The organism is Pseudarthrobacter sp. rb (genome assembly GCF_056389225.1).
In genome coordinates this window covers 52,261-95,840 of the sequence record NZ_JBWJAR010000018.1, presented here as the reverse complement: position 1 = coordinate 95,840, position 43,580 = coordinate 52,261, and the positions used below count along the sequence as shown (strand labels likewise).

Annotated in this window: 42 protein-coding genes; 18 read left to right on the top strand and 24 right to left on the bottom strand. The window is 66.7% G+C overall.

Annotation, left to right across the window (positions count from 1 at the left end; genetic code table 11):
• Both ACWRN3_RS19220 and nboR read left to right on the top strand, forming a co-directional pair.
• A partial coding sequence (locus tag ACWRN3_RS19220) for a hypothetical protein (RefSeq protein WP_476741640.1) occupies positions 1 to 254 on the top strand: 254 nt, incomplete at its 5' end.
• A gap of 24 nt (positions 255 to 278) precedes the next feature.
• Positions 279 to 920, top strand: coding sequence for a nicotine blue oxidoreductase (gene nboR, locus ACWRN3_RS19215; protein ID WP_476741639.1), 642 nt, complete (start codon positions 279 to 281; stop codon positions 918 to 920).
• A 12-nt stretch (positions 921 to 932) separates the two neighbouring features.
• Here nboR and ACWRN3_RS19210 read toward each other — a convergent pair whose 3' ends face one another.
• The 9 genes from ACWRN3_RS19210 to ACWRN3_RS19170 all read right to left on the bottom strand — a co-directional run bounded on the left by ACWRN3_RS19210 (position 933) and on the right by ACWRN3_RS19170 (position 12,188).
• Complete coding sequence (locus ACWRN3_RS19210) at positions 933 to 2,477, bottom strand: HNH endonuclease signature motif containing protein (RefSeq protein WP_476741638.1); 1,545 nt, start codon at positions 2,475 to 2,477, stop codon at positions 933 to 935.
• 54 nt (positions 2,478 to 2,531) lie between these two features.
• Entirely contained in the window at positions 2,532 to 3,182 is a 651-nt protein-coding gene (locus ACWRN3_RS19205) for a uracil-DNA glycosylase (RefSeq protein ID WP_476741637.1), read from the bottom strand.
• Positions 3,179 to 3,919: a HEAT repeat domain-containing protein gene (locus tag ACWRN3_RS19200; protein WP_476741636.1), complete on the bottom strand. Its 741-nt coding sequence runs from the start codon at positions 3,917 to 3,919 to the stop codon at positions 3,179 to 3,181. Before ACWRN3_RS19200 ends, ACWRN3_RS19205 begins: the two co-directional genes overlap by 4 nt.
• Positions 3,920 to 3,964: 45 nt before the next feature.
• Positions 3,965 to 4,945 (bottom strand): aldo/keto reductase, encoded by a 981-nt coding sequence (locus ACWRN3_RS19195; protein WP_476741635.1) that lies wholly within the window; start codon positions 4,943 to 4,945, stop codon positions 3,965 to 3,967.
• Between the two features lie 89 nt (positions 4,946 to 5,034).
• Complete coding sequence (locus ACWRN3_RS19190) at positions 5,035 to 7,866, bottom strand: molybdopterin-dependent oxidoreductase (protein ID WP_476741634.1); 2,832 nt, start codon at positions 7,864 to 7,866, stop codon at positions 5,035 to 5,037.
• A 2-nt stretch (positions 7,867 to 7,868) separates the two neighbouring features.
• The gene (locus tag ACWRN3_RS19185; protein WP_476741633.1) at positions 7,869 to 8,801 is read right to left on the bottom strand and encodes an FAD binding domain-containing protein; all 933 of its coding nucleotides are present in this window, start codon (positions 8,799 to 8,801) and stop codon (positions 7,869 to 7,871) included.
• Complete coding sequence (locus ACWRN3_RS19180) at positions 8,792 to 10,015, bottom strand: XdhC family protein (RefSeq protein WP_476741632.1); 1,224 nt, start codon at positions 10,013 to 10,015, stop codon at positions 8,792 to 8,794. The genes ACWRN3_RS19185 and ACWRN3_RS19180 overlap by 10 nt, the downstream gene beginning before the upstream one ends.
• Before the next feature lie 97 nt (positions 10,016 to 10,112).
• On the bottom strand, positions 10,113 to 11,687 hold the full coding sequence (locus tag ACWRN3_RS19175) for an NCS2 family permease (RefSeq protein ID WP_476741631.1): 1,575 nt from the start codon (positions 11,685 to 11,687) through the stop codon (positions 10,113 to 10,115).
• A 6-nt stretch (positions 11,688 to 11,693) separates the two neighbouring features.
• Positions 11,694 to 12,188 (bottom strand): nucleoside deaminase, encoded by a 495-nt coding sequence (locus ACWRN3_RS19170; protein ID WP_275182243.1) that lies wholly within the window; start codon positions 12,186 to 12,188, stop codon positions 11,694 to 11,696.
• Between the two features lie 402 nt (positions 12,189 to 12,590).
• Here ACWRN3_RS19170 and ACWRN3_RS19165 point away from each other — a divergent pair, with 402 nt between their 5' ends.
• Both ACWRN3_RS19165 and ligD read left to right on the top strand, forming a co-directional pair.
• On the top strand, positions 12,591 to 13,967 hold the full coding sequence (locus ACWRN3_RS19165; RefSeq protein WP_476741630.1) for an 8-oxoguanine deaminase: 1,377 nt from the start codon (positions 12,591 to 12,593) through the stop codon (positions 13,965 to 13,967).
• 39 nt (positions 13,968 to 14,006) lie between these two features.
• Positions 14,007 to 15,251, top strand: a complete 1,245-nt coding sequence (ligD, locus tag ACWRN3_RS19160) for a non-homologous end-joining DNA ligase (protein WP_324643141.1) — start codon at positions 14,007 to 14,009, stop codon at positions 15,249 to 15,251.
• 109 nt (positions 15,252 to 15,360) lie between these two features.
• On the opposite strand, the gene ACWRN3_RS19155 is transcribed toward ligD, so the two are convergent.
• Positions 15,361 to 15,543, bottom strand: a complete 183-nt coding sequence (locus tag ACWRN3_RS19155; protein ID WP_476741629.1) for a hypothetical protein — start codon at positions 15,541 to 15,543, stop codon at positions 15,361 to 15,363.
• 348 nt (positions 15,544 to 15,891) lie between these two features.
• Between ACWRN3_RS19155 and pucL the strand changes: the two genes are divergently transcribed.
• Positions 15,892 to 16,800 carry a factor-independent urate hydroxylase gene (pucL, locus tag ACWRN3_RS19150; protein WP_255173291.1) on the top strand — a complete coding sequence of 303 codons (909 nt, stop codon included), beginning with the start codon at positions 15,892 to 15,894 and terminating at the stop codon, positions 16,798 to 16,800.
• Positions 16,801 to 16,934: 134 nt separating this feature from the next.
• The gene (locus ACWRN3_RS19145; protein WP_324643144.1) at positions 16,935 to 18,446 is read left to right on the top strand and encodes a nucleobase:cation symporter-2 family protein; all 1,512 of its coding nucleotides are present in this window, start codon (positions 16,935 to 16,937) and stop codon (positions 18,444 to 18,446) included.
• An 81-nt stretch (positions 18,447 to 18,527) separates the two neighbouring features.
• Here the strand turns inward: ACWRN3_RS19145 and ACWRN3_RS19140 are convergent, their stop codons facing one another.
• Entirely contained in the window at positions 18,528 to 19,283 is a 756-nt protein-coding gene (locus tag ACWRN3_RS19140) for an IclR family transcriptional regulator (protein ID WP_255173293.1), read from the bottom strand.
• A gap of 221 nt (positions 19,284 to 19,504) precedes the next feature.
• Between ACWRN3_RS19140 and ACWRN3_RS19135 the strand changes: the two genes are divergently transcribed.
• Genes ACWRN3_RS19135 through ACWRN3_RS19120 form a run of 4 tightly spaced genes read left to right on the top strand, consistent with a single transcriptional unit; the run spans position 19,505 to position 24,688 of the window.
• Positions 19,505 to 20,950, top strand: coding sequence for an NAD-dependent malic enzyme (locus ACWRN3_RS19135; RefSeq protein ID WP_476741628.1), 1,446 nt, complete (start codon positions 19,505 to 19,507; stop codon positions 20,948 to 20,950).
• 34 nt (positions 20,951 to 20,984) lie between these two features.
• Complete coding sequence (gene aceB / locus ACWRN3_RS19130) at positions 20,985 to 22,583, top strand: malate synthase A (protein ID WP_476741627.1); 1,599 nt, start codon at positions 20,985 to 20,987, stop codon at positions 22,581 to 22,583.
• Between the two features lies 1 nt (position 22,584).
• Positions 22,585 to 23,859 (top strand): DUF6986 family protein, encoded by a 1,275-nt coding sequence (locus tag ACWRN3_RS19125; RefSeq protein ID WP_476741626.1) that lies wholly within the window; start codon positions 22,585 to 22,587, stop codon positions 23,857 to 23,859.
• A 16-nt stretch (positions 23,860 to 23,875) separates the two neighbouring features.
• Positions 23,876 to 24,688 (top strand): bifunctional allantoicase/(S)-ureidoglycine aminohydrolase, encoded by an 813-nt coding sequence (locus tag ACWRN3_RS19120; RefSeq protein ID WP_159630628.1) that lies wholly within the window; start codon positions 23,876 to 23,878, stop codon positions 24,686 to 24,688.
• A gap of 72 nt (positions 24,689 to 24,760) precedes the next feature.
• Here the strand turns inward: ACWRN3_RS19120 and ACWRN3_RS19115 are convergent, their stop codons facing one another.
• Positions 24,761 to 25,942, bottom strand: coding sequence for a zinc-dependent alcohol dehydrogenase (locus ACWRN3_RS19115; protein WP_255173297.1), 1,182 nt, complete (start codon positions 25,940 to 25,942; stop codon positions 24,761 to 24,763).
• Between the two features lie 190 nt (positions 25,943 to 26,132).
• Here ACWRN3_RS19115 and ACWRN3_RS19110 point away from each other — a divergent pair, with 190 nt between their 5' ends.
• Positions 26,133 to 26,381 carry a hypothetical protein gene (locus ACWRN3_RS19110; RefSeq protein WP_476741625.1) on the top strand — a complete coding sequence of 83 codons (249 nt, stop codon included), beginning with the start codon at positions 26,133 to 26,135 and terminating at the stop codon, positions 26,379 to 26,381.
• A 13-nt stretch (positions 26,382 to 26,394) separates the two neighbouring features.
• Here the strand turns inward: ACWRN3_RS19110 and ACWRN3_RS19105 are convergent, their stop codons facing one another.
• The 3 genes from ACWRN3_RS19105 to ACWRN3_RS19095 all read right to left on the bottom strand — a co-directional run bounded on the left by ACWRN3_RS19105 (position 26,395) and on the right by ACWRN3_RS19095 (position 29,320).
• Positions 26,395 to 27,108 carry an HAD family hydrolase gene (locus ACWRN3_RS19105; RefSeq protein ID WP_476741624.1) on the bottom strand — a complete coding sequence of 238 codons (714 nt, stop codon included), beginning with the start codon at positions 27,106 to 27,108 and terminating at the stop codon, positions 26,395 to 26,397.
• The gene (locus ACWRN3_RS19100; protein ID WP_324643150.1) at positions 27,108 to 27,398 is read right to left on the bottom strand and encodes a hypothetical protein; all 291 of its coding nucleotides are present in this window, start codon (positions 27,396 to 27,398) and stop codon (positions 27,108 to 27,110) included. The genes ACWRN3_RS19105 and ACWRN3_RS19100 overlap by 1 nt, the downstream gene beginning before the upstream one ends.
• 113 nt (positions 27,399 to 27,511) lie before the next feature.
• On the bottom strand, positions 27,512 to 29,320 hold the full coding sequence (locus ACWRN3_RS19095) for a glycoside hydrolase family 15 protein (RefSeq protein ID WP_476741623.1): 1,809 nt from the start codon (positions 29,318 to 29,320) through the stop codon (positions 27,512 to 27,514).
• 63 nt (positions 29,321 to 29,383) lie between these two features.
• Between ACWRN3_RS19095 and ACWRN3_RS19090 the strand changes: the two genes are divergently transcribed.
• On the top strand, positions 29,384 to 30,115 hold the full coding sequence (locus ACWRN3_RS19090) for a DUF72 domain-containing protein (protein WP_476741622.1): 732 nt from the start codon (positions 29,384 to 29,386) through the stop codon (positions 30,113 to 30,115).
• Positions 30,116 to 30,147: 32 nt separating this feature from the next.
• A complete protein-coding gene (locus ACWRN3_RS19085) occupies positions 30,148 to 31,260 on the top strand; it encodes an App1 family protein (protein WP_476741621.1) in 1,113 nt (370 codons plus the stop codon).
• 27 nt (positions 31,261 to 31,287) lie between these two features.
• Here ACWRN3_RS19085 and ACWRN3_RS19080 read toward each other — a convergent pair whose 3' ends face one another.
• From ACWRN3_RS19080 to ACWRN3_RS19065, 4 genes are all read right to left on the bottom strand, one after another.
• Complete coding sequence (locus tag ACWRN3_RS19080; RefSeq protein ID WP_476741620.1) at positions 31,288 to 32,922, bottom strand: glycoside hydrolase family 1 protein; 1,635 nt, start codon at positions 32,920 to 32,922, stop codon at positions 31,288 to 31,290.
• Between the two features lie 97 nt (positions 32,923 to 33,019).
• Complete coding sequence (locus tag ACWRN3_RS19075) at positions 33,020 to 33,397, bottom strand: hypothetical protein (RefSeq protein ID WP_224027071.1); 378 nt, start codon at positions 33,395 to 33,397, stop codon at positions 33,020 to 33,022.
• Between the two features lie 108 nt (positions 33,398 to 33,505).
• A complete protein-coding gene (locus ACWRN3_RS19070) occupies positions 33,506 to 33,883 on the bottom strand; it encodes a J domain-containing protein (RefSeq protein ID WP_255173305.1) in 378 nt (125 codons plus the stop codon).
• A gap of 60 nt (positions 33,884 to 33,943) precedes the next feature.
• Positions 33,944 to 34,369, bottom strand: coding sequence for an Hsp20/alpha crystallin family protein (locus ACWRN3_RS19065; RefSeq protein ID WP_255175662.1), 426 nt, complete (start codon positions 34,367 to 34,369; stop codon positions 33,944 to 33,946).
• A gap of 142 nt (positions 34,370 to 34,511) precedes the next feature.
• Here ACWRN3_RS19065 and ACWRN3_RS19060 point away from each other — a divergent pair, with 142 nt between their 5' ends.
• Entirely contained in the window at positions 34,512 to 34,829 is a 318-nt protein-coding gene (locus tag ACWRN3_RS19060) for a MerR family transcriptional regulator (protein ID WP_476741619.1), read from the top strand.
• Positions 34,830 to 34,919: 90 nt separating this feature from the next.
• Here the strand turns inward: ACWRN3_RS19060 and ACWRN3_RS19055 are convergent, their stop codons facing one another.
• From ACWRN3_RS19055 to ACWRN3_RS19040, 4 genes are all read right to left on the bottom strand, one after another.
• Positions 34,920 to 35,717 carry a phosphatase PAP2 family protein gene (locus ACWRN3_RS19055; RefSeq protein WP_255173307.1) on the bottom strand — a complete coding sequence of 266 codons (798 nt, stop codon included), beginning with the start codon at positions 35,715 to 35,717 and terminating at the stop codon, positions 34,920 to 34,922.
• Between the two features lie 186 nt (positions 35,718 to 35,903).
• Complete coding sequence (locus tag ACWRN3_RS19050; protein ID WP_476741618.1) at positions 35,904 to 37,715, bottom strand: S8 family serine peptidase; 1,812 nt, start codon at positions 37,713 to 37,715, stop codon at positions 35,904 to 35,906.
• Positions 37,716 to 37,911: 196 nt separating this feature from the next.
• A complete protein-coding gene (locus ACWRN3_RS19045) occupies positions 37,912 to 38,790 on the bottom strand; it encodes an NAD-dependent epimerase/dehydratase family protein (RefSeq protein ID WP_476741617.1) in 879 nt (292 codons plus the stop codon).
• Between the two features lie 44 nt (positions 38,791 to 38,834).
• Complete coding sequence (locus tag ACWRN3_RS19040; RefSeq protein ID WP_255173310.1) at positions 38,835 to 39,428, bottom strand: adenylate kinase; 594 nt, start codon at positions 39,426 to 39,428, stop codon at positions 38,835 to 38,837.
• 286 nt (positions 39,429 to 39,714) lie between these two features.
• Between ACWRN3_RS19040 and ACWRN3_RS19035 the strand changes: the two genes are divergently transcribed.
• On the top strand, positions 39,715 to 40,458 hold the full coding sequence (locus ACWRN3_RS19035) for a GAF and ANTAR domain-containing protein (RefSeq protein ID WP_324645316.1): 744 nt from the start codon (positions 39,715 to 39,717) through the stop codon (positions 40,456 to 40,458).
• A gap of 68 nt (positions 40,459 to 40,526) precedes the next feature.
• On the top strand, positions 40,527 to 40,937 hold the full coding sequence (locus ACWRN3_RS19030) for a response regulator transcription factor (RefSeq protein ID WP_255173311.1): 411 nt from the start codon (positions 40,527 to 40,529) through the stop codon (positions 40,935 to 40,937).
• An 86-nt stretch (positions 40,938 to 41,023) separates the two neighbouring features.
• On the opposite strand, the gene ACWRN3_RS19025 is transcribed toward ACWRN3_RS19030, so the two are convergent.
• Positions 41,024 to 41,860 (bottom strand): alpha/beta fold hydrolase, encoded by an 837-nt coding sequence (locus tag ACWRN3_RS19025; protein WP_324643162.1) that lies wholly within the window; start codon positions 41,858 to 41,860, stop codon positions 41,024 to 41,026.
• 156 nt (positions 41,861 to 42,016) lie between these two features.
• Here ACWRN3_RS19025 and ACWRN3_RS19020 point away from each other — a divergent pair, with 156 nt between their 5' ends.
• Positions 42,017 to 42,394, top strand: a complete 378-nt coding sequence (locus ACWRN3_RS19020; RefSeq protein WP_476741616.1) for an ArsR/SmtB family transcription factor — start codon at positions 42,017 to 42,019, stop codon at positions 42,392 to 42,394.
• Complete coding sequence (locus ACWRN3_RS19015; protein ID WP_476741615.1) at positions 42,391 to 43,494, top strand: cation diffusion facilitator family transporter; 1,104 nt, start codon at positions 42,391 to 42,393, stop codon at positions 43,492 to 43,494. Before ACWRN3_RS19020 ends, ACWRN3_RS19015 begins: the two co-directional genes overlap by 4 nt.
• Positions 43,495 to 43,580: the final 86 nt, after the last annotated feature.

Genomic DNA, 43,580 nt, shown 5'->3' with positions numbered 1-43,580 from the left:
TCCCGGACCAGATCCGGCAATTCGTCCCCAACGAATACGCCACCCTCGGCGCCGACGGCTTCGGCTTCTCCGACACCCGCGCAGCAGCCCGCCGCTTCTTCAAGAACGACACCCACTCCATCGTGGTGAAAGTCCTGCAGATGCTCGCGGCGAGGGGCGACGTGGAGGAGGGCGCGCCGTCGTACGCAATGGACCGCTACAAGCTGCTGGATGTCAATGCCGGCACCACCGGTGGGGCGGGAGGCGACGCCTGAGCATTGCTCCCATAGGGTGCAGCTATGGGTGACAGTGACGGGACCGGTTCAGCGGGGATGAGGACCACCGGGGTGGTGCTCGCTGCAGGGGCGGGCACCCGCCTGGGGCTGGGCCCAAAGGCCTTGCTTCCGCACCGGGGACGGCCGTTGGTGGAGGCTATCGCCGGAACACTCCTCGACGGCGGCTGCCGCGAGGTGGTGGTGGTCCTCGGTGCAGGGGCGGCCCAGGTTGAGGCTGCCGCCAGGCTGGACGGCTGCCGCGTGCTGACCAACCCCGAGTGGGCGTCAGGAATGGGCAGTTCCTTCCTGCTCGGCAACCAGGCCGCGGACCCGGCAGACCACCTCCTGATCGCGTTGGTGGACCAGCCGGGCCTGACGCCGGAATCCGTGCACCGCCTGTTGTCCTCCCACCGCCCCGGGCGGGTCACCGCGGCCGCGTACCGCCGTCGTGATTCCAACGACGGCGGTCAGGCGGCACTCCGCCGCGGGCACCCCCTGCTCATCGACACCTCCCTCCGCGAAGCTGTTTGCGCAACGGTGACGGGTGACGCCGGGGCCCGCGGCTTCCTGCGCAGCCACCCGGACCTTGTGGACGAGGTGGATTGCAGCGATCAGTCCACCGGAGAGGACGTGGATACGCCGGACCAGCTCGGCCTTCTCCAGTAGCACCGAAGCTGGTCAGGCGTGAGTGCGCAGGAACCGGTCGAGGGCATCCTCCCAAGGAGAGGTGCCATGCCGAACGAGGTCAATGCTGCCCGGCCACTTTCCGGCCAGCCACTTTCGGTCCGGCCAGCGTGGTGGTTCCCAGTCCTGGTGTTCGCTTTGGTAGTGGCGGCCGGTGGGTGAGGTCCAGCCGGGTGGTTCGTTCTTGGTGGCGGGGGTGGGTTTCCATGCGGTGGTGTGGCGGAGTTTGTGGTGTTTCGGGCAGGGCTGTCCCAGGTTGCTGATTCCGGTGGTGCCACCCTTGTGCCAGGCGAGGATGTGGTCGGCGTCGTTGTCCAGGGAATTGTTGCTGCACCCCGGGAACGGGCACTTCCCGTCCCGCATCCGCAGCCACGCCCGCATGGCCCCGGTGACCCGGTAGCTTGTCCGGCCGATTTCCAGCGGTGCCCCGTCCCGCGGGTCCACCAGCACCCGGTAGAACGACCCCGCACCGGAGGCGACGAGTGCCCGGGCCATTGACGGGGGGATGGGGCCGTACCCGTCCAGCATCGCCGCCTCGTCGCTCAGGCCCATCAGGGAGAACACCGGGACGGTGACCAGCACCTGCGCCCGGATCGGCGCCTGCACCCGGTCCCGGGCGGCACCCGCACCGTCGCTGGAGCTGCCGCTCGCACCCGTACCCTCGGTGAAGCTGCCGCTGGTGCTGTCACTGCCGCGGGTGTCGCTGTGGTTCGGTGTGCCGTTGGTGAGGATCGCGTTGGCGAAGGTGTCGGCCCGGAGCTGGGTCATGGTGCGGCATTCATCCGGTCCCTGCAGGGCCCGTGCGGCCGCCGTGAGCCGGTTCCACCCGGCCTGGGCCTGGTCCGCGGGCAGGTACGCGGACAGCCAGGCCATCCCATCCTGGTCCGGCCGGAACTCCACCCGCCGGTCCGCCACCCCTTTGGCGTGGCGTTGTTCGATGGACCCGGCCTGGTGGCGTTCCCGCCAAGTGCGGGCCTTGGCTTTGAACCGGTGCGCCGGAAGCTGCCCCACCGGGCACCCCCGCGCCGGGTCCGGTGCGTCCGGGTCCAGGAAATGGGCTTCCAACGCCGCAGCCCCAACAGCGTCCAGACACGCTGTCTCATCCGCCATCACCACCGCGTGCTGCCAGGAGATCGCCCCGGCCTGCAAAGCCCCCAACGTCCGCGGCAACGTCGCCGTGACAGCGTGCGAGGTGGCCAGGAACGAACCCGCCGCCCGCGGACCCAGGGCCAGCACACACCCGATTTCCGCCGCGGCCGCCATCTCCTGCGCCTGCACCGGAACATCCGGGCCCGCAACAGCCGCGGCGCTCTCCGCATACCTAACGGCGGCCTTCGCCTTCAAACCTGCGATCCGGGCCTCCACCTCACGGGACCCGGCCAAAATCTCCAGGCAACCCTCCGCCAAACCAGCAAGAGGGTCAGCCGCAGAAAAAGGCACCGCACCGGCCCCATCCACCACGGCATCAACCTCAGCATTCAACACAGCAAGGGCAGCACGGATATCCCCGAAAGCCTTCACCACCGCCGATTTCCCCATAAACCCATCATGACAAGGGGGTACGACAATCAGGATCCATAAGGGGAATTCAGCTCAGGCCGGCATCCCGTGCTCCAGCAACTGCTCCAGCCCCTGTTTGAAGCCGGACCTGCCGCCGTGGGCGGGGTGCCGGATCTTCGGTACGTCCAGGCCGCTGCGTTGCAGGCTGTGCTGGGCCACATTGCCCACCGCCACGATGGTATTGATGCCGAACAGTTCCGAAAGCTCCTGCCAAAAAGGCGTGCCGAGCTTGGTCTCGGAGGGCCTGGGCGTGCGGTTGGACAAGGGCTTGCCTGGCTGATGCGTGTGCCAGGGAAAGGCACTCCACAGCAGCGGAAGGAAATCCACTTCTTCCAGGACTTGCCAGAGCACGGTAGCGGTGGGCTCCGCGGCAACCCCCGCGGCTTCGGGCGGCAGCACGTAACCCTTGCCGGGACCGAAAAGCCCGAAGCTGTTGGCGGGGCCTCCGAGGATGACCCTGTTGGTGAAGGGCACTCCGGTGATACGCATGCCCCTGAAGCCCGGCGCCTCGCCCACCAGCAGTACTTTGGGCCGGCGGTCCAGCATCTCCTGCAGGTAGATCTCCAGGTTACGGCGGCGGAGCGCATTCTCCGGAACGGCGTGGTTGAAGAAATTGTTGGCCGCAGCCCCCGTATCAACGCGCGCAAGCCGCTCAACGAATGCCGTGATGGCAGGAGCACTCATGCGCCCGGTTCTTCCAGGCGTGCGGCCAGGCGTTCGCACGCAGCCTGGTCAGCTCTCGCAAGGCGCGCCTTCTTAAGGTTCTCGCGCAGGATCCAGCGAACGTCCTTGTCTTGGCTCACGGCCCATTTCTCCAGGTACCCGAATCCCTTGTCCGGAGCGGCCGCGACGGCCACGCTCCAGCAGTATCCGAGCCCCTGGCGCAGCACGCGGAATTCCTCAGTTCGCCGCAAGGCGGGATCGGTTCCTGCAATGGCGGCGGTGATCTTGTCCAGGACGTCCACTGCCCTTCCTGCATCCTCGGGGGTGCGCAGCAGGCGGGGTTCACAGATTCCGGCAGCCACGGCCCGCTGCACCAGGGGACCATCGCCGAGCCACTCCACAGCCAGGGTCCACAATGCCGGCATGTCCGCATCACCGAGCCTCTGCAGTGCCATGGCAACACCTTCGCGGACCCGCCAGCGATTGTCCGCAGCAAGGCCCCGTAATGTCTCCGCCGGCCCCTGCCGGCCCTCAACAAGCAATCGGCCAAGGCCCACGGCACCGCACATGGCCCGGTATTCGTCCGGACTCTCCACACAGACCTCTATCAAACCGGGGTCCGCCACATCGGCAAAAGCCTCTGCCAGCTCAATGTTGCCGCGGGGACCGGGCAGTCCTGACTCAGCATCGAGATAGGCCAGCCATTGCCCGGCGGGGAGGGATGCCAGCACCGCCCTGTAATCAGACCGTTTGGTCACCGCCACACCTCCATGCCGCAGACTCGTGTTGCCCTTTGGGCTCTCCTACCAGCGCGGGTGGATGGCCTCGCGGAAGTAGTGGTCGTAGATCCAGCGGACGCCGTCGTCGAATTCTTTGCCGATGCTGACGGCAGCCGCGGCGGCGTTGGCACGGGCCTGTTCCACGTTGCGGGCGCCCGGAATCACAGTGCTGACACCGTCCTGCGCCGCGATCCAGGCGAGGGCGGCCTGGGCGGTGGTGGCGCCCTCCGGCACCAGCTGCTCGAACTCCTTCACCGCTTTCAGGCCCAGCTCGTAGTCCACGCCGGAGAAGGTTTCCCCGACGTCGAAGGCGTCGCCCTTGCGGTTGTAGTTCCGGTGGTCGTTCTCCGCGAACGTGGTGTCCTTGGAGTACTTGCCGGACAGCAGGCCCGATGCCAATGGAACGCGGGCAATGATGCCTACGCCTGCGGCTTTGGCGGCCGGCAGGACTTCGTCCAGGGGCTTGAGCCGGAAGGCGTTCAGGATGATCTGGACGGAAGCGGTTCCCTCGTGGCGGATCGCTTCCAGGGCTTCGTCCGTCCGTTCCACGGACACGCCGTAGTTGCGGATGGCGCCCTCGGACACCAGGGTGTCCAGCGCGTCATAAACCTCGTTGTTGCTGTAAACGGGCGTGGGCGGGCAGTGCAGCTGAACCAGGTCCAGCGTGTCCGTTCCCAGGTTCTTCCTGGAGCGGTCCACCCACTGGCGGAAGTTGGCCAGGCTGTAGTTTTCCGGCCGCTGTTCCATCCGCCGGCCCATCTTGGTGGCCACGGTGACCCCGAGGCCGGGGTTGTCCGCCAGGAACTTCCCGATGGCCTGCTCACTGCGTCCGTCACCGTAGACGTCCGCGGTGTCAAAGAAGGTGACTCCCGCTTCCACGGAAGCCGCGAGGATCGCCTGTGCCTGCGCCGGGTCCACGTTGCCCCAGTCCGCGCCGAGCTGCCACGTGCCGAGCCCCACAATGGACACATTCCGTCCGGTCTTGCCTAAAATCCGCTGTTCCATCCCCCGACTATATGCAACGATGCAACCCGGGGTCAGATCCGCCCCGCCCGGGCCCCACCCCGGGAGCCGTACGTGGCCCCCGGCGTGGTCTATGCAGGAACCTGCTCCAGCCCGGGCACCAGCCCCGCTTCCTTCAGCCCCAGGTAGATCCGGTCACGGGCAATGGGCAGGGACGCGAACCGCACTCCCGTCGCGTTCCGGATGGCGTTGGAAAGCGCCGGAGCCACGGGATTGAACGGGCTTTCGCTCATGGATTTCGCCCCCAGCGGCCCCATCCTGTCGCTCGTGTCCGCGAAGTACACCTCGCTGCGCGGCACGTCCGCGAACGTAGGGACGTGGTACTGCCGCAGGATGTCCGTGGTGACCTTTCCGGCGTCGTCCACCACCACTTCCTCATACAGCGTGGCACCCAGGGCCTGGGCGATTCCGCCCTCGATCTGGCCGCGGCACTGCCGCGGGTTGACCACCACGCCGGCGTCCGCTGCCTGCACGCTTTGCAGGATCTTCAGCTCGCCGGTGCCCCGGTTCACGGCCACCCGGAAGCCGTGCACGTTGAACGCGACGGAGCGCGGCGTACCGCCCCAGCGCCCCTCGGCGGCAAGTTCGACGCCGGCATCCGCGGCAGCCTGCGCGAGTTCAGCCAGTGCCACGGGGGTTCCGTCGACCACCACGACGTCACCGTCGAGAACGCAGGCGGATGCCTGGGTCTGCCGGATCCCGGCAGCAAAGGCGCGGATCCGGACAGCCAGCTCTTCCGCGGCTGCCAGGGTCGCCTTGCCGGCCACCACGGTACCGGCGGAGCCGAACGCACCGGTATCGTGCTCCACCAGGTCGGTGTCGGACTGCCGCACCACCACCCTGGATGCCTCGGTGGAGAGCGCAGTGGCTGCCAGCTGGGCGTGCACGGTGGTGGTGCCGTTGCCGAACTCGGCGGTCCCGACGTCGGCCTGGTACGTCCCGTCCGGCAGGAGCCGGACGTGGGAGTGGGCAAAGTGGCCGCGCGGCGGGACGGTATCGATCATGGACAGGGCGGCGCCTTCACCCACCATCCAGTCGGGGCCAAGATCGTCCAGGCCTGCATCCCGGTACCGGGCCTTGCCGCGGTCCAGGGCATCCCGGACCAGGTCCAGGCACTGGTCCAGGCCGTAGCTGCCGTAGTGGACGTCCTCCTCCGGATCCGGCTGGGTGGACAGCATGTGGTCGCCCTCGCGGACCATGTTGCGCCGGCGGAACTCCAGCGGGTCCATGCCGATCCCGGCGGCCAGCTCGTCCATGGCGGACTCGACGGCGAAGATCATCTGGCTCAGCCCGTACCCGCGGAACGCACCGGACGGCACGGTGTTGGTGTAGACCGAATGCGCGTCCACTTTCTTGTTGGCGCAGTTGTATACGGCCAGGGATTCGCCGCAGCCGTGGAACATGACGCCGGGCCCGTGGTTGCCGTAGGCGCCGGTGTTGGTCACGACGTCCAGCTCGAGCGCGGTCAGCCGCCCTTCCCTGCCGGCACCCGCCTTCAGCTTGATGGTGAACGGGTGCCGGGTAGTGGTGGCGGTGAACTGCTCGGTGCGGGTCAGTTCCAGCTGGACCGGCCGCTGCAGCTTCAGGGCCGCGAGCGCCACGAGGTCCTCGGTAAGGACTTCCTGCTTGCCGCCAAATCCACCGCCGACACGGCCGGCCACCACATGCACTTTGTCTTCCGGCAAACCGAATACCCGGCACAGGGTCCGGCGGACCAGGAAGGGGACCTGGCTGGAGGTGCGGACCTGCAGCCGCCCTTCGGCGTCCACCGAAGCGATGGCAGCGTGCGTTTCCAGCGCCACGTGCTGCACCCGCTGGGTTTGGTAGGTCTGTTCGTGGATAAAGTCGGCGGCGGCGAAGCCGTCAGCCACGCTCCCCAGCTCCGAGTGCAGTTCCGCCACTACGTTGCCGTCCGGCCGCGAGATGCGGGAGCGGGCGGCATCCTTGTCCCCGTGGACCAGCGGCGCGCCGGGACGCAGGGCCTCCTGCGGCGAGAAGACGGCGGGCAGTTGCTGGTATTCCACCTGGAGCGCCCGCACTCCGGCTTCTGCCGCCGAGACCGACTCGGCGACGACGGCGGCCACCCGCTGGCCAATGAAGCGCACCACGTCATCGAGCACCCGCGTATCATCCGGGTCGTCGGTGAAGAGCTCGTGCTGGGCCGTGGAGAACAGCTGCTCCGGCGCGTCCTCATGGGTGAAGACCGCCACCACCCCCGGAATCTTCAGGGCAGCATCGGTATCAATGGACACCACCCGGGCGTGCGCGTGCGGCGAGCGCAGGATTTTAAGGTGCAGCAGTGCCCGCTGCTGGTCACCCGGGAGATCCAGGGTGTAACGGGCGGCGCCGGTGACCACTGCCCTGCTGGCAGGTGCCGGAACGTCGTCGCCCAAACGGCCCGGCTCCGGGTCAGGCTGTCCCTCCCCCGCGATGCCGGACCCCGGCCCCTGGGGATCGGGGTGGCCCGGGTTGCCGCAGACCGCATCGGCGATGGCGCGGTAGCCGGTGCAGCGGCAGAGGTTGCCCTTCAGGTTGCGGGGCAGGTTCTCCCGTTGGTCGTCGTCGAACGTGGCGGCCGTCATCACCATGCCCGCCGTGCAGAAGCCGCACTGGAAGCCCTGGCGTTCCATGAACTGCTGCTGCACCGGGTGCAGCTCCCCCTCGGGACCACCAGAGGCGGCCAGCCCCTCGATGGTGGTGACCGCGTGGCCCTCCGCGCGTACTGCCGGATAGATGCAGCTGTGGACTGGCGTCCCGTCCACGTGCACGGTGCAGGCACCGCAGTCTCCGCCGTCGCATCCCTTCTTCACACCCGTGCTGCCCTGCTCGCGCAGGAACGTCCGCAGGCATTGCCCTGGGCGCGGGTCCGTGCCGGCGGGGGTTCCGTTGATCTCGATGGCCATGCTCAGGCCCCTTTCGGCAGTGTGGTGGTCCCGGCCGGAATGTCGCCGGACCGGGGCGGCCAGAAGTCGCCGGAGACAGGAACATCGTGGGCACCGGCCGGCGCCGCCAGCTCGGCCCGGATTTCCTCGGTCAGCCGGGAGGTCATGTCCCGGCGCCATGCAGGCAGGCCGTGGATGTCATCGTGGTAGAGCCCGGCAGGAATGTGGTCATCCAGCGCGGCGGCCAGCCTCTCTGCGTCCGGGAGCGTGTCGAAGCGCAGTTGCACCGGCCGCTTGGTGGCGGCGGTGACCGTCAGGGTTAGGGAGGCGTCGCCGTCGAGCCGTCCGATGAGCAGCACCCCGGACCGGCCCAGGTTGCTCAGGGAGAGGCGCCGGAAGGCTACGCGGGCGGAAAGGGCCGACGCCGGCAGGTGAACGCTGCGGAGCAGCTCGCCGGGTGCCAGGCAGTTTTTCGCATCCCCGGTGACGAACTCCGCCACGGGGACGGTACGGCTGGAACCGCCGGGAGCGAGGATGGTGGCCACGCCGTCCAGCCCGGCGCACAGCGAAATGATGGGACCGGCGGGCAGCGAGGTGCAGAGGTTGCCGCCCACCGTGGACATGTTCCAGACCTTGAAGGACGCCACGAAGGAATCGCAGCATGCGCGGACCAGGTCCAGCCCCGGCCACTTGAGTCCGGCCACCTCCGGCGCACCGGGCAGGCCGTACAGCTGCGCGATGGTGCAGGTGGCTGCCAGCTCAATCCCCTCGCCGGTGACGGTGATGGGCGTCCAGCCGGCCTCGCCCAGGTCCAGCAGCCGCTTGAGCGGCTGCGGGCCAAACGCGTAGCTGCCGTAGGAGAAAAGGACCGTGCCGCCGGCAAGCCAGGCGTCACCGTCGCGCCATTGTGCGGGGTCGGTGGTGCGGACCACGGCCTCGATGGTGTTCATGTCCATGCGATCTCCTGTGCATTAAGGTCTGTGGGCGCCGGGGCAGCCGGGTGGTGGTGGATGGTGCCGGAGGTTTCCCGCAGCGGCAGGCAGCTGGCGGCGCGGGTGCGGGCTGCGATCAGTTCCGCGGTGACGGATACCGCCACCTCGGCCGGCGTGACCGCACCGAGGTCAAGGCCGATGGGCGAATGCAGCTGGGCGATCCGCTCCGGCGCGACGCCCGCGTTGAGGAGCTGGTCAACCCGTTGAAGGTGGCTCCGCCGGGACCCCATGGCGCCCACGTAGGCAAGGTCCAGGGCCAACGCTGTTTCCAGCAGGGGGATATCGAACTTGGGGTCGTGGGTGAGGACGGCGGCGACGGTGCGGCTGTCCGTCCGGCCCGCCGCGGCTTCCGCTGCCAGGTAGCGGTGCGGCCAGTCAGTGACCACCTGGTCGGCGGCCGCGAACCGGGGCTGGGATGCGAAGACCGGGCGGGCATCAACGAGGGTCACGTGATAGCCCAGCAGCTTGGCGGCGGGAACCAGTGCGGCACCGAAGTCGTTGGCGCCGAATACCAGCATCCGCGGCGGGGCCAGCCGGGACTCCACCAGGATGGCCGGCTCCGCGGCAGGTTGCGCGTCGCCGGACTTGGCCGGAGCGCATTCGCCCGGTTCCGGGGGCCGGACCAGCCCGGCACCGCCGCTGCGCACCAGGGATTCCACCTGCAGTGCCGGTTCCCCGTGCAGCAGCGCTGCCAGCTCCGAAGAAGCAGCCAGGCGGAATGCGCCTGGATCGGAAAGGACGACGGCGGCACCTCCTGGAGTACCGAGCAGCCGTACCAGCGCCACGGGGTGGGCCGGGCCGAGGCCGGCGAGCTGCAACAGGACGGCCCGAAGCGGGTGCCGGGTTTCGCCAGGCACAGCGGCGGGCACGGGCTGGATCTGGATGACCAGTTCGCCCCCGCAGGTGAGTCCGGCCGCGAAGGCATCTGCGGAACTGAAGCCAAAGGTCCCGTGGCGCGGGACGGCGTCGTCCATTGCCTCCCGGGCGAGCGCCACCACGGCGCCTTCGACGCAGCCGCCGGAGAGGCTGCCCAGCACGTCACCGGAACCGGCGACCAGCATGGACGTTCCCACGGGCCGCGGCACAGACCCGGAGGCCGCCACGATGGTGGCCACGGCGAACTCCCGGGCTGCGAGCCGGGGCACCCAGGGGCCGAGCGAAGGGATCAGGTCAAGCATGGCGTCGCTCCTTCTTCCGCAGCGGTGGTGTCAATTGTCGATCCTTCCGGGGGCCGGGCCAAGGGTTGGCACGGCCCCCGGAAGGAAAGGGCACTACTTAGCCGCCCAGCAGTGCGTTGATCGGCCCGCGGGCGAAGTACACCAGGAACCCGGCGCTCACCACCCACATCAGCGGATGGATCTTCTTGGCCTTGCCGGACGCCGCACCGATCACGGCCCAGCTCACGAAGCCCACGCCGATGCCGTTGGCGATCGAGTAGCTCAGCGGCATGGTCACGATGGTGAGGAAGGCAGGCAGGGCCACCGTGAACTTGGTGAACTTGATCTCCCGGATCTGCGCCATCATCATCGCTCCCACCACCACCAGGGCGGCGGCGGCCACCTCGAGCGGCACCACGCTGGTGAGCGGGGTGAGGAACATCGAGCCGAGGAACAGGACGCCGGTGACCACCGAGGCCAGGCCGGTGCGGGCACCTTCGCCGATGCCGGCTGCCGAGTCGATGTAGACGGTGTTGGAGGAACCGGAGGTGGCCCCGCCCGCCACGGCGCCGAAGCCTTCGACGATGAAGGCGGACTTCAGCCGCGGGAAGGTGCCGTCCTTGTGGGCGACGCCGGCGCTCTTGGCCAGGCCGGTCATGGTGCCCATGGCGTCGAAGAAGTTGGTGAACACGAGCGTGAACACCAGCATGGTGGCTGCGAGTCCGCCGATCCTGGCGAAAGAGCCGAAGAGGTCGAAGTGGCCCACCAGGCCAAGGTCCGGGGCGGACACCAGCTGGCCGGACAGGACCGGGGTGTTCAGGTGCCAGCCGCCGGGGTTGGTGGCGCTGGCAGGGCCCAGTTTCATGACTGCTTCCACGACGGCGGCCAGCACGGTGGTGCCGACGATCCCGATCAGGAGTCCGCCCTGGACCTTGCGTGCCACGAGGATGCCCATGGCAAGGAGGCCGACGACGAACACGAGCGTGGGCACGGAGGTGATGGAGCCGCCGTCGCCCAGCTGGACGGGCGGGCCGCCCGTGGTGGGCCGGACGAAGCCGGAGTCAACGAAGCCGATGAAGGCGATGAACAGGCCGATGCCGACGGTGATGGCGGCCTTCAGTTCCTTGGGCACGGCCCGGAAGATGGCGGTCCGGGCGCCGGTGACGCCGAAGAGGACGATCAGGATGCCGTTGATCACCACCAGGCCCATGGCCTCGGGCCAGGTGACTTCCTGGATCACGGAGACGGCCAGGAAGGAGTTGATGCCCAGTCCGGCGGCGAGCCCGAACGGCAGGTTGGCGATAAGCCCGAAGAGGATGGTCATGACGCCGGCGGTGAGCCCGGTGACGGCGCCCACCTGCGCGGCGGAGAGCCAGCCGCCGGCGACGTCGGTGGGGGCGTTGTCCGCGCTGAACCCGCCCAGGATGAGGGGGTTGAGGATGACGATGTAGGCCATGGTGAAGAAGGTGACCAGGCCGCCGCGGAATTCGCGGGCAAGGGTGGAGCCGCGCTGCGTGATGTGGAAGAACCGGTCCAGGAGGGAGTCCGGCGCCGGCGGGGTGCTTCCCAGCCGCGTCCGCCCGGTTGCCTTTTGCGTTTCGCGTGCCGCTGCGGGCTCTGCGCTGTTGCTCCCGTTGGGGAGCAGCGCAGCCTGCTTTTCAGCGGAATTGTCCAGGATTGTCATGTCAGCCACCCGGCCCTAGTAGTCAATCCTGGTTTCGAGCGTGTTCCAGGTGTTGAACGGCTCCAGCGGGGCCGGGGCCTGGGGATCGCCCAGCTCCAGCTTGGAAACCGGCATCAGGGAATCCCTGTCCTGGTTGTCGAAGTATTCGTAGAACACTGCGTCGTCGAAGCCGACCGAGGCGGCGTCGTGGCGGTCCGCCGCGTAGACAACGCGGCTGACCCGTGCCCAGAGTGCGGAGGCCAGGCACATGGGGCACGGCTCGCAGCTGGTGTAGAGGGTGGCGCCGCTGAGGTCGAAGGTCCCCAGCTCGCGGCAGGCGGTGCGGATGGCGGTGACTTCAGCGTGGGCGGTGGGATCGTTGTCTGCAGTGACGCGGTTGACGCCGTCGAACGTCTTGCCGTCCGCCGTGACGATCATGGCGCCGAACGGGCCTCCGCTGTTGAGGACGTTGGCCGTTGCCAGCCGGATGGAGCGGGCCAAAAACTGTTCGGCCGTGACGGTGGTACTCATGATGCGACTTCCTTTTGCCGGGAAGCCTGTTGCCGCGCAGGACCAGTAGAACCAGGTGCGAACGGTTACCAGGCTTCAGCATGTGCTGTGAAGGTTAAGTTGCGCCTGGTAGATAGCTTCCCGGGTTCGGGCGCCCGCCTTTGGCAGAATCGAGATTAGCACCGCTTTGTGGGCTACGCCATAGTTTTCTGGAAATTTAATTTCGCGATGTGAAATCTATGTTTCGCGCTCTTCACGGCCCAACCCGGTCCCCGGTCACAAAGAGTGGCATTGACGCAGGCAGGGCCGTTTCCCTACTCTGGTCGCACCCGCGCCGCCTGGCGGCGCGGGAACCTGGATCAGCAGACAGGGCCTCACTGAGCTGGATTTACTGCACCGCATTCGCTCAGACAAGGACAGCCCATGACCACTTCCTCCCCTGCCCCCACCAACCGGCTCTGGATCAGGAATCCGCTGGCCGCGTTTACCGCCAACTCCCTCGACGCCTCCGGCGGCGTGGTGGTCAGCGGCGGTGTCATCACAGAGGTCCTGGCCGCCGGGCAGCAGCCGTCCGCACCCTGCACCGAAACGTTCGACGCCGGCAGCCACGTGCTGCTCCCGGGCCTGATCAACACCCACCACCACTTCTACCAAACCCTGACCCGCGCCTGGGGTCCGGTGGCAAATGCCCCTCTGTTTCCCTGGCTGAAGAATCTCTATCCCGTGTGGGCGCGGCTCACCGCCAAGGACCTGGAGCTGGCCGCAACGGTCGCCCTGGCCGAGCTGTTGCTTTCGGGCTGCACCACTGCCGCGGACCACCACTACCTCTTCCCGGCAGGGCTCGAGGATGCCATTGACATCGAGGTGGAAGCAGTGCGCCGGCTGGGCATGCGGGCCACACTGACCCGCGGCTCCATGACCCTTGGAACGGACGACGGCGGCCTGCCGCCACAGTCCACCGTCCAGGCTCCGGAGGTGGTGCTGGCAGACAGCGAGCGCCTGGTTTCCACGTACCACGAGCGCGGCGACGACGCCGTAATCCAGGTCGCCCTGGCCCCGTGCTCCCCGTTCTCAGTGACGAAGGAAATCATGGCCGAAAGCGCTGCCCTGGCTGCACGGCTGGACGTCCGGCTGCACACGCACCTGGCAGAGACCCTTGACGAGGAGGACTTCTGCCGGGAAATGTTCGGGTTGCGGACGGTGGACTACCTGGACAGCGTGGGCTGGCTGACGGACCGCACCTGGCTGGGGCACGGCATCCACTTCAGCGACTCCGGGATAACGCGGCTCGGTGCAGCCGGAACCGCTGTGGCCCACTGCCCCACCTCCAACATGAGGCTTGCCTCCGGAACAGCCCGGGTCCTGGAGCTGGAGGACGCCGGGGTGCCGGTGGGGCTCGGCGTGGACGGTTCGGCGTCGAACGATGCCTCCAACATGATCCTGGAAGCACGGCAGGCGCTCTACCTGCAGCGGCTGCGCTACGGGGCCGACGTTCCGGTGGAGCGGGCGCTGGGCTGGGCCACCCGCGGCTCGGCTGCCGTGCTGGGCCGGCGGGGACTGGGCCAGCTGGCCCCCGGGATGCAGGCCGACCTGGCGCTGTTCACGCTGGATGACCTGCGCTTCTCCGGCAGCCACGACCCCATCGCCGCCCTCCTTCTCTGCGCCGCCGACAGGGCCGACCGGGTGATGGTTGGCGGGAAGTGGCGGGTGGTGGACGGCCAGATCCCGGGACTGGACATCGCGGGGCTCATCGCGGAGCACTCAGCTGTGGCACACCGCCTGGTCAACGGGGGCCGGTGAACGGCTGACAGCGGTCCGGGCCGCTGCTACCGTGGCGGCATGACCCCGTCAAAGACGCCGCCCGAGGTTCTCGACATCGATGGAATCGAAGTCCGCATCTCCAGTCCGGACAAGGTGGTATTCCCGGAGCCGGGGCTGACCAAGCTCGACCTGGTGCGCTATTACCTTGCGGTGGCGGATGGCGCACTGCGGGGCGCGGGCGGCCGGCCCATGGTGCTCAAGAGGTTCCCGAAAGGCATTGACGCCGAGCCGTTCTTCCAAAAACGCGTGCCGGAAAACCACCCCCCCTTTATCGATACCGCCACCCTGCATTACGCGTCCGGGACCTCGGCCGAGGAAGCCGTGATCAGGGATGCCGCGGGCCTGGCGTGGGTCATCAATCTTGGCTGCCTGGACCTGAACCCGCATCCCGTGCGGGCAGGGGACCTGGAACACCCGGACGAACTGCGGGTGGACCTTGACCCCATGCCGGGCGTGGACTGGTCGCAGATCGTGGATACGGCGTACGTGGCACAGGAGGTGCTGGATGACGTGGGCCTGGTGGGATGGCCCAAGACCAGCGGGTCGCGGGGACTTCACATCCTGGTCCGCATTGCCCCGCAGTGGTCCTACTCCGATGTCCGGTTGGCTGCCGAAACCCTGGCACGGGAAGTGGAGAACCGGGCTCCCGGCCTTGCCACGGCACGATGGTGGAAGGAGGAGCGCGGCGAGAGCGTCTTCGTGGACTTTAACCAGAATGCCAAGGACCGTACGGTCGCATCCGCCTACTCAGTCAGGCCACTGCCGGATGCCCGCGTTTCAGCGCCGCTCACGTGGGAGGAGATGCGCACGGCCCGGCCTGGACAATTCACTGTTCCCACGATGCTGAAGCGGTACGCAGAGACCGGCGACCCGCACTCCGGCATTGACGGGGCGGCCGGATCGTTGGACGGATTGCTGGCCCTGGCGAAGGAACTGGGTCCGGCGGAGAAGGCTCCACGCAGCGGCAACGGGTCCGGCCGCCGCCAGTCGCTAATGCCGCTCATTGAAGTGGCCCGGACCAGAACCAAGCCGGAAGCGCTGGCTGCGCTCGACGAATGGAAGTCCCGGCACGCCGCCGTCGTCAAATCCCTGCAGCCCGCCGACATCCTGGTCGACGGGATGCGCGGGTCCAGCTCGCTCTGGTACCGGGTGCGGGTGAACCTGCAGCACGTTCCTGACGGCGAACGGCCGGCACAGGAGGAGCTCATCGCAGACTACGACCCCTGGGCCGGCAAGCAGTGGCCGGGGCGGCCCGGCACCTGACGTGCTCGACCGGCAAGGTCAGCCACGACGCACACAACCCCCTGTGTTATCCAGATTTGGTCGCGCCCAGGAACGCGCGCGTCGTGAGGTCTCGGGCGCGTCGCTGGCGTCAGCGCCGGCCGAAGCCCGGGAGGGTCGAGATCCAGCGTGAGAAGCGGCCGGGCTTGTGCACGCGCTCCTCCGGCACGTACAGATCAGGATCAATTCCTCCGCCGAGGGGGAGGTAGAACTCCTGCGCACCGGCCCCTGCGGACGGTGCTGCCGGAACAGGATGGTTGTCTTGCTGGTACATCGGAACCTCCTTTTTTCATATTATGGAAAGCAATTTCTGCTATGTGAAAAGAGTATGCGGGCACTGGTAGACGGTCAAGAGGTCCGCCCCACACCCACAGCGCCCGGACGGTCACAAACGGAATTTTGAATCTGTGATGTACACCACCGGATTGCGGGGGTACGCTGGTATGCAACTCGTGGCGCAGGTCACGTAACCTGGGAGCAGCAGGCAGGGTCGTAATGAGCTGGCATCAACGGATGCCGGCTCTTTTTTGTTGGGTCGGCTCCATCGGAAACGCGCATGAAACGCGCGCTTAATTTCAGTGATGGAACCTAGGTTCCACTTACCGGAAGTTGGGAAAAGACCATGAGCAGCAAGATCATCCTCGGCAGCAACCAGTTCGGCAAGGCCGAGGTACGGGTTGTCAAGATTACCCGGGACAGCGACCGCCACCAGATCGAAGACCTCAATGTCACCTCGCAGCTGCGGGGCGACTTTGAGGCTGCGCACCTCGAAGGCGACAACGGGCACGTCGTGCCCACCGATACCCAGAAGAACACTGTCTATGCCTTCGCACGGGAAGGCATCGGTTCTCCTGAAGCCTTCCTGCTTCGCCTCGGCGAGCACTTTACGTCAAACTTCAGCTGGGTCGACGGCGGACGCTGGGCCGCCGAGTCCTATGCCTGGGACCGGATCCAGGCCCACGGCAGCGAGCATGACCACTCCTTCGTGCGCAACGGCCAGGAAGTCCGAACCGCCGTCCTGGTCCGCGACGGTGACGCCGAACACCTTATCTCGGGCCTGAAGGACCTCACGGTCCTGAAGTCCACCCAGTCCGGCTTTGTCGGGTACCCCAAGGACAAGTACACCACCCTGGCGGAAACCACCGACCGCATCCTGGCAACTGATGTCTCCGCACGCTGGCGCTTCAAGGCCGGCACGGACTTCTCAGGCTTCGATTTCAACAAGAACTACGACGACGTCAAGAGCCTCCTGCTTGAAGGCTTCACCGAGAAGTACTCCCACGCCCTGCAGCAGACCCTGTTCGACATGGGCGCCAAGGTTCTGGAAGCACACCCGGAGATCGACGAGATCAAGTTCTCCATGCCCAACAAGCACCACTTCCTGGTGGACCTCTCGCCATTCGGCCTCGACAACCCCAACGAAGTGTTCTTCGCAGCCGACCGCCCCTACGGCCTGATCGAGGCTACGGTCCTGCGCGAGGATGCCGTTCCGGCCGAAAATGCCTGGACCGGTATCGCCGGCTTCTGCTAAACGCCCCGGCCAGACGGGCTCAACCACCAGTGGTTGAGCCCGTCGAAACCACTCCAGTACCACCCACAGCCTTACCTGTTAGCCAGACAACGTTAGCCAGACGAGGACGTCTGCCATGAACCAGAAAGTCTGCCATGAACATCAAGAACCCCCTCAAAGCCGGCGCTAAGCAACGCAGCAAGCGCACGACTCTCAGCCGCCCCGAAGATGAGCGGCTCTCAATCGGAAGCAGTTTTGCCTACGGCTTCCAGCACGTCCTGACCATGTACGGCGGCATCATTGCCGTACCACTCATCGTCGGGCAGGCCGCAGGCCTCTCATCTGCCGACATCGGTGTCCTCATTGCCGCGGCCCTCTTCATGGGTGGACTTGCCACCCTCCTGCAGACCATCGGCATTCCGTTCTTCGGCTCTCAGCTGCCCTTGGTACAGGGTGTTTCCTTTGCCAGCGTGGCCACCATGGTGGCAATCGTCAGCGGCGGTGGAGGCCTGCCGTCAGTCTTTGGTGCGGTGATGGTCTCGGCCGCCATCGGCCTGATCATCGCCCCTGTCTTCTCCAAGATCGTCAGGTTCTTCCCACCGGTGGTTACCGGTACCGTCATCACCACCATCGGCCTGACCTTGATGCCGGTCGCGGCAAACTGGGCCATGGGCGGTAACAAGAAGGCTGAGGACTACGGGAGCGTAGCCAACATCGGTCTCGCCGCAGTTACCCTCGCACTGGTGCTGCTGCTAAGCAAGGTTGGCAGCGCCACAATCTCCCGGCTTTCCATCCTCCTGGCCATGATTGTCGGGACGGGGATCGCCGTGGTTACCGGGATGGCCGACTTCTCGAAGGTGGGCAACGGCCCGATCGTTGCGTTCCCCACCCCCTTCCACCTCGGTGCCCCCACATTTGAGATCGCCGCCATCATTTCCATGCTGATTGTGGTTCTGGTGATCCTCACCGAAACCATGGCGGACATCCTGGCCGTAGGCGAAATCGTCGGCACCCGCACTGATTCCAAGCGGATCGCAGCCGGCCTGCGTGCAGATATGGGCTCGAGCCTCATCGCACCGATCTTTGGTTCCTTCACCCAGAGTGCATTTGCCCAGAACGTGGGCCTGGTGGCAGTCACCAAGATCAAGAGCCGTTACGTCGTGGCGGCCGGTGGCGTGATCCTGGTCCTGCTGGGCCTGCTGCCGGTCATGGGCCGCGTCGTCGCAGCAGTCCCCACGGCGGTTCTCGGCGGTGCCGGCATCGTGCTGTTCGGTACCGTTGCCGCCAGCGGCATCCGGACCTTGGCCAAGGTCGAGTACAAGAACAACATGAATCTCATCATCGTGGCCGCGTCCATCGGTTTCGGCATGATTCCGATCGCAGCGCCCACCTTCTACGACAAGTTTCCGTCCTGGTTCAGCACCATCTTCCACTCCGGGATCAGCTCAGCCGCAGTCATGGCCATCCTGCTGAACCTCCTGTTCAACCACCTCAAGGCCGGGAACTCGGAGTACCAGTCCGTCTTTGCTGCGGGCACCGGCAGGGTCATCCGGGAAGAGGACCTGACGTGCCTTGAGCATGGCGACCGTTTCGAAAACGGCAAGCTCATCGACTGCGATGGCAAGGAAGTGCCCATCCAGTCAGCCGAGAAGGCATCAGAGCACTGACGCACCGGAACGGACGACGGCGGCCCGCACTCTTCTCGAAAGGTGCGGGCCGCCGTCGTGGTTACTTTTGTCTGTGGCGCCTCAGGTGCGGTTAAGCTCGCGGGAGATGGCCTCGGCCGCTTCCCGGAGGATGGGCACGGCCTTGTCCGCGAAGTCCTCGTCCACCCGGGATACAGGGCCGGAGACCGAGATCGCGGTGGGCGTGGGGGCATTCGGGACCGCCATGGCGAAGCAACGGACACCGAGCTCCTGCTCCTCCTCGTCAATGGAGTAGCCACGCTCGCGGATGAGCTTGAGATCGGCCAGGAGCTCTTCAATGTCGCCGATGCTCTTGGCGGTGGGGGTGGGCATGCCGGCGCGGGCAACAATGCCCCGCACGGTGTCGTCGTCGAGCTGGGCCAGGATGGCCTTGCCCACGCCGGTGGCGTGGGTGTGGGCGCGCCGGCCCACCTCGGTGAACATGCGCATGGAGTGCAGCGAAGGAACCTGCGCCACGTAGATGACCATGTCGGAATCCAGAACGGCCATATTGGAGGTCTCCCCCAGCCGGTCCACCAGGATCTTCAGCTGGGGCTGCGCCAGGGCACCGAGCTGCTTGTTGGCACCCTCGCCCAAACGGATGAGGCGGGGGCCCAGCGCGTAGCGCCGGTTGGGCAGCTGGCGGATGTAGCCCAGCGACACCAGGGTGCGGAGCAGGCGGTGGATGGTGGGCAGCGGCAGGTCGGTGGAAGACGAGAGCTCACTGAGGGTGACGTCGCCGCCGGCATCAGTGATGAGCTCCAGCAGTTCGAAGACGCGCTCTACCGACTGCACCCCACCGGACGCTTTTTCTGCCATTCCGTTGTCTCCTGTGGCTCGGAATCCGACAACTCTTATCCGCATCGTGAAAAGAGTTGCTTAGAACACCCAAGATACAGCACGGCCGCCCCCGCGGCGATGCGGGCGGACAGTCGCATTCGAAGGGGTTGTATTTCCATAAAGTAGATAATAATATCCATAATACGAAAACATTCGGATTAGAGCAGAAGCCGGCCCAGGCCCAATCAGGAGGACATTCAATGGCGAACCCCAGCCCCGGAAATTCGATCACCCTGCGCGTGGAAGCACCCTCAAGCTTCAGCGCCACCAGCGAGCTCGCAGCCGCCGTCGGAGCTGCCGGCGCCGCAATCACCGCACTGGACGTCACCGAGTCCCACCACGAGACCCTGGTGGTTGACGTCACCTGCAACACCACCGACGACGCCCACGCCGCCCGCGTCAAGGACTCCCTCAATGCGCTCGACGGCGTCACGGTCCAGCACGTCTCGGACCGCACCTTCCTGATGCACCTGGGCGGCAAGCTCGAGGTGGTCCCCAAGGTCCCCCTGCGCAACCGCGACGATCTCTCCCGCGCCTACACTCCCGGCGTCGCCCGCGTCTGCCTGGCCATCGCCGAGGACCCCGCCGCCGCCCGCAACCTGACCGTCAAGCGCAACACCGTGGCCGTGGTCACCGACGGATCGGCAGTGCTGGGCCTGGGCAACATCGGTCCCGCCGCGGCCCTTCCGGTCATGGAGGGCAAGGCCGCCCTGTTCAAGCAGTTCGCCAACGTCGACGCGTGGCCCGTGTGCCTTGATACCCAGGACACGGAGGAAATCATCCGCACCGTCAAGCTCCTGGCACCGGTCTTCGGGGGCGTGAACCTGGAGGACATCGCTGCGCCCCGCTGCTTCGAGATCGAGGCGCGCCTGCGCGAGGAACTGGACATTCCGGTCTTCCACGACGACCAGCACGGCACGGCAATCGTGACCCTCGCTGCCCTGGTCAATGCCCTGCGCGTGGTGGACAAGAAGATCGCGGACGTGAAGATCGTAGTTTCCGGGGTCGGCGCTGCCGGCTCCGCCATCATCCAGCTGCTGAAGGCCCAGGGCGCCCGGCACATTGTGGCCGCGGGCCGCTCCGGTGCCATCCACAAGGGTGAGGCGTATAACGATCCGCACCGCACCTGGATTGCGGAAAACACCAACCAGGAAGGCTTCTCCGGCAGCCTGCACGAGGCCCTGGTGGGCGCTGATGTCTTCATCGGCGTCTCCGCCCCGAACATCCTGGAAGAGGAGCACATCGCCTCCATGGCGAAGGATGCCATCGTCTTCGCCATGGCCAACCCCACCCCCGAGGTGGATCCGGCCGTCGCATCCCGGCACGCCGCAGTGGTGGCCACCGGCCGCAGCGACTTCCCCAACCAGATCAACAACGTCCTGGCCTTCCCCGGCCTCTTCCGCGGGCTCCTCGACGTGGGAGCAAGCGACATCACCCCGGACATGCTGGTGGCCGCGGCGGAAGCAATCGCCAACCGGGTGAATGATAATGAGCTCAATGCGAGCTACATCATCCCCAGCATCTTCGATCCGCACGTGACCGCCGATGTCGCGGCAGCCGTCGCCGCCGCGGCACACGCCTCAAACGTGGCAACGGCTGCCGAACCGGCCGATTCCGCCGCGGAGCCAGCACTGGCCTCCGCCTGACCGCCCGACTTCCAGCCAAAGGAAAGGACCAGAAATGGCCATCACCGTCACAGATCCCCGGCCGATCAACCGCGCAGAGGAGATCCTCACGCCCAAGGCACTGGCCTTCGTGGAGGAGCTCCACAACCGGTTCGCCGGCACCCGCAACGAGCTCCTGGCGGCCCGCGCCGTCAAGCGGCAGCGGGTGGCGGAAACGGGCAAGCTCGACTTCCTGCCGGAGACCAAGGACGTGCGCGACGGCAACTGGAAGGTTGCGCCCGCACCGGCAGCTTTGCAGGACCGCCGGGTGGAGATGACCGGACCCGCCTCGCCGGCGAAGATGGCCATCAACGCCCTGAACTCCGGCGCGAAGGTGTGGCTGGCGGACCTCGAGGACGCCAGCACACCCACCTGGGCCAACGTCATCGACGCCATCCTGAACCTCCGCGACGCCGCCCAGGGCACGCTCAGCTACACCTCGGAGGAGGGCAAGGAGTACCGGCTCCGCACCGACGCGCCGCTCGCCGTCGTGGTGGCCCGCCCTCGCGGCTGGCACATGCAGGAGAAGCACCTGCTGGTCAACGGTGAGCCCGCGGTTGGTGCCCTGGTGGACTTCGGGCTGCACTTCTTCCACATCGCCAAACAGCTGGTCCTCAACGGACAGGGCCCGTACTACTACCTGCCCAAGATGGAAAGCCACCTCGAAGCGCGGCTGTGGAACGACGTGTTCGTCTTCGCCCAGGACTTCCTGGGCCTGAACCAGGGCACCATCCGCGCCACGGTGCTGATCGAGACCATCCCGGCCGCGTTCGAGATGGACGAGATCCTGTATGAACTGCGGGACCACGCCTCCGGCCTCAATGCCGGACGCTGGGACTACCTGTTCAGCATCATCAAGTACTTCCGTGACGCCGGTGAGGAATTCGTCCTGCCGGACCGCGCGTCCGTGGCGATGACCGCCCCGTTCATGCGCGCCTACACCGAACTCCTGGTCAAGACCTGCCACCGGCGCGGCGCCTTCGCCATGGGCGGCATGGCCGCGGTCATCCCCAACCGGCGCCACCCAGAAGTCACCGAGGCCGCCTTCGAGAAGGTCCGCGCGGACAAGACCCGCGAGGCAAATGACGGCTTTGACGGCTCCTGGGTTGCCCACCCGGACCTGGTGCCCACGTGCCGGGAAGTCTTCGACTCCGTGCTCGGCGACAAGCCCAACCAGGTGGACAAGCAGCGGCCGGAGGTTTCGGTTACCGCGGAGCAACTGCTGGACGTCCAGTCCGCCGGCGGCCAGGTCACCGAAGCCGGCCTGCGCCTGAACCTCTACGTTGCCGTTGCCTACACGGCCGTCTGGCTGTCCGGGAATGGCGCCGTGGCCATCCACAACCTGATGGAGGACGCCGCCACGGCCGAGATTTCCCGCTCGCAGGTGTGGCAGCAAATCCGGAACAAGTCCATCCTTGCGGACACGGGGAACACCGTGACCAGAGAACTGGTGGAGCGGATCCTCGGCGAGGAAACGGAGCGGCTCCGCACCGAATTCGGTGACGAGGCATTCCGCCGCTACTACCAGCCGGCCGGCGAGCTCATCGCTGACATCTGCCTGTCGGACGATTACACCGACTTCCTCACCACGCCTGCGTACGAACTGGTGGGCTGAGATGGCAGCACCCAAGTCCTCGCTCTCCGCGGGGGACCTCGCGCACATTGACGGGCAGCTTGCTGCCACCGACCGGCTGCTGGAACAGAACTACCCGGGCGACGACGGCACCCGCCAGCCCGTGCACACGGTGTACGTGCCCGCGGACCGTTTCACACCGTCGCTCGCGGCCGACTGGGGCGCCCAGGCAATCGCGACGGCCGAAGCCCACGGCGGCTTCGGGAAGCTGGGCCGGCTGCTGGGCCAGGACGCCGGGCTCGCCGAAGCGGTGGCGGGCCGCGTCCAGGCCAAGCTCCAGACCGAGCCGATCGAGGACCTGCGCCTCGACTTCGAGGACGGCTTCGGGGACAGGGGCGACGACGCCGAGGACGCCGCCGCCGTTGCCGCGGCGTCCGCCGTGGCGCAGGCCGTGGCGGCGGGGTCCGCTCCCCCGTTCATCGGCATCCGGTTCAAGTGCTTCGAGGCTCCCACCCGGGCCCGTGGCCTGCGGACGCTTGACCTGTTCGTGTCCGGCCTGGCAGCGGCCGGCGAACTGCCGGACGGCCTGGTCCTCACGCTGCCCAAGGTCACCACAGTGGCCCAGGTCCAGGCCATGGACTATGCGGTGTCCCGGCTCGAGGACGTCCACGGCCTGCCGGCCGGGCGGCTCCGCTTCGAGGTGCAGGTGGAAACACCGCAGCTGATCCTCGGTCCGGAAGGAACGTCTCCGGTAGCGCAGCTGCCGCATGCCGTGCCCGGGCGGATCAGCGGGTTGCACTACGGCACCTACGACTACTCGGCATCACTCCAGATCTCCGCCGAGTACCAGTCCATGGAGCACCCGGTGGCGGACTTCGCCAAGGAGGTCATGCAGCTCGCCGTGGCAGGCACCGGCATCCGGCTCTCCGACGGGTCCACCAACATCATCCCGGTGGGCGACAACGTGGAGAACGCCTGGCAGCTGCACGGCCGGCTGGTCCGGCGGTCGCTGGAACGGGGCTACTACCAGGGCTGGGACCTGCACCCGGCCCAGCTGCCCAGCCGCTTCGCCGCCACCTATGCCTTCTACCGCGAAGGCCTGCCGGCTGCGGCCGCCCGCCTGCGGAACTATGTGGAGCGGACCGAAGGCGGCGTCATGGACGAACCCGCCACCGCCCGGGCCCTGGCCGCATTCGTCCTGCGCGGCGTCCAGTGCGGGGCAGTGGGTGCGGAGGAAGTCCAGGCGCTTGCCGGCGTCGGGCTTCCCCGGCTCACCGCCCTGGCCCATCCGCGGCTGGCCACCACTTCCAACTCGTAAGCAAAGGATCCCATTCATGGGCAAGTACTACTCCCCCAGCGGCGGACTCCCGCCGCAGACCCACCTGACCACCGAGCGCGCCATCGTCACCGAGGCCTACACGGTGATCCCGAAGGGCGTGATGACGGACATCGTCACGTCCAACCTGCCGGGCTTTTCGAACACCCGGTCCTGGATCATCGCCCGCCCCATCTCCGGCTTCGCCACCACCTTCTCCCAGCTGATCGTTGAGATCGGCCCGGGCGGCGGGGCTCCGAAGGCCGAATTCGAGGCCGGAGTGGAGGGCGTCATTTTCGTGACGCGGGGCAAGGTCAACCTCACCCTGGACGGCGAACTGCACCCGCTGGAGGAGGGCGGCTACGCCTACCTGGCCGCGGGTTCGGAATGGGGCCTGGAAAACGTCTCTGACGAGGTCGTGTCCTTCCACTGGATCCGCAAGGCCTACGAACGCCTTGAAGGGTACGAGGCCAAGTCCTTCGTCACCAACGAAAAGGACGTGGAGCCCACGTCCATGCCGGACACCAATGACGTCTGGAAGACCACGCGGTTCACGGACTCGAACGACCTCGCCCATGACATGCAGGTGAACATCGTGACGTTCCAGCCCGGCGGCGTGATCCCATTCCCGGAAACCCACGTGATGGAACACGGCCTGTACGTCCTGGAGGGCAAGGCCATGTACCTGCTGAACAACGACTGGGTGGAGGTGGAGGCCGGGGACTTCATGTGGCTGCGCGCCTTCTGCCCGCAGGCCTGCTATGCCGGCGGCCCCGGTGAATTCCGCTACCTGCTGTACAAGGACATGAACCGCCAGGTGAAGCTGACCTAGGAGCTTCACCCTTCGGGCAAAAGCAGAGGCCGTGATGGTACCCATCACGGCCTCTGCTTTAACTGCTGTTGGTCAGGCGCCCGGGTTGAGGACCACCTTGATGCAGCCGTCTTCCTTCTTCTGGAACTTCTCGTAGAGGGCAGGCGCACCGTCCAGGCCCGAGCGGTGGGTGACCAGGTCCATCACGCCCAGCGGGTCGGCGTCGTCCTCCACCAAGGGAAGCAGCTGGTCGGTCCAGTGCCGTACGTTGCATTGACCCATGCGCAGCTGAAGCTGCTTGTCGAACATGGTCAGCAGCGGCATGGGGCTGGCCTGGCCGCCGTAGACACCGCTCAGCGACAGGGTGCCGCCGCGGCGTACCGCATCAATGGCGGTATGCAGCACCGCGAGCCGGTCCACACCCGCAGTCTCCATCGCCTTTTGCGCCAGCTTGTCCGGCAGGAGCCCCAGCGCCTGGTGCGCAAACCCTGCCACCGGCGAACCGTGGGCTTCCATTCCGACGGCGTCAACTATGCCGTTCGGACCCCTCCCATCGGTCATCTCCCGCAGTTCGTCGGCGACGCCCTTGGCGTAATCGAGGGTTTCGACTCCATGCCGGGCGGCCATCTCGCGCCGTTCCGGAACGGGATCGACGCCGATGACCCGGTAACCACGGTGCGCTCCGATCCTTGCCGCGAACTGGCCCACCGGACCGAGCCCGAAAACCGTCAGGACGCCGCCGGGTTCAACATTGGCGTACTCCACCCCCTGCCAGGCGGTGGGGAGGATGTCCGAGAGGAACAGGTAGCGTTCATCGGGGAGCTCGCTGCCCACCTTGATGGGGCCATAGTCGGCGTGCGGGACGCGCAGGTATTCGGCCTGGCCGCCGGGGACCGACCCATACAGTTCTGAGAAGCCGAACAGGGCTGCGCCGGATCCCTTCTCTTTCACCTGCGTGGTTTCACACTGCGACTGCAGGCCCTGGCGGCACATGAAGCAGGAGCCGCATGAAATATTGAACGGAACCACCACGCGGTCGCCCTTGCGGAGGTTGGTAACGCCACTGCCTACTTCCTCCACGATGCCCATCGGCTCGTGGCCAATGACGTCGCCTTTGTGCATGTAGGGGCCCAGGACCTCGTAGAGGTGCAGGTCGGAACCGCAGATCGCGGTGGAGGTGATCCGGACGATCGCGTCCGTGGGCTCCTGGATGACGGGATCGGGCACTTCTTCAACGCTTACCGACCGCTTTCCTTGCCACGTCAGTGCTTTCACAGTCTCCCTTTCGTCTTCTTTGCCCCGGGGGTTCTCCCGGGGCGGGGCAGGGCACCCGTGGGCACCCTTTCTTCGACGCTATCTGTTTTGGGCGAAAAAAGTAAGCATGCTGATTAAAAGCTTGTGGGCGCCGCCGGCTGCTCATAGCGTAGGGAGAGACAAACGGAAGACCACGTGAAAGAGGAACGCCATGTCGCTGTACCAGCCGGAACCGGTCGAGATCTCCACCCGCATGCGTCCGGGTGAATGGACGGAAGAAAGCCTGGCGGAACTGGTCAGCACCTACCGGACGCGCGTCCGGGAAATGGGGGCGCCGGCCACAGAGGTGGCCACGGACATCGAGCGGGACGACGACGGCTCGGTGAAGGTGGTGGTGTCGTGGACAAAGCCTTCCATCGCCGGCGACGAGGATTCCGTGCCGGGCGGCCAGCCACTGTAACCTGGGCGGCTTCCTAGCGGTGCGGCTGCAACGCAAGCAGCCGGCCGATGGCGCTTGAGCCCAGGTTCTGCAGCAGGTGGCGCGGCCCGTCATAGACCTCAACGGCGCCCGCTTCCCGGAGTTGTGCCGCATGGATTCCACCACAGGTAAGCCCGATGGCGGGAATGCCCAGCGCGCCCGCTGCCTTCATGTCCCATACAGCGTCACCCACGTAAACAGCGTTGGCAGCCTCGACGCCCACGGCCTCCAGGGCGGCTTCCAGGATGTCCGGCGCAGGCTTGCTCTCCTTCGCGTCATTGGCGCTGGTGGCGGCGTCAATGAAGGCGTCTGCCTCCAGCACGGAGCGCATGACCTGCAGATCCCGTTCCCGCGCCGAGGAAGCCAGGGCCACAGCCAGGCCTCCGGCATGGCACTGGCCCAGCAGGTCCTTGGCGCCATCAAGGGCGCGGAGCGAGGGCCAGTGCGAGGCATACAGTGCGCCATGGCTGGCCATGATGTCCTCATCCTCGTCCCGGTTCCGGCCGTCGGGGAGGAGGGTGTCCACGAGCCGGGCGCCGCCCATGCCCACGAGCTGGTGGATGGCCGCCATGGGGACGTCGTGGCCATACTGGCGGAAGGCACCCCACCAGGCGATGGTGTGGATGTAGGACGAGTCGATCAGCGTTCCGTCGACGTCAAACAGGACCCCCCGGCGGGGGGTGCCAGGGGGTGTGGTGGATTCGGCCATCAGCTCACCGCTGCCCGTCGGGCGCCGGGGGCCTTTTTCAGTTTGGCCGCTTCCTCCTTGGGAGAACTGACGGGCCGTACGCGTTCACGGATGACGGACCCGGCGCCGTCCAGGCTCTTGTCCCGGATCAGGCCCGTACCGGCAATTTCCCGGGCCATCGCAACGCCTGCCACAGCGGCCCGCTTTGTGGGGAAGGTAACAGAGATGGCCATCAGGTTCCCGCTTCCGTCCATCATCCTGATCCGGTAACCGCCGTCAGGGGCATCCACGAGTTCAAAAAATCCGGCCATAGCTATCACTCCTCCGTCAATCACGGCACTGTGCTTGGGAGCACTCCATGAGGTGTTAGTAAGTATACTTATCTATCCTGCGAAGGAGAAGTTCCAGCCCCGTCCGCGCCGCCTCAGCGCGTATCCGCCTGTGCAGACGGAAGGGGGGTGTCACTGCGCCGAACCGTATCCTGATGAAGCTCCAGGGCGCTAGTCACAAGGGCGAAGTGGCTGAATGCCTGCGGTGTGTTGCCCAGTTGGCGCCCGGCTTTCACCGCCCATTCCTCGCTCAGCAGCCCCACGTCGTTGCGCAGTTCCAGCAGGCGTTCGAAGAGTTCGCGCGATTCCTCATGGCGCCCGGCTCCCAGGAGCGCCTCCACCATCCAGAATGAGCACGCCAGGAAGACGCCCTCGTCGCCCGGCAGGCCGTCGTCGCTCTCTTCCGGCTTGTATCGCAGCACAAAACCGTCCTGGGTCAGCTCCCGCTGAATGGCGTCGATGGTTCCTATGACCTTGGGGTCGTCGTTCGGCAGGAAACCCACCCTGGGAATCAGCAGCAGGCTGGCATCGAGCTCCGGCCGGCCGTAGGACTGCACAAAAGTATTGCGCCTGGCATCGAAACCGTTGGCCATGATGTCCCCGCGGATCTGCTCCCGCAGCGCCTCCCAGCGCTCCACCGGCCCCGGCAGCCCGGACTCCCGCACGCCCTTCACCATCCGGTCCGCGGCCACCCACGCCATCACCTTGGAGTGGGTGAAATGCCGGCGCGGCCCGCGCATCTCCCAGAGCCCGTTGTCCGGCTGGTCCCAGATGGTTTCCAGGTGCTCCATCAGGGCAATCTGCACGTCCCAGGCCTCATCAGTGTGCTTCAGCAGCGAGTTCCGGGTCAGCGCGAGGCAGTCAAGGACCTCGCCCCACACGTCCAGCTGGAACTGCTCCGCCGCCGCGTTTCCGATCCGGACGGGCGCCGAGTTCTCGTAGCCCTTCAGCCAGGGCAGCTCCATCTCGGGCAGCCGCCGCTCGCCATGGATTCCGTACATGATCTGCAGGTCGGCGGGGTCGCCGGCCACGGCCCGGAGCAGCCAGTCCCGCCAGGCGGCCGCCTCGGCGGTGTATCCGGCGGCCAGCAGGGCCTGCAAGGTCATGGCGGCATCCCGCAGCCAGCAGTAGCGGTAATCCCAGTTCCGCTGGCCGCCCGGCTGCTCCGGAAGGGATGTGGTGACGGCGGCGACGATTCCCCCGGTGGGGGCATAGGTGAGCGCCTTGAGCGTCACCAGGGAGCGGACCACCGCGTCCTGGTACTTCCCCTTGACGGTGCACTGCGAGGACCAGCCCCGCCAGAATGCGTAGGTGCTCTCAAGGACGTCCTCGGCATCAACGCTGACCGGCCGTCCCACGTGGCTTGGTGCCCAGGTCAGCACGAACGGCACCTTCTCGCCGGCGCTCACGGTGAAATCGCTGACGGTGTGCATGTTCTCGCCGTGCAGGGGCGCAGGGGTGACCAGGTAGACGGCGTCCGGGCCGGCAATGGCGTGCAGCCCGCGCTTGTCCTTGCGGACCCACGGCACGATGTGGCCGTAGTCGAACCTCAGGACCAACTCCCCGCGCATCTTGACGGTGCCGCTGATGCCCTCCACGATGCGGACAATGTCAGCAACCGAATCCCTGGGCGGCATGAAGTCTGTGACCCGCACGGTTCCGTCCGGCGTCTCCCACTCCGTATCCAGCACCAGGCTGCCGTCGCGGTAGCTCCGCCGGGTGCACGCTCCGCCGCCCTCCGGCGCCAGCAGCCAGCGACCCGAGTCAGGGGTATCCAGCAGCGCGTTGAAGCACGCCGGGGAATCGAACCGCGGGAGGCAGAGCCAGTCAATCGAGCCTTCCTTGCTGACCAGCGCCCCTGTTTGAAGGTCGCCAACTACCGCATAGTCTTCGATTCGCGCCATGACATTACCCTGCCACACAGGGCTCCGAAGGGAAGGGCAATGTGCAGGTGTAGCCTGAGGCAAATGACAATCCATATCGGCACCTCCGGCTGGAGCTACGACCACTGGGAAAACGTCCTGTACCCGCCCGGGTTGCCCGTCCGGGACAGGCTCCAGTGCTACGTCGCCAGGTTCAGCACGGTGGAACTGAACGCCAGCTTCTACCGGTGGCCCCGGGACACCACCTTCGCAGGCTGGAACAGGCGCCTCCCGCCCGGATTCAGCATGTCCGTCAAGGCACCCCGCGGGCTGACCCATGCACGCAAGCTCTATTCACCGGAAGTGTGGATTGAACGCATCACCAGGTGCTGGCATGAGCTGGGGGACAAACGGGCCGTGCTCCTGGTCCAGCTGCCGCCGCAGCTGGAGCGCGACGACGCCCGGCTGGACTATTTCCTGGCTGCCCTCCCCTCCTGGATCAGGGTGGCCGTGGAGTTCAGGCACCCCAGTTGGGACTGCCCCGAAGTGTTCACCCTGCTGGAGCGGCACCAGGCGGCCTACTGCATCATGAGCGGCGCCAACCTCCCGTGCATCCTGCGGACCACGGCGCCGTTCGCCTACGTCCGGCTTCACGGGCCGGACCACGAACACCTGTATGGCGGCTCCTACTCGGACGCCGACATGCACTGGTGGGCAGACCGCATCCGCGAGTGGGACGGCGCGGGCATCGACGTGTACGCCTACTTCAACAACGACGGCGGCGGGAACGCTGTGCGGAACGCCGAGACCCTGCGGGCTTTCCTGGGCGTCAGCTGATGCCTGCTGCCGCCCTGTGGCAGAGTTAGGGCATGGACATGGCTCCGCAGAACCCAGCCCAGGACGCGGCACACGCACCGCGGCAGAACAAAAAAGGCCAGTACGCGCTGTCGGGAAGCCAGTTCTTCCGGCTGGCGCACCGGCTCTCTGATGCGGTCAACGATGTCCGGATCACCCTCGCCAAACGGTGGGACTTCGTGCCGCAGACCATCGCCTACCAGGGCTACGGTTCCACCACCCGGGTACGGGTACTGGGGCGCGTGCTGCTGACCCAGAAGCCGCTGCCGGGGAGCAAAGCCGAGCACGAAGCGAAAAACGGGAACCAGAACATCCGGGGCTGGCGCGCCTTCACGGGGGTGCCGCTGCAGTTTACCGACGTCGAAATCACCATCGGTGACGTCGTCGCCCACGTTACGGCGGACCGGGGCGGACTCATCGACACCGAGGTGGATGTCCAGCTGTCTCCTGGCTGGCACACGGCAGTCCTGCGCGCGGAGGGAACCGAGCCGGCGGAAGCACTGATCCAGGTCATCGCGCCCGGCGTGCAATTCGGCATCGTCTCCGACATTGACGACACCGTCATGGTGACCGCCCTGCCGCGGCCGTTCCTGGCACTGTGGAACACCTTCGTGCTCAGCGAACGGGCGCGCATGGCCACGCCGGGAATGGCCGTGCTGCTGGACCGGCTGACCATTGAGCACCCTGAAGCTCCTGTCATCTACCTGTCCACCGGCCCCTGGAACGCCGCCCCTACGCTGGGGCGCTTCCTGACCCGCAACATGTACCCCAAGGGCGCGCTGCTGTTGACGGACTGGGGCCTTACCCAGGACCGCTGGTTCCGCAGCGGCCAGGACCACAAGCACCGCAACCTGGAGCGGCTCGCCGAGGAATTCCCGGACATGCGGTGGCTCCTGATCGGCGACAACGGCCAGCATGATGAGGCCATCTACTCCGCCTTCGCCGCGGGGAACCCGGAAAAGGTTGCGGCCATCGCCATCCGGCAGCTGTCCGTCAGCGAATCGGTCTTCGCCGGCGGCCACTCCGAGGACGGCGACCACACCACCTCCCGGGTGCCGTGGATCTACTCCCCGGACGGCGCCGGCATCGCCAAGCAGCTCGCCTTGCTGGACCTGCTCCGGGGCTGACCATTCCGGTGCCGGCCCCGTTGCGTCCTACGCGCCCTCACCCAGGGGTGCGCCGTCGTCGGGCGCTTCATTGCCCAACAGCTCCCCGCTGTCGAGCAAATCCCCGCTGTCCAGCAAATCCCCGCTGTCCAGCAAATCCCCATTGTCCAGCGAATCCCCGCCGCCCAGCAGATCCGGAACCACTGCCTGGGCGATCGTGGCGTCGGCAGCGGCAGCCAGGTCACGTTCCTCGATGAGCTCCTGGTACCAGAAGTAGGATGCCTTGGGCGTGCGGTCCAGTGTTTCGAAGTCCACGTGCAGCAGGCCAAAGGGCTGCTTGTAGCCGGCGGACCACTCGAAGTTGTCCAGGAAGGACCACACGTAGTAGCCACGCAGGTCAACGGACTCCGCCACGCCGCCGGGCGCCGTGGCGCGCAGTGCGGTTTCAAGGTGGTCGGAGATGTACTTCAGCCGCCGCTCATCCGGGATGAACCGGGTGTTGGTGGACTTGTCCCGGACGATGATGTCCTCGAAGCTGGCACCGCCTTCGGTGATGATCACGGGAGGCAGGTTGGGGTACCGCTCGGCCATCTCCTTCAGTGCCACGGCCATGTACTCCGGCTTGACCGGCCACCCGTAGGCGGTGATGTCCGCTTCCGGCCAGGCTTCCACGTGGAATGGCGTTGCGCCGCTGCCCGTGGCGTTGAGGTCGCTGCCCATGGCTTCCGCCATGCTTGACGGGACCGTGCCGCCGCCGGGTCCCGCCGCCACCTTGGTGGGCATGTAGTAGTTAAGCCCGTAGAAGTCCAGGGGTTGGGAAATGATCTCCATGTCATCTTCGGGGTGGTCGAAGGAGCTGAAGAACTTCGCGGCGCGGATCAGGTCGGGGTATTTGCCCGTCAGGACCGGGTCCGCGTAGAGCCGGTTCTGGCCCAGGTCCATGGCCCCGGCGCTGATCTTGTCCAGCGGGTTGATCGAGTTCGGCACCATGGGCGAGTAGACGTTGGTCATCCCGATTTCGCCAGGCACCTTGGCAGCGCGCAGGGCCTGGACGGCGAGCCCGTGGCCCAGCAGCTGGTGGTGGACGGTGGGGAAGGCGCCCAGGGCAAGCTCCTTGCCGGGTGAGTGCAGGCCGAATGCGTAACCATTCGCGCTCACGGTTGCCGGTTCGTTGATGGTGACCCAGCGGGCCACCCGGTCCCCGAACGCCTCAGCCACGATGGCTGCGTACTCCCCCAGCCGGTAGGCGGTGTCCCGGTTCATCCAGCCGCCTGCTTCATCCAGTTCCAGGGGCGTGTCCCAGTGGTAGATGGTGGCCATGGGCGAGATCCCGTTGGCCAGGAGCTCATCGAGGAGCCGGTCATAAAACGCCAGCCCTGCCCGGTTGGCGGGTCCGGTCCCGCCGGGCTGGATGCGCGGCCAGGAGAAGGAGAACCGGTAGGAATCGACGCCCAACTGCTTCAGGAGGGCCACGTCCTGCGGCATCCGGTGGTAATGGTCCGTGGCCACCACGGGGCTGTGGTCCTCCACGATGGCGCCGGGCCTGGCCGCGAACCTGTCCCAGCCCGAGGGCCCGCGGCCATCCTCTTCCAACGCCCCTTCAATCTGGAATGCTGCGGTTGCGACGCCAAGGGTGAACCCCGGGGGGATGAGTGCTGCGAGGTCCTTTGCGGTGATGTGCATTGGGGTCCAGCCTTTTGGTCACGGTGGTTTGGGTACGTCCCAGAATGTCACAGCGGAGGACGGCTGACGAGCAGCAACTCCGCGCGGGCACCGGCGGCTACTGTGAGCCGAAAAGGAACTCCTTGGCGTGCGCCACGGCCTTGCGGAAGGCGTCATTGCGCAGGGTCACCAGGTGCTCCGAATCGCCGTCCGACGGTTCCAGGTAGCCGGTGTACCCTGGCCGCAGGACCCAGATGTCCCCCGCCGGGGGCAGGTAGAACACGCCGAATGAACGCTGCTGCCTCTCGTCGGCCGTCCAGACCGGGACCACCGCCAAGGCTGCACCGGTGGCCGGATTGATCCACTGCGCGCGCGGCAGCGGCTGTTCGTGCGCCTCGGGGTCAAGGAAGGGCGCGGTCCCCGGACCCCAGCGCTGCTCAAAGCGCTCATGGAATGCGGGAATGAGGTGTGAATCGTAGCGCCGCCAGTCGCTCATGCAGCTTTCCGCCTCCTTGGATAAATGGCACTGCGTTGGTTGGTTTCCTGGTTCAGGGCCTGGCCCGCTTTCAGGCCCAGGGCCCGCTTTCAGGCCCAGGGCCCGCTTTCAGGCCCAGGGCCCGCTTTCCCACCGCACCGGCGTGACACGGATGGCAGGCCCGGACGGGGCGCCGGTGCTGCGGACTTTCCGGACCGGGACGACGGTGGGCGCCCCTGCCGCCAGCCGCCGGTCGTAATCGGCCCGGCGTCCGGGGTCACGCAGCACGTTGAACGCCTGCATGATCCCCAGGAGCTCGTCACGCTGCCCGGGGGTGCCCGCCACCGCCGGCTGGCTCCCCCTTGCCTGGTTGTTCCCGTCCGCCTGCGCGCCGTCCATGTCCGGATGGTGGCTGCGCATGAGGGCCCGGTACGCATGGGAGATTTCCTGCCGGGTGGCATCCCGGCCCACGCCGAGGATGGTGTAGTAATCGGGAATGTCGTTCATGCCGGCCTCCTGCTCCGCCGGTGCCCCTGCCTGGCCGGCAGGGGCACGCGAAGGAAAACCCTACGTGTTGATCTGCTGCATCCCGCCCTGCCCGGTCTGGATTTCGATCCTGCGCGGCTTGGCCCGTTCAGCAACCGGTATCCGCAGGGTCAGGACGCCCTGGTCGTAGCTGGCCTTGATCTTGTCGGTGTCCAGGGTGTCGCCCAGGATCAGTTGGCGGCTGAACACGCCGCGGGGGCGCTCAGAGGCCACCAGCTCCACATTGGGCTGCGTGGGGTCCTGGCGCTCGGCCCGCACCGTCAGGACGTTCCGCTCGACGTTCAGGTCCAGCGAATCCACCTTCACGCCGGGAAGGTCGAACGCCACCACGAATTCGCCGTCCTCCTGCCAGGCATCCATGGGCATGGCTGCCGGACGGGCGGCGGTCCCAAAGACCTGCTGCGTGAGCCGGTCCAGCTCACGGAACGGGTCAGTCCGCATCAACATCATTTCCCACTCCTTCGGCTTCCAAGTGTTGATCCGCGTCTGCTCCACCATCACCGAATCTATGGTGGTGGATATAGATTTTTTATAGCACTCGTGGGAAACTGAAGCAAGGCACGGGCCGCAACGATTTTTGGGAGTACACATGGCAGAACCTGACGCGGGACGGCCTGCGCGCTCCGCCGGCTCACGGGCGCTGTACGCCATCTCGGTGGCCGCAGAGCTCACGGGAACCGGGCAGCAGAACATCAGGCTGTACGAAACCAAGGGGCTGCTGACCCCGTCGAGGACGGCAGGCGGCACCCGGCAGTACAGCGATGACGACATCGCCGTACTGCAGCGGATCGGCGAGCTCCTCGAGGAGGGGCTGAACCTGGCAGGCGTTGCCAAGGTCCTGGAGCTGGAGGCGGCGAACGTGAAACTGCACAGGGCCCTGAAGCGCGCCAAATCGCGGCCGCAGTGAAGCAGCCTGCGTGAATGGACCGGGTGACGCAACCGGAATCAAGTAGGTGCAGTGAATCAGCCGCAGTGAATTACCTTGCCGGGGAGGGCGTTACTCCCGGGCGGAATCTTCCTTCGACAGCTCTCCCGTGACCGGCTCCCCAGGGATTCGCGCAGTCCGCCAGGTGTCCAGCGCGATGACTCCGCCCAGGATGAGCAACGACAGTGAAAACGATGCAAGGGTGTCCGTGGGCCAGTGGTAGCCCAGGTAGAGCCGGCTGGCGATGGCGAGGATGATTCCGATCCCGGCCCCGATGAAACCGAAGACCGCTGACCGCGGGTTCCGGCGCCGGGAGAAGATCAGGTAGGCGCCCACCAACAGGAAGTCGCAGGCTCCCAGGACGTGCCCGGACGGGTAGGAGAAGGTCTGGTCCGCACCGAACAGCATTTGGTCCACGGGAGGCCGCGAGCGCTGGACGATGTGCAGGATGATCTGGGAGATGATCACCCCGGTCAGCATCGCGGACGCCAGCAGGATGGGGCGCCAAGCGTGTTTGGCCGCGAAGCCCCAGACGAGGATCACCACCAGCACGATGATGGGCAGGGCGATGGGGCCGAAGAACACGGCCAGGAAGATCATGAAGGCGGTAAGTGCCGCTGAGCGGGTTGTCAGCAGCCAGTCGTGCACCGGCTGGTCTGCAACGGTAAGGCCGCCGGCCTGCACCACGCTGACCAGCGTGGCGATAAAGAGTGCCAGCCCCACCACGGCCAGGATGACCGATGCACGGTAAAGGCGCCGCCGGTCGGCAGGGTCGATGTAGCGCTCCTCCACCACGAACTTCTCATGGAAGGTGTGCCACCTGCCGGAGTTTCTCTCGGTGACTGCGGAACCTGCTGATTTCTGTGCCAATGTGCTGCCCGTCCCTGCGCCCTGTTGAATGCACGCCATACACGCGTGTTGTTGAATGCCTAGGCTGAAGATTATCCCCATGAAAGGCCATCCACTCCATCACCGGGTCGCTGGCCATGGCGCCGGCCCCGGCCAGGAAGGGCACCAGGGCGGCCGCCATGGCTGGCGGCAGGCCGATCCGGGCGATCAATACGACCCGGTGGTGAACTGCCAGCTCCGGCTCGCCAGCGGATTGCCGGCGAGGTCGCGGATACCGGAGGCCCCTCCAACCAGGGTCACCGTATACCGGGCCTTGGCGGCCAGGGGTTCCAGGGGATCGAGGATCCACTGGTTGGTGGTGCCGTTGCGGTAGACGGAGGCTGCCACCAAGGCGCTGCTTGAAGCGTCCTTCAGCGTGAAGGTGGTGGTGCCGGTGCCCTGGACGGCTTCGCTGAAGGTGGCGCTGACGTTGCTGTTCCTGCGGACCAGGAGCGCGTTGCTGCCCGGGGTGTAGCTGGTGAGGGTGGGCGCCGGGCCGGTAGTGAAACTCCAGCTGGTGGTGGCCAGTGGTGTGCCTGCGGCGTCCCGGATGGCAGAGGTTCCGCCGGCCAGGGTGGCCGTGTAGGTGGTGTCCGCGGCGAGGTTTGCGGCCGGGTCAAGGGTGGCGGTCCTGGTGGTTGCGTTGTATGTGACGGTGCCGGCGATGCTGGCCCCTGCGGCGTTTTTGAGCACGAAGGTCGTGGCGGACACGCCCTGGACGGCGGCGCTGAACGTGGCCGCCACATTCGTGCCCGCGGCCACAGCAGTGGCCTTGGCGGCCGGCGAAACCGAGGTGACGGTCGGGGCAGGAGCCGCGGCGTCCGCGCCCGTAAACAGCAGGCGGTTCGGGGTCCCCGCGGTGGCACCGGTGACCACCCCGGCGGTGGCATTGGCTGCCAGTGCCGCGGCCACGTCGGCCGGTGCCAGGGCAGGGTTCTGCGAGAGCAGCAGGGCTGCGGCGCCGGCGGTATGGGGAGCCGCCATGGACGTCCCGGACATGGAGGCCGTGGCCGTGGTGGAGGTGTAGTAGTCGGAGGTGATGCCGACGCCGGGAGCATACAGGTCGACGCAGGACCCAAAGTTGGAGAACGATGCCTGCTTGTCGGTGGAATCGCTGGCCGCCACGGTGACGGCCCCGGGGACGCGGGCAGGTGAGCCTGTGCAGGCGTCCACAGCGGAGTTGCCCGCGGCCACCACAGTAGTGACGCCGTCAGCCAGGACGGCCTGGACGGCGTTGTCCACCGTGCTGCTGGCCGCTCCGCCGAGGCTGAGGTTGGCCACGGCCGGTGTTCCGGCGGCATGGTTTGCGGCGATCCAGTCCAGGCCGGCCACCACGTCCGAGTTGTAGCCCGACCCGCTGCAGTCCAGCACCCTGACCGGCACCAGGGTGGCGCTCTTGGCGACGCCGTACGTGGACCCGGCCACAGTTCCGGCCACGTGGGTGCCGTGGCCGTTGCAGTCTGTGGTGCCGTTGCCGTCCGCCACGGCGGTCCAGCCCGCCGCCACGCGGCCGCCAAAGTCGGTGTGCGAGGCCAGGATGCCGGTGTCCACCACGTAGGCCGTCACACCGGCGCCGGACCCGGTCCACGAGTAGCTGCCGGAGAGCGGCAGTGCCCGCTGGTCGGCACGGTCCAGGCCCCAGGGGGCCGGCTGCTCGGTTCCGGAAAGCTTGACGGGGGCGTCCGGTTCCACGGACAGCACCTTCCCCGACCTGGCAAGGGCTGCTGCCTGGGCGGGAGTTGCGGTGACAACGGCACCATGGATTGCGTGCTCAAAAGTGCGGCCGACGGCGAGGCCCTGGCCGCGCAGTCCGGCCGCCTCGGCGGTGACGTCTGCAGAGGGGGCGTACTGGACGATGTAGCGGCCGGTTGCGGCGGCGGGCTGGACAGTGACAGCAGCCGCGACAGGAGCAGCGGCAGCGGGAAGGGCCGCCGTGGAAAGGGCGGCGGCGGAAAGCAGCGCCGTGAGGGCAGGCAGCACGAAGAGGGGGCTACGAATTTTGGGGTCCTTGTGGTGGCGGAGCGGGCCCGCCCCGGGTCGCGGAATCTGCCCGGGAACAGGTAAAGGATGGCTGTACCAAAAGGATAGGAGCCGGAAGCGCACGGCTTCCGGCTCCTTGGATGATCCTGTGCCAACCTTTGGCGTTTCCTGCGGACCTGTTACTGCAGGCCCGGCTTTAGCCTTGGCCTCCTCCAGCGCCGGAGCCGGCTGCTGCATGGTTCCGCCAGCTGTGCTCGGGCTCGAAGCCCAGCAGCCGCCGCGCCTTGTCGATGGAAAGCATCGTTTCGTGCTCGCCCAGTTCCTTGGTGACCTTGACGCCCGGGAACACCTCAGCTGCGAGACCGGCGCTTGACCGGCTCATGACGGTATCGGCATTGGCGATGATGAAGGCCTCGAATCCTGGCTTGGCGTTCTCCAGCGCCCGCGCCACGGCCTGGGCGCCGTCCCTGCCGTCGATGTAGCCCCACAGGTTCCACTTCCGCAGCGTCGCGTCCCCATCGAAGGAGGGGAACTTTTCGTAGTCGGCCTCGTCCATCACGTTGGAGAACCGCAGGCCCGTGATGCTCAACTCCGGGTCCCACCGCGTCATCTCCACGGCCATCTGCTCCTCCAGCGTCTTCACCAGGGAGTAGGTGCTTTCCGGCCGCGGCGGGTATTCCTCGTCCACCGGGATGTAGGGCGGGTCGACGTCGAACGGCAGACCCAGCACGGTCTCGCTGGACGCGTACACCACCTTCTTGATGCCGGCGCGCCGCGCGGCCTGGAAGACGTTGTAAGTGGACAGCATGTTGTTCTCGAACGTGGCCGCGTCCGGAAGGATGCCCGGGGCGGGAATGGCTCCCAGGTGCACCACGGCGTCGAACCCGTCATGCCGGTCATCAACCCCCAGCAGCGCGTCCACTACCTGCCCGTAGTTGCGCAGGTCCACCACCAGGAGCCCCGGGCTGCGCTCGCCTGCGCGGTCCAGGGAGAGGACCCGGTGGCCGTCGTCGGTGAGCCGGCGCACCACGTGCCGCCCCAGTTTTCCGTTTCCGCCTGTAACGGCAATTCTCATCAGTGTTTCCTTCTGTTGGAGTGCGTTCACCGTGCGGTGTTCGGTCAGGACGGGGGCCGCGGGGCTGCGAGGAACTGTTCGACGGCGGCGATTGCCACTGCGGTGATCCCGCCTTGGTCGCCGCTGCCGTTAACGGACACCAGGATGCCCCGGCCCGCGTACACCGAGACTACTTCATGGGTCTGCCGGTGGTAGAGGTCCAGCCGGCGCCGGAAGACATCGATGGTGTCATCCGTGCGGCCCTGTTCGGCAGCGCGGCGCTGCATCCGCTCCTCCAGTTCGGCGTCCGGCGCCTGCAGTTCGATGACGGCGTCCAGCGCATGGCCCTGGGCCGCGAGCATGGCATCCAGTTCCGTTGCCTGCGGCGCCGTGCGGGGGTAGCCGTCCAGCAGGAACCCGTGTCTCGCATCGCCTTCAAGGAGCCGGTCTTTGACCAGTGCGTTGGTGAGGTGGTCCGGTACGAAGTGGCCGCCGTCCAGGTACTGCGCAGCCTGGTTCCCCAGGTCTGTCTTCCGGCTGACGTTGCTCCGGAAAATGTCGCCGGTGGACACTGCAGGGACCTGGAAGTGGCGTGCCAGGTGTTCGGCCTGGGTCCCCTTGCCGGAGCCCGGTGGGCCGATGATGAGAAGCCTGGTCATGTTCCTGTCCTTCCGCAGCGGGACCACAGTCAACGGGCCGGCAGAGGCAGCACCGGCTCCCGCTTCATTGTGCCGGTTGGTCCTTGCCCGGCGCCAGCAAGCGCTGTTGCGGCCCGGAGCATATGGGCTTCGCCCCGCCCGGGATGTATATACTCTGGTTATCGGTTTAGCAGCAGGCCGTTGGAAAGTTCGTCGATCCAGCGACCATCACCGGCTCCCCGCCCCGTTGCGGGGTGCTTGTGTGTTGCAGGCTCGTTTTGACCTGAACGAATGGCACCAGAAAACCGTGGCCGGCGAGTCAACAGCAAAAACCGATACATCCATCACCGAGCACCTGCATGAATTGGTCCTCAACAGCTCCGATGTTGAGGACTTCCTCAATGAACTGGCACAGGTGTCCGCGCGCAACCTCTCGGAGCCAGGCGATGAGATGCTGTGCGCCATCACCCTGCTCCGGCAGCGGAAAACCGCCACCGTAGCCAGCAGCAGCCAGCAAGCAAAGTCCATCGGACGTCTTGAGCACAGCTTCACCGAGACCCCCAGCCTCACGGCATTCACCGTCCAGGAGACTGTCCACGCTCCGGACCTCGAAGGGGACAGCCGCTGGCCCGAATACTCCACGGCAGTTGTGGCACAGGGAGTCAGGTCGGTTGCGGCTCTTCCCTTCCGGCTTGAAGGCGAAACCAAGGCAGCGCTGCTGCTGTACTCCGGCCGCGCCCACCGCTTCGAAGGCCGCGTGCTCGAATTCGCCGAAGATTTCGTCAGCCAAACCTCGCTGGCACTCCGCCTTGCAGTGCGTTTTGCGCATTACAGCGAAACGGCGGCGAACCTCCGCGCCACGCTGGAGTCCCGAACGGTCATCGATATGGCGGTGGGCATCATCATGGCCCAGAACAGGTGCAGCCAGGAGGATGCTTTTGCGATCCTGAAGACCGCGTCGAGCACCCGCAACACCAAGCTGCACGAGGTGGCTGCCGCCGTGGTGAACGCCCTGGGCCAGGGACCTGCCCGTACGCATTACGACGGCTAGGGCGGTGGTCTGCCCCAACGCGTTCCGCCACCAGTAGACTGGTGCCAACTTTTCGCCGGGGGGCTCAAATGGAACAGCAGCGTGTTTGCCTTGTCGTGGAGGATGACGACGACATCCGGGGCCTGATCTCAGTGGTCCTGTCCCGCGCGGGGTTCAAGGTCACCGCGGTGGGAACAGGGGCGGAGGCCATCGCCGCAGCGGCTGATCCCGCCATCGCCCTGGTCACCCTGGACCTTGGGCTTCCCGATATGGACGGGCACGTGGTGGCCCGCGCCATCCGCGCCCTCACCACCGCGCCCTTGCTCTTCCTGACAGCCCGCTCGGAAGAAGACGACGTGCTGGCCGGCATGGCGTCAGGGGCTGCGGGCTACCTCACCAAACCTTTCCATCCGAAGGAACTGAAGGCCCTTGCCGGGCAGTTGTGCCCGGCGGCGGCTCCAGCACAGGAGCCACAGGTACCGGGCAAATCCCACTGCTGATCTGTCCGCCGGGAAGTGAGCCGCAACTCCCGGCAGCGTGGGCTCGTCCGACGACGGCCCGTGCCGCCGTCGGACGCGCACTTGTGCTACTTCGAAAGGAAGTTCAGCAGGGCCTCGTTGACCTCTGCGGCGTGCGTCCACAGCAGGCCGTGCGGGGCACCCTCGATCTCCACGTACTCGGCGCTGGGCAACGCTTTGGCGAACAGGCGGCCGGTGGAGTCGATGGGCAGGATGTTGTCCGCGGTGCCGTGCACGATCAGGGCCGGGACATCGATCCTGGGGATGTCCTGGCGGAAGTCCGTGAGCCAGGTGGGCTGGGCGGCAACGGAGGCCGTTGCACCGGACCCGGTGGCAAGGTTCCAGCCCGCATTCATGACTTCCTGGCTCAGGCGGGGTGTGCCCAGGAAGGTGTCGGAGTTGTAGAAATTCTTGAAGAATTCGGTGAAGAAGGCGTAGCGGTCGGCCGTGACTGCTTCCAGGAGGCCGTCGAACACCTCCTGGGGGACGCCGTCGGGATTGTCGTCGGTCTTGAGCAGGTAGGGCTCCAGGGATCCGAGGAACGCTGCCCGGGACACGCGTGCGGAGCCGTAGGTGCCCAGGTAGCGGCCGACTTCGCCGGTGCCCATGGAGAAGCCCACCAGCACCACGTCGTTCAGGTCCAGGGTGGTCAGCAGGGTGTTGAGGTCCGCCGCGAAGGTGTCGTAGTCGTAGCCCTCGGCGGGCTTGCTGGATTTGCCGAAACCGCGGCGGTCATAGGTGATGACCCGGTAGCCGGCACCCAGCAGGGCAGCGGTCTGCTTTTCCCAGGATGACCCGTCCAGGGGGTAGCCATGGATCAGCACCACGGGCTGTCCCGAGCCGTGGTCCTCGTAGTAGAGCTCGATATCAGTGCTGTTCTCAGTACCAACGGTGATTAAAGCCATCGGGGATGAATTCCTTTCGAGACTGACCAGGCGGCAGGCAGAGTGCCGTGCCGCGCATCTCCCACTCTAGGGCGGCAGGCTCCGGCCGAGGAGTGTTTTGCGGCGACGGCGGACGTGCCGAGTGCGTAGCGACGGCAGCTGTGGCAATATATGCGCATGAATGCAGATAAGAATGCTTGCTCGCTGGGCGCGGACAGCCAATACGTGGAGTTGGCGGTGGAGGTCTTCGCCATGCTGGCCGACGCCACCAGGGTGCGGATTATTTTGGCGCTCCGGGACGGCGAGATGGCGGTGGGCGCCCTGGCGGATGTTGTGGGCAAGTCACCCGCCGCCGTGTCCCAGCACCTGGCGAAAATGCGCCTGGCGCGGATGGTGTCCACGCGGCAGGACGGGACGCGTGTGCTCTACCGGCTGGAAAACGAGCATGCACGGCAGCTGGTGGCGGATGCGATTTTCCAGGCCGAACACGCCCTTGGTGGAGAGCCCGCACACCACCGCGTCACCAACCATTCTGCACAAAGGAGTGCCTCATGAGCGGGCCGCACCAGAAGTCAACGCATGCCCACAGCCACGCCCATGCGGAGGGGCACGGCGGGCACGACCACGGTCATGAGCACCACCACGACCACCCGCACGACCACGGTCATGAGCACCACCACGACCATGACCACGGCGGGCATGGCCACCATCACCACTCCGGCTTCAAGGGCTGGTTGTTCGAACTGTTCGTTCCGCACACGCACGATGCCGCCGATTCCATTGACGACGCCATGGAGGCCAGCAGCGAGGGCATCCGGGCGCTGAAGATCAGCATGTTCGTCCTGCTGGCCACTACTGTCCTGCAGTTCCTGGTGGTCCTGTTCAGCAGCTCGGTGGCCCTGTTGGCGGACACCATCCACAACTTTTCCGACGCCCTGACCGCGGTACCCCTGTGGGTTGCCTTCATCCTGGGGCGCAGGGCCGCCAACCGCCGGTACACCTACGGCTACGGCAGGGCGGAGGACCTGGCAGGCCTGTTCATCGTGGCCGTGGTGGCCCTTTCCGCCGTCGTTGCCGGCTGGCAGTCAGTGGACCGGCTGATCCATCCCCAGCCGCTGCAGAACCTGGGCTGGGTGATGGCCGCAGGCCTGATCGGCTTTGCAGGAAACGAAGCCGTGGCCATCTACCGCATCCGGGTGGGCCGCAGGATCGGTTCCGCAGCGCTGGTGGCGGACGGTGTGCACGCCCGGACGGACGGTTTCACCTCGCTGGCCGTGGTGATCGGCGCCGTCGGCGTCATGCTCGGTTTTCCGCTGGCGGACCCGATCGTTGGGCTGATCATCTCCGCAGCCATCATGGTGCTGCTGTGGGGCACCATTCGGAGTATCGGAAGGCGGCTTATGGATGGCATCGAACCGGAGCTGGTGTCGCGTGCCCAGTCCGCGCTGGAGGGGACGCCGGGCGTCCTCGGCGTCCAGCACCTGCAGCTGCGGTGGTCGGGCCACCGGCTGCAGGGCTCGGCACGCATAGAACTGGCAGACACGGAGTTGTCGCAGGCTGAGGAGGTCCTTGACCGCGCCGACCACCGGCTTCGGCAGGCACTGCCCAAGCTGGACCACATGCTGCTGGCCCCCGCCACCGCCGCCCGCCGCTGAAAGGCCTTAACGCAGAAGTGGGCCCGGCGGGGCGGGGGGCGGCGGGGGGGGGGGGGGTGCGGGGCCCGCGGCCGGGCGGGGGTGGC

Coding starts and splice junctions, on each gene's coding strand:
- ACWRN3_RS19020 (WP_476741616.1), top strand. CDS start 42,017: ATGAATGCAGATAAGAATGCTTGCTCGCTGGGCGCGGACAGCCAATAC.
- aceB (WP_476741627.1), top strand. CDS start 20,985: ATGGCCATCACCGTCACAGATCCCCGGCCGATCAACCGCGCAGAGGAG.
- ACWRN3_RS19065 (WP_255175662.1), bottom strand. CDS start 34,369: ATGTTGATGCGGACTGACCCGTTCCGTGAGCTGGACCGGCTCACGCAG.
- ACWRN3_RS19125 (WP_476741626.1), top strand. CDS start 22,585: ATGGCAGCACCCAAGTCCTCGCTCTCCGCGGGGGACCTCGCGCACATT.
- ACWRN3_RS19045 (WP_476741617.1), bottom strand. CDS start 38,790: ATGAGAATTGCCGTTACAGGCGGAAACGGAAAACTGGGGCGGCACGTG.
- ACWRN3_RS19145 (WP_324643144.1), top strand. CDS start 16,935: ATGAACATCAAGAACCCCCTCAAAGCCGGCGCTAAGCAACGCAGCAAG.
- ACWRN3_RS19090 (WP_476741622.1), top strand. CDS start 29,384: ATGACAATCCATATCGGCACCTCCGGCTGGAGCTACGACCACTGGGAA.
- nboR (WP_476741639.1), top strand. CDS start 279: ATGGGTGACAGTGACGGGACCGGTTCAGCGGGGATGAGGACCACCGGG.
- ACWRN3_RS19075 (WP_224027071.1), bottom strand. CDS start 33,397: ATGAGCGACTGGCGGCGCTACGATTCACACCTCATTCCCGCATTCCAT.
- ACWRN3_RS19040 (WP_255173310.1), bottom strand. CDS start 39,428: ATGACCAGGCTTCTCATCATCGGCCCACCGGGCTCCGGCAAGGGGACC.
- ACWRN3_RS19140 (WP_255173293.1), bottom strand. CDS start 19,283: ATGGCAGAAAAAGCGTCCGGTGGGGTGCAGTCGGTAGAGCGCGTCTTC.
- ACWRN3_RS19085 (WP_476741621.1), top strand. CDS start 30,148: ATGGACATGGCTCCGCAGAACCCAGCCCAGGACGCGGCACACGCACCG.
- ACWRN3_RS19180 (WP_476741632.1), bottom strand. CDS start 10,015: ATGCTTGACCTGATCCCTTCGCTCGGCCCCTGGGTGCCCCGGCTCGCA.
- ACWRN3_RS19025 (WP_324643162.1), bottom strand. CDS start 41,860: ATGGCTTTAATCACCGTTGGTACTGAGAACAGCACTGATATCGAGCTC.
- ACWRN3_RS19080 (WP_476741620.1), bottom strand. CDS start 32,922: ATGCACATCACCGCAAAGGACCTCGCAGCACTCATCCCCCCGGGGTTC.
- ACWRN3_RS19210 (WP_476741638.1), bottom strand. CDS start 2,477: ATGGGGAAATCGGCGGTGGTGAAGGCTTTCGGGGATATCCGTGCTGCC.
- pucL (WP_255173291.1), top strand. CDS start 15,892: ATGAGCAGCAAGATCATCCTCGGCAGCAACCAGTTCGGCAAGGCCGAG.
- ACWRN3_RS19015 (WP_476741615.1), top strand. CDS start 42,391: ATGAGCGGGCCGCACCAGAAGTCAACGCATGCCCACAGCCACGCCCAT.
- ACWRN3_RS19105 (WP_476741624.1), bottom strand. CDS start 27,108: ATGGCCGAATCCACCACACCCCCTGGCACCCCCCGCCGGGGGGTCCTG.
- ACWRN3_RS19195 (WP_476741635.1), bottom strand. CDS start 4,945: ATGGAACAGCGGATTTTAGGCAAGACCGGACGGAATGTGTCCATTGTG.
- ACWRN3_RS19170 (WP_275182243.1), bottom strand. CDS start 12,188: ATGAGTACCACCGTCACGGCCGAACAGTTTTTGGCCCGCTCCATCCGG.
- ACWRN3_RS19190 (WP_476741634.1), bottom strand. CDS start 7,866: ATGGCCATCGAGATCAACGGAACCCCCGCCGGCACGGACCCGCGCCCA.
- ACWRN3_RS19185 (WP_476741633.1), bottom strand. CDS start 8,801: ATGGACATGAACACCATCGAGGCCGTGGTCCGCACCACCGACCCCGCA.
- ACWRN3_RS19100 (WP_324643150.1), bottom strand. CDS start 27,398: ATGGCCGGATTTTTTGAACTCGTGGATGCCCCTGACGGCGGTTACCGG.
- ACWRN3_RS19030 (WP_255173311.1), top strand. CDS start 40,527: ATGGAACAGCAGCGTGTTTGCCTTGTCGTGGAGGATGACGACGACATC.
- ligD (WP_324643141.1), top strand. CDS start 14,007: ATGACCCCGTCAAAGACGCCGCCCGAGGTTCTCGACATCGATGGAATC.
- ACWRN3_RS19070 (WP_255173305.1), bottom strand. CDS start 33,883: ATGAACGACATTCCCGATTACTACACCATCCTCGGCGTGGGCCGGGAT.
- ACWRN3_RS19205 (WP_476741637.1), bottom strand. CDS start 3,182: ATGAGTGCTCCTGCCATCACGGCATTCGTTGAGCGGCTTGCGCGCGTT.
- ACWRN3_RS19165 (WP_476741630.1), top strand. CDS start 12,591: ATGACCACTTCCTCCCCTGCCCCCACCAACCGGCTCTGGATCAGGAAT.
- ACWRN3_RS19135 (WP_476741628.1), top strand. CDS start 19,505: ATGGCGAACCCCAGCCCCGGAAATTCGATCACCCTGCGCGTGGAAGCA.
- ACWRN3_RS19110 (WP_476741625.1), top strand. CDS start 26,133: ATGTCGCTGTACCAGCCGGAACCGGTCGAGATCTCCACCCGCATGCGT.
- ACWRN3_RS19120 (WP_159630628.1), top strand. CDS start 23,876: ATGGGCAAGTACTACTCCCCCAGCGGCGGACTCCCGCCGCAGACCCAC.
- ACWRN3_RS19155 (WP_476741629.1), bottom strand. CDS start 15,543: ATGTACCAGCAAGACAACCATCCTGTTCCGGCAGCACCGTCCGCAGGG.
- ACWRN3_RS19060 (WP_476741619.1), top strand. CDS start 34,512: ATGGCAGAACCTGACGCGGGACGGCCTGCGCGCTCCGCCGGCTCACGG.
- ACWRN3_RS19095 (WP_476741623.1), bottom strand. CDS start 29,320: ATGGCGCGAATCGAAGACTATGCGGTAGTTGGCGACCTTCAAACAGGG.